The organism is Stenotrophomonas sp. MH181796, from assembly GCF_009659995.1.
Lineage (GTDB): Bacteria > Pseudomonadota > Gammaproteobacteria > Xanthomonadales > Xanthomonadaceae > Stenotrophomonas > Stenotrophomonas riyadhensis.
On the sequence record NZ_RAHU01000004.1, the window covers coordinates 286,792 to 343,715 of the forward strand.

50 protein-coding genes and 1 riboswitch (2 of these 51 only partly in view) are annotated in these 56,924 nt (G+C 66.9%); of the genes, 32 read left to right on the top strand and 18 right to left on the bottom strand.

What is annotated here, in order from left to right:
- The 3 genes from D5301_RS11580 to D5301_RS11590 form a co-directional block, all read left to right on the top strand.
- Window positions 1-216, top strand: partial view of an adenylosuccinate synthase gene (locus D5301_RS11580; protein WP_006463282.1) — the final stretch only. It extends 1,077 nt beyond the left edge of the window; only the last 216 of its 1,293 coding nucleotides appear in the window; the start codon falls outside the window, past its left edge; its stop codon occupies window positions 214-216.
- 117 nt (window positions 217-333) lie between these two features.
- The gene (locus tag D5301_RS11585) at window positions 334-972 is read left to right on the top strand and encodes a hypothetical protein (protein ID WP_324187311.1); all 639 of its coding nucleotides are present in this window, start codon (window positions 334-336) and stop codon (window positions 970-972) included.
- Between the two features lie 110 nt (window positions 973-1,082).
- Entirely contained in the window at window positions 1,083-3,206 is a 2,124-nt protein-coding gene (locus D5301_RS11590; protein WP_153855755.1) for a methyl-accepting chemotaxis protein, read from the top strand.
- 63 nt (window positions 3,207-3,269) lie between these two features.
- Here D5301_RS11590 and D5301_RS11595 read toward each other — a convergent pair whose 3' ends face one another.
- Entirely contained in the window at window positions 3,270-4,067 is a 798-nt protein-coding gene (locus D5301_RS11595) for a hypothetical protein (protein WP_153855756.1), read from the bottom strand.
- A 77-nt stretch (window positions 4,068-4,144) separates the two neighbouring features.
- Window positions 4,145-4,555, bottom strand: a complete 411-nt coding sequence (locus tag D5301_RS11600; protein WP_153855757.1) for a hypothetical protein — start codon at window positions 4,553-4,555, stop codon at window positions 4,145-4,147.
- Between the two features lie 107 nt (window positions 4,556-4,662).
- Here D5301_RS11600 and D5301_RS11605 point away from each other — a divergent pair, with 107 nt between their 5' ends.
- The 3 genes from D5301_RS11605 (at window position 4,663) to D5301_RS11615 (ending at window position 7,390) form a co-directional block, all read left to right on the top strand.
- Complete coding sequence (locus D5301_RS11605; protein ID WP_032127825.1) at window positions 4,663-5,385, top strand: AraC family transcriptional regulator; 723 nt, start codon at window positions 4,663-4,665, stop codon at window positions 5,383-5,385.
- 82 nt (window positions 5,386-5,467) lie between these two features.
- Window positions 5,468-6,835 (top strand): amino acid permease, encoded by a 1,368-nt coding sequence (locus tag D5301_RS11610; protein ID WP_014038111.1) that lies wholly within the window; start codon window positions 5,468-5,470, stop codon window positions 6,833-6,835.
- 144 nt (window positions 6,836-6,979) lie between these two features.
- Window positions 6,980-7,390 (top strand): VOC family protein, encoded by a 411-nt coding sequence (locus D5301_RS11615; protein WP_110713158.1) that lies wholly within the window; start codon window positions 6,980-6,982, stop codon window positions 7,388-7,390.
- Window positions 7,391-7,482: 92 nt separating this feature from the next.
- On the opposite strand, the gene gcvP is transcribed toward D5301_RS11615, so the two are convergent.
- Entirely contained in the window at window positions 7,483-10,350 is a 2,868-nt protein-coding gene (gene gcvP / locus D5301_RS11620; RefSeq protein WP_153855758.1) for an aminomethyl-transferring glycine dehydrogenase, read from the bottom strand.
- A gap of 62 nt (window positions 10,351-10,412) precedes the next feature.
- Window positions 10,413-10,515: riboswitch (glycine riboswitch) on the bottom strand.
- 300 nt (window positions 10,516-10,815) lie between these two features.
- On the opposite strand from gcvP, the gene D5301_RS11625 reads away from it, so the two are divergent.
- The 3 genes from D5301_RS11625 to D5301_RS11635 all read left to right on the top strand — a co-directional run bounded on the left by D5301_RS11625 (window position 10,816) and on the right by D5301_RS11635 (window position 13,541).
- Entirely contained in the window at window positions 10,816-12,042 is a 1,227-nt protein-coding gene (locus D5301_RS11625; protein ID WP_106469715.1) for a multidrug effflux MFS transporter, read from the top strand.
- 141 nt (window positions 12,043-12,183) lie between these two features.
- Window positions 12,184-13,080: a siderophore-interacting protein gene (locus tag D5301_RS11630; protein ID WP_110713154.1), complete on the top strand. Its 897-nt coding sequence runs from the start codon at window positions 12,184-12,186 to the stop codon at window positions 13,078-13,080.
- Between the two features lie 68 nt (window positions 13,081-13,148).
- Window positions 13,149-13,541 carry a hypothetical protein gene (locus D5301_RS11635; protein ID WP_069116224.1) on the top strand — a complete coding sequence of 131 codons (393 nt, stop codon included), beginning with the start codon at window positions 13,149-13,151 and terminating at the stop codon, window positions 13,539-13,541.
- A gap of 119 nt (window positions 13,542-13,660) precedes the next feature.
- Here D5301_RS11635 and D5301_RS11640 read toward each other — a convergent pair whose 3' ends face one another.
- The 4 genes from D5301_RS11640 to D5301_RS11655 form a co-directional block, all read right to left on the bottom strand.
- The gene (locus D5301_RS11640; RefSeq protein WP_110713152.1) at window positions 13,661-15,625 is read right to left on the bottom strand and encodes a M2 family metallopeptidase; all 1,965 of its coding nucleotides are present in this window, start codon (window positions 15,623-15,625) and stop codon (window positions 13,661-13,663) included.
- Between the two features lie 610 nt (window positions 15,626-16,235).
- Window positions 16,236-17,885, bottom strand: coding sequence for a phosphoethanolamine--lipid A transferase (locus D5301_RS11645; RefSeq protein WP_153855759.1), 1,650 nt, complete (start codon window positions 17,883-17,885; stop codon window positions 16,236-16,238).
- Window positions 17,882-18,634, bottom strand: coding sequence for a phosphatase PAP2 family protein (locus D5301_RS11650; RefSeq protein WP_153855760.1), 753 nt, complete (start codon window positions 18,632-18,634; stop codon window positions 17,882-17,884). Before D5301_RS11650 ends, D5301_RS11645 begins: the two co-directional genes overlap by 4 nt.
- A 111-nt stretch (window positions 18,635-18,745) precedes the next feature.
- Complete coding sequence (locus D5301_RS11655; RefSeq protein ID WP_197612691.1) at window positions 18,746-20,449, bottom strand: glycosyltransferase family 39 protein; 1,704 nt, start codon at window positions 20,447-20,449, stop codon at window positions 18,746-18,748.
- Between the two features lie 130 nt (window positions 20,450-20,579).
- On the opposite strand from D5301_RS11655, the gene D5301_RS11660 reads away from it, so the two are divergent.
- The 4 genes from D5301_RS11660 (at window position 20,580) to D5301_RS11675 (ending at window position 25,262) form a co-directional block, all read left to right on the top strand.
- Window positions 20,580-21,293, top strand: coding sequence for a response regulator transcription factor (locus D5301_RS11660; RefSeq protein ID WP_110713146.1), 714 nt, complete (start codon window positions 20,580-20,582; stop codon window positions 21,291-21,293).
- Window positions 21,280-22,566, top strand: coding sequence for a HAMP domain-containing sensor histidine kinase (locus D5301_RS11665; RefSeq protein WP_153855762.1), 1,287 nt, complete (start codon window positions 21,280-21,282; stop codon window positions 22,564-22,566). The genes D5301_RS11660 and D5301_RS11665 overlap by 14 nt, the downstream gene beginning before the upstream one ends.
- A gap of 122 nt (window positions 22,567-22,688) precedes the next feature.
- Complete coding sequence (locus tag D5301_RS11670) at window positions 22,689-23,939, top strand: DUF819 family protein (protein ID WP_106551172.1); 1,251 nt, start codon at window positions 22,689-22,691, stop codon at window positions 23,937-23,939.
- A gap of 192 nt (window positions 23,940-24,131) precedes the next feature.
- Window positions 24,132-25,262, top strand: a complete 1,131-nt coding sequence (locus D5301_RS11675; RefSeq protein ID WP_164162836.1) for a DUF3103 family protein — start codon at window positions 24,132-24,134, stop codon at window positions 25,260-25,262.
- A gap of 304 nt (window positions 25,263-25,566) precedes the next feature.
- Here the strand turns inward: D5301_RS11675 and D5301_RS11680 are convergent, their stop codons facing one another.
- Entirely contained in the window at window positions 25,567-25,791 is a 225-nt protein-coding gene (locus D5301_RS11680; protein WP_005410613.1) for a CstA-like transporter-associated (seleno)protein, read from the bottom strand.
- Window positions 25,791-27,872: a carbon starvation CstA family protein gene (locus D5301_RS11685; protein ID WP_010482809.1), complete on the bottom strand. Its 2,082-nt coding sequence runs from the start codon at window positions 27,870-27,872 to the stop codon at window positions 25,791-25,793. Before D5301_RS11685 ends, D5301_RS11680 begins: the two co-directional genes overlap by 1 nt.
- Window positions 27,873-28,087: 215 nt before the next feature.
- On the opposite strand from D5301_RS11685, the gene D5301_RS11690 reads away from it, so the two are divergent.
- A complete protein-coding gene (locus tag D5301_RS11690; RefSeq protein WP_153855764.1) occupies window positions 28,088-28,939 on the top strand; it encodes a pirin family protein in 852 nt (283 codons plus the stop codon).
- Between the two features lie 128 nt (window positions 28,940-29,067).
- Here D5301_RS11690 and D5301_RS11695 read toward each other — a convergent pair whose 3' ends face one another.
- From D5301_RS11695 to D5301_RS11710, 4 genes are all read right to left on the bottom strand, one after another.
- Window positions 29,068-29,529 (bottom strand): hypothetical protein, encoded by a 462-nt coding sequence (locus D5301_RS11695; protein ID WP_110713135.1) that lies wholly within the window; start codon window positions 29,527-29,529, stop codon window positions 29,068-29,070.
- A gap of 197 nt (window positions 29,530-29,726) precedes the next feature.
- Window positions 29,727-30,446, bottom strand: coding sequence for an aquaporin Z (gene aqpZ, locus D5301_RS11700; RefSeq protein ID WP_032129854.1), 720 nt, complete (start codon window positions 30,444-30,446; stop codon window positions 29,727-29,729).
- Window positions 30,447-30,570: 124 nt separating this feature from the next.
- Entirely contained in the window at window positions 30,571-31,434 is an 864-nt protein-coding gene (locus tag D5301_RS11705) for a pirin family protein (RefSeq protein WP_153855765.1), read from the bottom strand.
- Between the two features lie 624 nt (window positions 31,435-32,058).
- Entirely contained in the window at window positions 32,059-34,122 is a 2,064-nt protein-coding gene (locus D5301_RS11710) for a 3-hydroxyacyl-CoA dehydrogenase NAD-binding domain-containing protein (protein ID WP_110713132.1), read from the bottom strand.
- Between the two features lie 235 nt (window positions 34,123-34,357).
- Here D5301_RS11710 and rpoE point away from each other — a divergent pair, with 235 nt between their 5' ends.
- The 9 genes from rpoE (at window position 34,358) to recO (ending at window position 43,026) form a co-directional block, all read left to right on the top strand.
- Entirely contained in the window at window positions 34,358-34,978 is a 621-nt protein-coding gene (gene rpoE / locus D5301_RS11715; RefSeq protein WP_010482816.1) for an RNA polymerase sigma factor RpoE, read from the top strand.
- Window positions 34,975-35,856, top strand: a complete 882-nt coding sequence (locus D5301_RS11720; RefSeq protein ID WP_110713130.1) for a sigma-E factor negative regulatory protein — start codon at window positions 34,975-34,977, stop codon at window positions 35,854-35,856. Before rpoE ends, D5301_RS11720 begins: the two co-directional genes overlap by 4 nt.
- Window positions 35,857-35,930: 74 nt before the next feature.
- Entirely contained in the window at window positions 35,931-37,466 is a 1,536-nt protein-coding gene (locus D5301_RS11725) for a DegQ family serine endoprotease (protein WP_153855766.1), read from the top strand.
- 180 nt (window positions 37,467-37,646) lie between these two features.
- Entirely contained in the window at window positions 37,647-39,440 is a 1,794-nt protein-coding gene (gene lepA, locus D5301_RS11730) for a translation elongation factor 4 (protein ID WP_049463329.1), read from the top strand.
- Window positions 39,441-39,494: 54 nt separating this feature from the next.
- Window positions 39,495-40,289 carry a signal peptidase I gene (gene lepB, locus D5301_RS11735; protein ID WP_014038087.1) on the top strand — a complete coding sequence of 265 codons (795 nt, stop codon included), beginning with the start codon at window positions 39,495-39,497 and terminating at the stop codon, window positions 40,287-40,289.
- Between the two features lie 52 nt (window positions 40,290-40,341).
- The gene (locus D5301_RS11740; RefSeq protein ID WP_110713127.1) at window positions 40,342-40,725 is read left to right on the top strand and encodes a DUF4845 domain-containing protein; all 384 of its coding nucleotides are present in this window, start codon (window positions 40,342-40,344) and stop codon (window positions 40,723-40,725) included.
- Window positions 40,715-41,395: a ribonuclease III gene (gene rnc / locus D5301_RS11745; RefSeq protein WP_088026761.1), complete on the top strand. Its 681-nt coding sequence runs from the start codon at window positions 40,715-40,717 to the stop codon at window positions 41,393-41,395. The genes D5301_RS11740 and rnc overlap by 11 nt, the downstream gene beginning before the upstream one ends.
- Window positions 41,392-42,288 (top strand): GTPase Era, encoded by an 897-nt coding sequence (era, locus tag D5301_RS11750; RefSeq protein WP_093999747.1) that lies wholly within the window; start codon window positions 41,392-41,394, stop codon window positions 42,286-42,288. The genes rnc and era overlap by 4 nt, the downstream gene beginning before the upstream one ends.
- Before the next feature lie 18 nt (window positions 42,289-42,306).
- On the top strand, window positions 42,307-43,026 hold the full coding sequence (gene recO / locus D5301_RS11755) for a DNA repair protein RecO (RefSeq protein WP_110713126.1): 720 nt from the start codon (window positions 42,307-42,309) through the stop codon (window positions 43,024-43,026).
- Between the two features lie 534 nt (window positions 43,027-43,560).
- Here the strand turns inward: recO and D5301_RS11760 are convergent.
- A complete protein-coding gene (locus D5301_RS11760; protein WP_110714364.1) occupies window positions 43,561-44,289 on the bottom strand; it encodes a response regulator in 729 nt (242 codons plus the stop codon).
- Between the two features lie 127 nt (window positions 44,290-44,416).
- Here D5301_RS11760 and rlmD point away from each other — a divergent pair, with 127 nt between their 5' ends.
- The 9 genes from rlmD (at window position 44,417) to D5301_RS11805 (ending at window position 51,751) form a co-directional block, all read left to right on the top strand.
- Entirely contained in the window at window positions 44,417-45,751 is a 1,335-nt protein-coding gene (gene rlmD / locus D5301_RS11765; protein WP_324187312.1) for a 23S rRNA (uracil(1939)-C(5))-methyltransferase RlmD, read from the top strand.
- Window positions 45,752-45,785: 34 nt separating this feature from the next.
- Window positions 45,786-46,271: a CYTH domain-containing protein gene (locus D5301_RS11770; RefSeq protein WP_153855768.1), complete on the top strand. Its 486-nt coding sequence runs from the start codon at window positions 45,786-45,788 to the stop codon at window positions 46,269-46,271.
- A gap of 115 nt (window positions 46,272-46,386) precedes the next feature.
- A complete protein-coding gene (locus D5301_RS11775) occupies window positions 46,387-47,082 on the top strand; it encodes a DsbA family oxidoreductase (RefSeq protein WP_153855769.1) in 696 nt (231 codons plus the stop codon).
- 162 nt (window positions 47,083-47,244) lie between these two features.
- A complete protein-coding gene (gene nagZ, locus D5301_RS11780; protein ID WP_153855770.1) occupies window positions 47,245-48,252 on the top strand; it encodes a beta-N-acetylhexosaminidase in 1,008 nt (335 codons plus the stop codon).
- The gene (locus tag D5301_RS11785; RefSeq protein ID WP_005410592.1) at window positions 48,252-48,806 is read left to right on the top strand and encodes a hypoxanthine-guanine phosphoribosyltransferase; all 555 of its coding nucleotides are present in this window, start codon (window positions 48,252-48,254) and stop codon (window positions 48,804-48,806) included. The genes nagZ and D5301_RS11785 overlap by 1 nt, the downstream gene beginning before the upstream one ends.
- Before the next feature lie 82 nt (window positions 48,807-48,888).
- Window positions 48,889-49,635 (top strand): S-methyl-5'-thioinosine phosphorylase, encoded by a 747-nt coding sequence (locus D5301_RS11790; protein WP_100440440.1) that lies wholly within the window; start codon window positions 48,889-48,891, stop codon window positions 49,633-49,635.
- Between the two features lie 88 nt (window positions 49,636-49,723).
- A complete protein-coding gene (locus D5301_RS11795; RefSeq protein ID WP_005410590.1) occupies window positions 49,724-49,930 on the top strand; it encodes a cold-shock protein in 207 nt (68 codons plus the stop codon).
- A gap of 102 nt (window positions 49,931-50,032) precedes the next feature.
- Entirely contained in the window at window positions 50,033-51,301 is a 1,269-nt protein-coding gene (locus tag D5301_RS11800) for an NAD(P)/FAD-dependent oxidoreductase (RefSeq protein WP_153855771.1), read from the top strand.
- A 180-nt stretch (window positions 51,302-51,481) separates the two neighbouring features.
- Window positions 51,482-51,751 carry a hypothetical protein gene (locus D5301_RS11805; RefSeq protein WP_110713117.1) on the top strand — a complete coding sequence of 90 codons (270 nt, stop codon included), beginning with the start codon at window positions 51,482-51,484 and terminating at the stop codon, window positions 51,749-51,751.
- 1 nt (window position 51,752) lies between these two features.
- Here D5301_RS11805 and pdeM read toward each other — a convergent pair whose 3' ends face one another.
- The 4 genes in view from pdeM to D5301_RS11825 are tightly spaced (each overlapping or abutting the next) and all read right to left on the bottom strand, a layout consistent with a single transcriptional unit that may run on beyond the window.
- Window positions 51,753-52,394: a ligase-associated DNA damage response endonuclease PdeM gene (pdeM, locus tag D5301_RS11810; RefSeq protein WP_153855772.1), complete on the bottom strand. Its 642-nt coding sequence runs from the start codon at window positions 52,392-52,394 to the stop codon at window positions 51,753-51,755.
- A complete protein-coding gene (locus tag D5301_RS11815) occupies window positions 52,384-54,843 on the bottom strand; it encodes a ligase-associated DNA damage response DEXH box helicase (protein ID WP_153855773.1) in 2,460 nt (819 codons plus the stop codon). The genes pdeM and D5301_RS11815 overlap by 11 nt, the downstream gene beginning before the upstream one ends.
- Window positions 54,840-56,447 (bottom strand): ATP-dependent DNA ligase, encoded by a 1,608-nt coding sequence (locus tag D5301_RS11820; protein ID WP_153855774.1) that lies wholly within the window; start codon window positions 56,445-56,447, stop codon window positions 54,840-54,842. Before D5301_RS11820 ends, D5301_RS11815 begins: the two co-directional genes overlap by 4 nt.
- Window positions 56,444-56,924, bottom strand: the end of a protein-coding gene (locus D5301_RS11825) for a ligase-associated DNA damage response exonuclease (RefSeq protein ID WP_153855775.1). Its footprint extends 518 nt past the window's final position; only the last 481 of its 999 coding nucleotides appear in the window; its start codon lies beyond the right edge, outside the window; its stop codon occupies window positions 56,444-56,446. The genes D5301_RS11820 and D5301_RS11825 overlap by 4 nt, the downstream gene beginning before the upstream one ends.

Consider the following 56,924-nt stretch of genomic DNA (forward strand, 5'->3'; position numbering starts at 1 on the left):
CTGGACGCGCAGGGCTGGGAAGACTGCACCCCGGTGTACCTGGAGTTCCCGGGCTGGAGCGAGAACACCCACGGCATCACCAACTGGGACGAGCTGCCGCCGGCCGCACGTGCCTACCTGCGTTCGCTGGAAGAGCTGGCCGGTTGCCCGATCAGCATCGTCTCCACCGGCCCGGACCGCGACCACACCATGGTCCTGCAGGATCCGTTCGCCTGAGGTAGCGCCGGGCGCTGCCCGGCGTAGGTGACAGGAAGAGCCCCGCGAAAGCGGGGCTTTTTCGTTACTGTGTCGGCACGGCCAGCAGGGAAGTGACGTGATGACCCGGATGTCAGCGTGAAGGGCGTAACGGTGGTGCGGATCACCCTGTGGGTGCTGTGGAGCCTGTGGGCGCTTGCCTGCGCGGTGCTGGTGCTGGGCGCGATCGCCAACTACATGGCCTCACGCACGCAGGTGCTGCCTCTGGTGCTGAGCCCGGGTGCGACGGCCGAGGTCACGGTCTACCGCTTCATTGATGACCAATTGCGGCTGCGCCTGCGTTACGCGGATGACGGTACTGCCACGGCGATCGACCCTGAGGTGCGCCTGCGCGCGGAAACCCCGACAGATCAAACTGACTTCCGCGCCGAAACGCGTTCGGGCGTGCCGGGCTCCGGCATTACCCGCGCGCTGGAATCGGTTGAGCCTGGTGGATTTGCCGCCTCGTACTTCGGCTATGGCCGGGGGGATGCGCTGCCGCGCGGGCGTTCGTGGCTGCGGGTGACCGTTCTGGAGGTCGAGCCCGCGCTGGCGGGGCGCGTGGCCTCGGTGGAACTGCTGCCACCGATGGACGTGCTGAAGCTGACTGACCTGGACTACGTGTGGCTGTGGCCGTTCTTCTTCTGGAAGGTGGCGGCGTTGTTCCTGCTGATTCCGGGCGCTGCGCTGGCGGTGTTCACCTTCACCCTGCGGCGCTGGCAGAGCCGGGTGCCGTGACCGCCGTGCCATCACCTCTCTGAACCGTACCCGGCCGGATGGCATGGTCGCCATCAAGCCACGCCCGGCAGCGGCCGATAGGGGCGCATCCCCCCGTTTTGGATGTACCGATGAACTACTTGAGGAATGTCAGGGTTGCCTGGCGTCTTGGGCTGGGCTTTGGCCTGTTGCTGCTGCTGGTCGCCGCCGTGGTGGCCACCGGCGCCACCGCCAGTGTCGTGCAGAAGCGCGCGATGCAGCAGGTGGTCGACGTCAGCGTGGCCAAGGTGCGCCTGCTGTCGCAGATGCTCGATGCCAACAACCAGATGATGGTGGTGCGCCGCGAGATGCTGATCCGCCAGGGCGAAGACCGCGGCCACGACGAGCAGCGCATCGCCGATCTGGTGAAGCGCTACGAGGCCAGCTGGACCGCCTACCAGGCGCTGCCCAGCGACGCCGACGGCAAGGCCATTGCCGAAACCATCGCGGCCAAGCGTGCCATTGCGCGCCCGCTCAACAAGCAGACCAGCGAACTGATGGAGCAGGGCGACTACCCGGGCGCCGTGGCGCTGACCCTGGGGCCGGTGCAGGAAGCGGCCAATGGCTGGAACAAGGCGCTGTCCGATGGCGTGGACTTCGAAGAGAAGGAAAGCCGTGATGCCGCCGCCGAGGCGATTCGTCTGGGTGAGCGCAGTCTGCTGCAGCTGCTGGTGCTGGGCGGTGTCGCGCTGCTGGTGGGCATCGGTGCCTCGGTGATGATCGGCCGCAGCCTGACCGGCCCGCTGGCCCGCGCCGTGAACCTGGCCGAACGCCTGTCCAAGGGACAGTTGGACCAGGAGTTTCGTCTTGGTGGCCGCGATGAACTGACCCAGCTGGGCGAAGCCATGGCCAGTGTACGACAGAGTGTGCAGGCGGCGATCGGCGCACAGCTGCAGATGGCAGAGCAGCATGAGGCCGGCGCGATCCGCTATCGCATGGACGTCACGGCGTTCCCCGGCGACTTCGGCCGCATGGTGCAGGCCACCAACAGCCTGGTCGAATCGCACGTGCAGGTGGAGCTGCTGATGGCCGAGGTGATGCAGCGCTACGCCATCGGCGACCTCAGCCGTGACCTGCCGGATTACCCGGGCGAGAAGGGCACGCTGACCCGCACCCTGGCGGCAGTGAAGCAGAGCCTGATGGCAATCAACGCGCAGATCGATGAACTGGCCCGCGCCGCGCGCGCCGGTGATTTCAGCATGCGTGGCGACGCCGCTGCATTCCAGTTCCAGTTCAAGGCGATGGTCGAGCACCTCAACGGCATGATGGCCAGTTCACAGGCCAGCATCGCCGATGTCTCCGACGTGCTGCGCGCGATCTCGCACGGCGACCTGACCGCACGCATGGACGGCGAGTACGACGGCGTGTTCGCCCGTATGCGCGACGACGCCAACACCACCACGGCACAGCTGACCGGCATCGTGCGTGGCATCCAGGTGGCTGCCGACAGCATCAACAACGCGGCGCAGGAACTGGCCGCCGGCAACAACGACCTGTCGCGCCGTACCGAGCAGCAGGCGGCCAATCTGGAAGAAGCCGCCGCATCGATGGAGGAGCTGACTTCCACCGTGCGCCAGAACGCCGAGCTGGCGCGTCAGGCCGACAGTGAAGCGCATGCCGCCGGTGCCGCCGTACGCGAGACCGAACAGGCGATGGCACAGATGGCGTCGGTCATGGGTGAGATCGACCAGTCCTCGGCACGCATCTCGGAAATCTCCACGGTGATCGACGGCATCGCGTTCCAGACCAACATCCTGGCGCTGAATGCTGCAGTGGAAGCTGCGCGTGCAGGTGAGCAGGGCCGTGGTTTCGCCGTGGTCGCCAGCGAAGTGCGCACGCTCGCACAGCGTGCCGGTGTTGCCGCCAAGGAGATCAAGGAACTGATCGAAGACGCCGCTGCGAAGGTGAAGAGTGGCCTGGCGGTGACCGTTGAATCGGAAGCGGCGATCGCGCGCGTGGCGCAGGCAAGTTCGCGCACGACCCAGCTGATGAGCGACATCGCTGCGGCGAGCAAGGAGCAGGCCGCCGGCATCGAGCAGGTCAACCAGGTGGTGGTGCAGATGGACCAGGTGACCCAGCAGAACGCTGCGCTGGTGGAAGAAGCCACCGCGGCCAGTCGCGCGCTGGAAGAACAGGCGCATGCACTGACCACGTCGGTGTCGGTGTTCAAGGTGGAAGGCGACGCAGCTTCGGTTGTGCCGCGTCGCGCAGCCTGAGCTGCTGCGCGGTAAGCGTTGTGGTGCCGGTCACACCATGGGCGTCCATGGTGTGACCGGATGTCAGTCCACGACTTTGCTGATATGTCCGTTCTCAATCTTCCAGATCACGTCCTTGGCCGTACTCACGAACAGTGGCGCGCGTGCCCAGAGACTCCAGTAAACGTGGACCTCGGTCGGCGTTGGATCGAGTAGGTGGGTCACCATCATGGCACCCTTCCGCGGTGGACGCTGCAGCGTGATGCAGGAGAGGGTGTAAGGCCGGCTGGAAGTGATCTTTTCATCCGCGATTTCCACGCGATGGCTTCCCCCCAGAGGCACCGCTGCAGGATCGAATGTGCCGGGAAGCAGGTAGACACTCCAGGCATTTGCCGTGCCGTCCACGTTCGGTAGCACGACCGTGTTGTAGTTCTTCGAGCACGCTTGAAACTTGCTGCTCAATGCCAGTGCACGCGCAGCTGCCGCGCCGGCCTCATAAGGCGATAGTGGCTCGGGTGGCGACAGGGTCTGTACAGGACCGGCAAGCGTTCCCTTGTCGTCGGTGACTACCCGATACAGCACGCTACTGTCACCTCCAAGGATACTGACGACATAGCGGTTGTCGCGTTGTTCGGTGACCCATCCAGCAACGCGGTCATCCTTGCGCATTCCCTTCGCTACGAGTACGTCGGTTGCGCGTTCGGCGGCAAGATCATGTTCGAACAATGACCGGCCGAGAGATTCGATCCGCGCAATATCGGCGTCCGCAGTCGCGGTCGCAGCCTGACGGGATTCGTGGGGTGGGTCAGAGGCGGTGATCGCATGCGCAGCGGGTGCCATCGATAGCAGGGCTGCCAAAGCTGCGGAGCATTGGACATTCATGGATGATTCCCCTTTGCCGCGTCCAGCGGCTTGGAGAAGTATGGCTGATCTGCGGGCGTCAATCCCGATTGACGGGCTCAGCTGCTGGCGCGGGTACGTGCCGCTTTCTTCGCCGCCACCTTTCGCGCGGTCTTCCTCGCCGCACGGGTCTTCGCCGCTTTCTTCGCGGCAGCACTACGCGATGCAGGGGTGGTGGCCTTCTTCGCCACCGTCTTCTTTGTTGCCTTCTTCGTGGCCGTCTTGCGGGCCGGCGCCTTCTTCGTAGCAGTCTTCTTGGCAGCCACCTTCCTGGTGGTGACCTTCTTTGCCACCTTGCGTCCACTGCCACTGCCACTGCGCTTGCCGCCGCCGTCCTGCTTGTTCACAGTGGCCCAGGCGATGCGCTCTGCGGTGCTTTCGCTGGCACCGCGCTCGCGCTCGCTCTCTTCGATGTGCTCGGCCTGGCGCTTCTGCTTTTCGGTATAGGCGGACTTGTCACCGCGAGGCATGGCCGGTTCTCCGGTGGGGGCTGTCCCCCACGGTGGGCCTGGCGGCGTTAAGCGCAAGTCCCGCAAGGGTGATCGCACCGGCAAGGGGCCTCGGCTATGCTTGTGGCATGCGAGTCGAGCCCGCCGACATCGAAGCCCTGTTCGACGCCATCCCGGATGTGCTGTTCTTCATCAAGGACCTTCAGGGGCGTTACACCCACGTCAACCAGACCATGCTGCGGCGGCTGGGCCTGCGCGCGCGCAAGGACGTCATAGGGCGTACCGCGGCTGAAATCTACCCGACCGGCCTCAGTGCGGACTACGTCGACCAGGACGCCCGCGTGCTGTCCGGCGAGGTGATCGAGAACCTGATGGAGCTGCACCTGTTCGCCAACCGCGAACCGGGCTGGTGCCTGACCTGCAAGCGCCCGCTGGTGGTCGATGGGGCCATCGAGGGCCTGATCGGCATATCCCGCGACCTTGGCCAGAAGGACAGCCTGGGCACCCAGTACGAGCAGCTGCGGCTGGCCCTGGCCCACCTCAATGCGCACTATGCCGAGAACGTGCGCATGCAGACCCTGCTCGACATCACCGGTTTCTCGCTGTCGAAGCTGGAACGCAGTTTCCGCAAGGTGTTCCAGATGACCCCGCAGCAGGTGCTGACCCGGCTGCGGATCCAGATGGCCATGCACCTGCTGCACGGTGACGACAGCATCGCCTGCATCGGCCAGGCCTGCGGTTTCAGCGACCAGAGCGCCTTTACCCGCAAGTTCAAGGCTGAAACCGGTTTCTCGCCGCGCGCCTACCGCGCCCGTATCGGTGGGAACGTCGGAGAGCCGGCGCTGGCCTGAGCCGCCTGCTGCGCTGTGCCTATCCCCGTGGGCATGGGACAGGGTAAGGTGTCGCCCCTGTAGCCCGCCGCCAGCCCCGCCGATGCCCAACTCGATTCCGACCGCTTCGCCGTCCCGTCTCGGACATTCGCTCAAGCCCCGCCAGCTGATCATGATGGGCCTGGGCAGCGCTATCGGCGCCGGCCTCTTCCTCGGCTCGGGTGTGGGTGTGCAGGCGGCCGGTCCGGCGGTTCTGGTGTCGTATCTGGTCGCTGGTGCGCTGGTGATCATCGTGATGAACGCGCTGGGTGAGATGGCGGCGGCCAAGCCCACCAGCGGCGCGTTCTCGGTGTATGCAGCTGACGCCATGGGCGCTACCGCCGGTGCCACCGTGGGCTGGCTGTGGTGGGTGCAGCTGGTGATCGTGATCGCCGCCGAGGCGGTAGGCGCGGCCGGGCTTCTTGCCACGGTCTGGCCGGCGATACCGGTACCGATGGCGGCGCTGGCCTTCATGCTGTTCTTCACCGCGATCAATCTGCTCGGGGTGAAGAACTTCGGCGAGTTCGAATTCTGGTTCGCCATCCTCAAGGTGGCGGCGATCCTGGCCTTCATCGCCATCGGTGTGGCGCTGCTGATGGGCTGGCTGCCGCAGGTGACTTCGCCGGGCCTGAGCAACTTCACCGAGCATGGCGGCTTCGCGCCGAAGGGGCTGGCCGGGATCGGCGCGGCACTGCTGGTTGTCGTTTTTGCCTTTGGCGGTACCGAGATCGTGGCCGTGGCGGCGGCCGAAACCGAAGATCCCGAGCGCAGCATCGCCCGTGCCATCCGCACCGTGGCCTGGCGCATCCTGGTGTTCTACATCGGCTCGCTGAGCGTGATCATCGCCGTGGTGCCATGGACCAGCGAGGCACTGAAGTCGCCGTTCGCCGCCGTGCTGGACATCGCCCGCATCCCGGGCGCCGGTACCGCCATCACCCTGATTGCCGTGATCGCGCTGCTGTCGGCGCTCAATGCCAACCTCTACGGTGCCTCGCGCATGATGTATTCGCTGGCGCAGCGTCGTGAGGCGCCGGCCGTGTTGGGCTGGACCGATCCGCGCCAGGTGCCGGTGATCGCTGTGCTGGCCAGCGTGCTGTTCGGTTTCGCCGCCACGGTGATGGAGCTGCTGTTCCCGGACAGGGTGCTGCCGGTGCTGCTGAACATCGTCGGTTCCACCTGCCTGCTGGTGTGGACGCTGTCGCTGGTCTCGCAGCTGGTACTGCGTCGCCGCGCGGATCGCCTGGGTACCCGGCTGCCGTTCCGCATGGCCGGCTTCCCGTGGTTGACCTGCTGCGCGCTGGCGATTCTGGCACTGATCTTCGGCCTGCTGCTGAGCGAGTCGCACACCCGGCTGCAGTTCCTGTCGATGGTGGCGTTGACCGCCACGATCGCCGCCAGCAGCGCCATCGCACGGCGCATGCGCGAGGCGTGATCGCCGTTGTAGAGCCGACCCTACGGTCGGCTGCTGTCTGTGCAGTCTCCAGCCGAGCATGGGCTCGGCTCTACAGCAGGCATACATCCGCCGTGCCATCCTGATCGTGTGGGCCGTCAGCGGCCCGTCGACCAGGAGTACCGCATGCTGCGCAGCCGCCCCTTCCTGATGTTCACCGGCCAGGCCGAGGCCGCCTTGGCCCTGTACGCCGAAGCCTTTGCCGATTTCCGCCTGCTGGCCCTGCAACGCCATCCCGAGGGGGCCGGCGCCGGCGTGCCGGGGCAGGTCCGCCAGGCGATCTTCCTGCTCGGTGGCACCCACTACCTGTGCTTCGACAGCCTGGACGTGCACGATTTCACCTTCACCCCGTCGATCTCGTTGTTCGTCGAGTGTTCCGGTGCCGAGCAGTTCGAACGTGCCGCACGCGTGCTGGGTGAGGGCGGCCATTGGTTGATGCCGGTGGGCGACTATGACTTCAGCAACCGCTACGGCTGGGTGCAGGACCGCTTCGGCGTGTCGTGGCAGTTGAGCTTGGGGCAGATGCCGGACCCGTGATCAGATGTTTGTGGGTGTGGGCCCTGGTCCATACGCCCTTATGAAAACGGCCCGCTTGCGCGGGCCGTTTTCTTTACCGATGCAGCGAGGAATCACGCTTCGACTTCATCATCCTTGTAGGCATCGACCGGGATGCAGGCGCACATCACGTTCTTGTCGCCGTACACGTTGTCGACACGGGCCACCGGCGGCCAGTACTTGCTCTGCTTCAGGCTGGCCAGCGGGAAGGCGGCAAGTTCGCGCGGGTAGGCGTGGGTCCACTCGCTCGCGGTCACTGCGGTGGCAGTGTGCGGTGCGTTCTTCAGCGGGTTGTCCTCGCGGTCCAGGCGGCCGTCTTCGATCGCGGTGATTTCCTCGCGGATCTGGATCATCGCGTTGATGAAGCGATCCAGCTCGTGCAGCGACTCGCTCTCGGTCGGTTCGACCATCAGCGTGCCGGCCACCGGGAAGCTCAGGGTCGGGGCGTGGAAGCCGAAGTCGATCAGGCGCTTGGCCACGTCCTCGGCACCGATGCCGCTGGTCTTCTCCAGCGGGCGCACGTCCAGGATGCACTCATGCGCCACCAGGCCGTTGCGGCCGGTGTACAGGGTCTTGAAGTGCGGGGCCAGGCGCTTGGCGATGTAGTTGGCATTGAGCTGCGCGACCTGGGTGGCCTTGCGCAGGCCTTCGGTGCCCATCATCGCGATGTACATCCAGCTGATCGGCAGGATCGAGGCGCTGCCGAAGCTGGCTGCGCTGACCATGCCGACCGGGCCGTGGTCACCCAGCTTGCCCGGCAGGAACGGCGCCAGGTGCTCCTTGACCGCGCACGGGCCGACGCCCGGGCCGCCACCGCCGTGGGGGATGCAGAAGGTCTTGTGCAGGTTCAGGTGCGAAACGTCCGAACCCCACTTGCCCGGCTTGGCCACGCCGACCAGGGCGTTCATGTTGGCACCGTCGGTGTACACCTGGCCGCCGTGCTTGTGGATGATCTCGCAGATCTCCACCACCTCTTCCTCGAACACGCCGTGCGTGGACGGGTAGGTCATCATGATCGCGGCCAGGCGGTCGCTGTACTTTTCGGCATTGAGGCGGATGTCCTCGACATCGACGTTGCCGTTGGCATCGGTCTTGGTGACCACCACCTTCATGCCGCACATCTGTGCCGAGGCCGGGTTGGTGCCGTGCGCCGAGTCCGGAATCAGGCAGATGTCGCGATGTTCCTCACCGCGCGAGCGGTGGTAGGCGCGGATCGCCAGCAGGCCGGCGTACTCGCCCTGCGCGCCGGAGTTCGGCTGCAGGCTGACCGCATCGTAGCCGGTGCACTCGACCAGCATCGCTTCCAGCGTATCGATCAGTTCCTTGTAGCCCAGCGCCTGGTCGGCCGGCACCAGCGGGTGGATCTGCGAGAACTCCGGCCAGGTCACCGGGATCATCTCGGCGGTGGCGTTGAGCTTCATGGTGCACGAGCCCAGCGGGATCATCGTGCGGTCCATCGCCAGGTCCTTGTCGGCCAGCGAACGCAGGTAGCGCAGCAGTTCGTGCTCGCTGTGGTGGGTGTTGAACACCGGGTGGGTCAGGAATGCGGACTGGCGCAGCAGGCCGGCCGGCAGGGCATCGGCGGTGCTGGCATCCAGCGCGTCGACATCCAGTGCGGCACCGAATACGGCAGCCACGGCAACGATGTCGGCGCGGGTGGTGGTCTCGTCCAGGCTGATGCCGACCGAGTCGCTGTCGATCGCGCGCAGGTTGTAGCCGGCGGCGCGGGCCTTGGCGTGGATCTCATCGGCGTGCACGCCAGTGACATGCAGGGTGTCGAAGAAGTCGCCACCAACCTGCACGCCGGCCTTGCGCAGCGCCGCAGCCAGGATCGAGGCCAGGCGATGGGTGCGGCGGGCGATGCGGGTCAGGCCTTCCGGGCCGTGGTAGACGGCATACATCGACGCCATCACTGCCAGCAGCACCTGCGCGGTACAGATGTTGGAGGTGGCCTTCTCGCGGCGGATGTGCTGCTCGCGGGTCTGCAGGGTCAGGCGGTAGGCCGGGTTGCCCTGGGCATCGACCGAGACGCCGATCAGGCGGCCCGGCATCGAGCGCTTGTAGGCGTCGCGGCAGGCCATGAAGGCCGCGTGCGGGCCACCGAAGCCGAACGGCACGCCGAAACGCTGGCTGTTGCCGACCACGATGTCCGCACCCCATTCGCCCGGGGCGGCCAGCAGGGTCAGCGCCAGCAGGTCGGTGGCCACGGCCACCAGGCCGCCGCGTGCGTGCACGGCATCGACCAGCGCCTTGTAGTCGCCGACCTGGCCGAAGGTGTCCGGGTACTGCAGCAGCAGGCCGAAGGCTTCCGCTTCCAGCGCTTCGGCCGGGGTGCCGACGCGCAGCACGATGCCCATGGGCTCGGCGCGGGTGCGCAGCAGCTCCAGGGTCTGCGGGTGCACGGCGTCGTGCACGAAGAAGGTGTCCGACTTCGACTTGGCCGAACGCTTGGCCAGGGTCATCGCTTCAGCGGCGGCGGTGGCTTCGTCCAGCAGCGAGGCGTTGGCGATTTCCATGCCGGTGAGGTCGGCGCACAGGGTCTGGAAGTTGATCAGCGCTTCCATGCGGCCCTGCGAGATTTCCGCCTGGTACGGGGTGTAGGCGGTGTACCAGGCCGGGTTTTCCAGGATGTTGCGCAGGATCACGTTCGGCGTGTGGGTACCGTAGTAGCCCTGGCCGATGAAGCTGCGCAGCACGGTGTTCTTGTCGGCGATCGCACGGATCTTCGCCAGTGCCTGCACTTCGGTCATCGACTCCGGCAGCGCCAGCGGCGCCGGCGACTTGATCTTGGCCGGCACGATGGCATCGGTCATCGCATCCAGCGACGCGTGGCCGACGACGTCGAGCATCTGCGCGATCTCGGCATCGTTGGGACCGATGTGGCGCTCGACGAACGCGGAATGATGCTCGAGCTCACGCAGGGAAGGGGTGTTCTGGGACATGGCGAAGGATCCGTCAGGAAAGGGCACACGCACGGGCACAAGCCGCCGGTCGGCGGTCTGCGGGGCGCCCCTCTGTCCTTTTGCCTGAGAGTTTGGAAGCGCGGCGAACCGCAGCTTCGTGCCCCTTCGGCGCCGGATCGAACCGGTCTCTCCAGAGTTGTGTTACGGGTGGTATCGGGCCTGAGCGATTACGGGCGTTGCGCCTTCGGCAGCGGTGTTCCGCTTCTCCCACCGTGTTGCCCGCCGATTATAGCCCGTTGCGGGCGCGCCGGCCGCCTTCGGACCTGGCCGCCGCGCCTGAATGGCCGATGGCCCGTCCGTGCGTTTTGTGCACTGCTGCATGGCATCAGGCGCAATCCCCACCTATGATGGGCGGATACCCGAATTCATCTGGCGCCGTCCCTGCTGCAGGGGGACCGGCGCCCGCCGTGCGTGCCGCGCATGGCCCTCCCGGACGCCTTTCCCATGACCGCCGCTGTTGCTCCCTCCACCCGCCGCATGGCCCTGCTGCTCGCCGGCCTGGCCATGTTCGGTCCGTTCTCGATCGACACCATCTTCCCGGCGTTCCCGCAGCTGGCCCAGCGCCTGGCGGTGGACGAGGTGGCAGTGCAGCAGACCATCAGCGTATACCTGCTGTTCTACGGCCTGATGAGCCTGGCGCACGGCCCGCTGTCCGATGCCTGGGGCCGCAAGCGGGTGATCCTTGGCGGCCTGGTGGTGTTCGTCGGCGCTTCGGTTGGCTGCGCGCTGTCCACCGACCTGACCACGCTGCTGGCGTTCCGCGCGCTGCAGGGACTGTCCGCGGGCGTCGGCATGATCGTCGGCCGCGCGGTGATCCGCGACCTGTACCACGGCCACGACGCGCAGCGACTGATGAGCCAGGTGTCGATGCTGTTCGGCATCGCACCGGCGATCGCACCGATCATCGGTGGCTGGATCCTGCTCAGCGGCGCCGGCTGGCCACTGATCTTCTGGTTCCTGGTGGTGTTCGCACTGGTCCTGCTGGCGGCGACCGCACGCTACCTGCCGGAAACCCATCCGGTGGAGGCACGGGTGCCGTTGTCGCCGCGCGTGCTGATGCGCGATTACGTGCGCATTGGTTTCAACCCGCGGTTCCTGCGCCTGGCGCTGGCCGGCAGCATCGGTTTCGGCGGCATCTTCCTGTACATCTCCTCGGCGCCGGTGTTCGTGATGCAGCACCTGCATCTGGGCGAGGGTGGTTTTGCCTGGCTGTTCATCCCCACCATCGGCGGCATGACCACCGGCTCGTTCCTGTCGGGGCGCATGGCCGGGCACACCACGCCCACCCGCCAGGTCGCCATCGGTTTCGTCCTGTGCGCGCTGTCGGTGCTGCTGAACGTCGGCTACGTGGCGCTGGCCCCGCAGTTCGTGCTGCCGTGGGCGGTGCTGCCGATCTTCCTGGGCGGCATGGGCATGGCGCTGATTTTCCCGATCCTGGCGCTGGCGGTGCTGGACATGTACCCGCACCAGCGCGGCCTGGCCTCGTCGCTGCAGGCCTTCGTGCAGCTGATGATCAGCACCGTGGTGGCCGGCGTGGTGTCGCCGCTGCTCAGCGCCAGCCCGCTGCACCTGGCGTTGGGCCAGGCCGCCTTCTTCGGTGCTGGTTTCGTGTTCTGGTACTGGGAACACCAACGTGAACGCGCGGCGCAGGCAGTCTGCACGGGTCACTGAGCAGCGTGCAGGGGTAGGGCAGGCCGCGACGCCCGCAGCGCTTGCGACGGGAAACCACGGGACTAGGCTGGGCACTCCAGCCAGCCGGTGCACAGGTGCACGACAGCCAGCCAATCCGATGCCGTTGCATGAGGTTCCCCCATGGCTGCGCAGCAGACCTACCGCCTGTTCGAGGTGGCGCTGAAGGAGCGCCGCGTTCTCTCCCCTTCCCTGGACCGCATGGTGTTCACTGGTGCCGACGTGGCGCGGATGAAGACCGAAGGCCCGGACCAGCGGATCAAGGTGTTCTTCCCCTTGCCCGGCCAGGACCTGCCGCAGGTCCCCAGCGGCGAGGACTGGTACCCGCGCTACCGGGCGCTGCCGGATGATCAGCGCCCGCCGATGCGCACCTACACGATCCGCCAGCTACGCGCCGAGCAGGGCGAGGTCGACGTCGATTTCGTCATCCACGGCGTGACCGGGCCCGCTTCGCGCTGGGCCATGCATGCAAGGCCGGGAGACCGCGTGGTGCTGCTGGCCCCGGACGCCGACTGCGCCGAGAGCAGCGAGGGCTGGGAATGGAAGCCGCCGGCCGGCGTTGGCCAGGTGCTGCTGGTGGCTGACGAGACCGCGTTGCCGGCAGTGGCCGGGATTCTCGAGGAACTGGCGGCCATGGTGGATCCGCCGCGCACGCTGGCCCTGCTGGAGGTGGCGCAGGCCGGTGATGCGGTACCGCTGAAGGCGCCGGCCACGGCCGAGCTGGTGTGGTTGCCGCGCGGGCAGGCGACGTACGGGCAGCCCCTGCTGCAGGCAGTGCAGGCGCGCTTGGCGGCGTCGTCGAGCGTGGCTGCCGACGATGCGCTGGAAGAGATCGACGTCGACGCGCAGATCCTCTGGGAGCAGGCCGATGCCAGTGTGGGCGGACCGCTGTATGCCTGGGTGGCAGGCGAGGCAGGGGCCGTGATGGCGATCCGCCGCCATCTGGTCCGCGACTGTGGGCTGGACCGCCGCGCGATCACCTTCATGGGCTACTGGAGGCACGGCAAAGTACTGGACTGAGGCGACGTGAAGCGGCGCTGCGGGCGGGGTGCGCTATCCTTGCGCCCCCCTCGCAGCGGTACCGCACCATGTCCACCAGCTCCAAGACCCGCCGCGACCAGCGCCGTCGCCAGGAAAAGCAGGCCGCCAACAAGGCCGCTGCCCAGGCCTCGCCGGTGGAGCCGCATGCCGAGCTGCGCGATGCGCAGCGCACCCTGCTGGCCGGTGTCGTGCGCCGTGATGGCGAATGGGTGCTGGGCATGGATGGCCGCATCGCCGGGCACAGTGACTCGGCCGCGCAGGTGCTGGCGCTGATCATGCAGGCCGGTGAACTGCACGAGCGCAACGGTACGCCGGTGCGCCTGATGTATTCCGATGCGCTGCGCGATGCCGCGCAGGCCGAAGCGAAAGAGAAGGGCCAGACCTTCGAAGAATTCAAGGCCGAACTGGCTGCCGCGATGGCGGCGAAGAAGGACAGCTGACAGGCATTTCGGTAGAGCCGGCCGCTGGCCGGCTGCCCGTTGGGTCTTCATCGCGTGGTTGCCGGCCAGCGGCCGGCACTACCGGAAAGGGGCGGATCCTTGCGGATCCGCCCCTTTTTTCATTTCGCCGCCGGTGCCGCGTTGGCCTGCCAGCCGCACATCTGGCCTTCGTTCTGCTGCTTCAGCCACTCGTTGACCGGGGTGAAGTACTCGATCATCGGGCCGGCATCGAGCTTGTCGGTGCCGGTCAACTCCTTCAGCGTGGCCTGCCACGGCTGGCTGGCGCCCTTGCTCAGCATCGCCCAGTACTTCTGGCCGGCTTCCTTGTTGCCGTAGAAGGTGCACTCATGCAGCGGGCCCTTGTAGCCGGCCGCGTCGCACAGGCCCTTGTAGAACTGGAACTGCAGGATGCGCGCCAGGAAGTAACGCGTGTACGGGGTGTTGCCCGGAACGTGGTACTTCGCGCCCGGGTCGAAGAATTCTTCGCCACGGGTGCCGGCCGGCGCCACGCCCTGGTACTTTGCCTTCAGGTCCCACCACGCCTTGTTGTAGTTGTCGGCGGTGATCGAACCATCGAACACGCCCCAGCGCCAGCGGTCGATCATCAGCCCGAACGGCAGGAACGATACGCCCGACAGCGCCATGCGCATCTGGTTGTTGATGACTGCCTCGCGGCTCTCGGTCGGTGCATCGACCAGGCCGATCGAGCTGAGGTACTTGGGCGTCATCGCCAGCACGATGGTGTCGCCGATCGCTTCATGGAAGCCATCGTTGGCACCGCCCTGGAACAGCGGCGGCAGCGGGTTGTAGGCCAGGTCGTAATAGATGTGGCCCAGCTCGTGGTAGATGGTGGTGAAGTTCTCTTCGTTCGGCTTGATGCACATCTTGGTGCGCACGTCGCCTTCCATGTTCATGTCCCAGGCGCTGGCGTGGCAGACCACGTCGCGATCGTCGGGCTTGATGAACTGGGTCTTCTCCCAGTACGACTGCGGCAGCGACGGCATGCCCAACGACACGTAGAAGTCCTGCGCGCGCTCGGTCATCTGCTTGGCGGTACGCAGTTCGGCCTCGCGCTGCGCCTTGTACTGCGCGGCCACGTTGGCGTCCTTGCCGGCCTTGGCCAGCGCTGCGCTCAGGTTGGTCTGGTACTGCTTTTCCAGCGCTGCAGTGATGTCCAGGCTGCCGGCACCCGGGTACGGTTCCAGCTGGTCCCACAGGTTCGACCAGTCCTGCTGCCACATGTTGCCCAGCAGGTGCGCGGCGATCAGGCCGTTGCCCACTTCCGCCTTGTCCTTGCCGTAGGTCTTGTCCAGCTTGCCGCGCGCGTAGCAGTGCAGCTGCTCGTACATCGGCTTGACCTGTTCCCACAGGCGATCGGTTTCCGGGCCGATCTGTTCCGGCGGCATGTCATAGCCACTGCGCCACATCTGGCCGGCATCGGTGAAGCCCATGCCCTTGGCGCCTTCATTCACCAGGCCGACGAACTTCTGGTAGTCGCCGCGCATGCTCTTGGTGGTGCTGTGCCAGCCCTGCCAGGCATCGAGCTGCTTGTCGTAGTCGCGGCTGCGCGCGAGCACCTGCTCCAGCTCGCCCAGCTGGCGGCAGGAGTTCGGATCGTTGGCGTCGGTGCAGTACTTGCCGGCACCGTAGCTGCCTTCCATGCGGGTGGCGATCTGGGTCAGCTCGGCCAGTTTGGCCGGGTCGCGCGGTGCCGGCATCGAGGACATCAGTTTCAGCAGGTGGATCGCGCGCTTGCTGTCCTCGCTCATCGGCTTGCCGTCGAACGTGGCGGCCTGTTCGATCCAACGGTTGAGCTGGGTGAGCGAACGCTCGTTGGCCTTGGCCGCGATGCGTTCCGAATCACTGTTGATGTAGGTGGAGGACAGCCACTGCGCCGAGGTCATCTCCGGGTAGGCGGCCTTGAATTCGGCATTGATGCGGGCCACGAACTGGTCGGCGGTTTCGCCGGCCGGGGCGCTGCTGCTGGCGGTATCGGTGCCTGGGGCAGCTTCCTTCTTGCAGGCGACCAGGGCCAGCGTGGCGGCGGCGATTGCCGAGGCCAGCAGGAGATGACGGTGTTTCACGGGCGGTCCTTGGGTGGTGAACGACGGCCGAAGGCTAGTGGGCAGTTGCTGCCACCGCAAGTGGCGGAAGTCGGCCGGGCGGCGCCCGGCACCCGCAGAGGCCAGAGCACAAGCAACAGCAAACGCCGAAGCAACCGCAAAAGCAGGGTATCCGTGGGATGGCGCGGCGGTGTGGGCTTGCAGGACACGCCGTAAACCCATCCATGGGGGCTCGATGGCGCCATCCATGGCGCCAACGGTCCTGCAAGCCCACACCGCCCCACCTCTGACAGATCGCGGCGGCTGTTGGTGGGTGTCGACCTTGGTCGACACATCTGTCAGGTATCGACAAACAAGAATGGGGTCAGATCCGTTTTCCTCCGGAAAACGGATCTGACCCCACGGTCGTTCCAACAGATCGCGGAAAACTGTCGAAGGCGGGGCGGGTCCGGTGGCGGGAGTGTCCGCGGCATGGATGCCGCGGCCAAGCCCCCAGGGATGGGTTTACGGCGTCTCCCGCCACCGGACCCACCCCGCCATCCCACGGAATGCACGCTGTTGCTGTTGCTTCGGCCGTTGAAGTTGCCGTTGCCTCTGCAGGTGCAGGGCTGCAAGCCCTGCCGAACAACCCTCACCCTTCGCAGTTGGCGAACACGTCGCGGTCTCGCTCGTACAGCGAGGTCTTCACCTGCATCAGGCCCAGCACCGACGGGAACAGGTTGTCGTGGTCGGTGTAGGCCGCCGAACGCTTGCGCACGCACTGCAGGTCCAGCCCGCGGCTGCTGGCGAAGCCCGGCGAGAACCACATCGTCATCGGTACCCGGGTCTGCTCGGCCGGGGCGATGGCGTAGGGCACGCCATGCAGGAACAGGCCCTTCTCGCCCAGTGACTCGCCGTGGTCGGACAGGTAGATCATCGCTGTGTCGTAATCCTGCATGCCCTGCAGCGTGCCGATGGTCTTGGTCAGGAAGTGATCGGTGTACAGCACGGCGTTGTCGTAACTGTTGGTGATCTCCTCGCGCGAGCAGCGGCCGATGTCACGGGTGTCGCAGGTGGGGGTGAAGCGGCGGAACGCGGGCGGATAGCGCTCGAAGTAGGCCGGGCCGTGGTTGCCCAGCTGGTGCAGCACCACCACGCGGTCGCCGGGCTTCGCACGCACCTGGGTGGCCAGGTCCTGCAGCAGGATCTCGTCCATGCAACGGCCATCAGCACATAGCCCCGGGGTGGTCGCATCGGACAGCGACTGGAAATCCAGGCCCTCGCACACGCCCTTGCAGCCGGACTGGTTGTCACGCCACAGCGGTGCGATGCCAGCGCGGTTCAACACATGCAGCAACGACTGGTGCGCGCGGATCTTCTTTTCGTCGTATTCGTGGCGACCCCATGGCGAGAACAGGCACGGCAGCGAAACCTCGGTGCTGGTGCCGCACGAATGCATGTCCGGGAAATTGACCACACTGGCCTGGGCCAGTTCCGGGGTGGTGTTGCGGCCACCGTTGAGCCCCCAGTTCTGCGCGCGCACGGTCTCGCCCATGACGATCACCAGCAGGCGCGGCTTGCTGGCCGGCGCGCGCGGGGTGGCCTTGGCATCGGTGCCGATCGGCAGTTTCGGCGCGCGCTGCACCGGATTGTCGCCACGCAGTGCACGCGGCATGCCCAGCAGTACGTTGGCCGGCGTCGCGAGGTAACGCACTTCGCGCTGGTTGCGCATCAGTGCGGAGACGTCCTGGAACGAGATCAACGCGCCGCCGACGGCAGTCACCGCCGCCACCACCAGGAAGCCGAGGCGCCACAGCAGGCTGCGGCCCCAGCTGCGACGGCGCAGCTGCACGCGCCACAGCACGATCATCGGCAGCACCGCCAGCAGCAGTACCGGCCACAGCAGTGACACGGTCATCAGCTCGCGGCTTTCCTTGGGGTCGGTCGCCAGCACGTTGCGCAGCATGTCCGCATCCAGGTAGATGTGGTAGCGGCTCATGTAGTGCGCAGCGAAGGCGGTTACCAGCAACAGCAGGCTGATCACCACCTTGGCGTTCCAGCGCCAGACCAGGATGCCCAGCAGCACGCCGTGCGCACCCAGCAGCAACAGCAGCAGCGAGAGCGCGTAGCGCAGGCTGCCCGGATGGCTGGCCATTGCGCTGTGCCAGAACAGGCCGTTGCCGGCCACCGCGAAGAACAGGCTGGTCAGGGCGATCAGTGCTTCGGTGGACAGCTGCGGCCGCCAGCGGTGAAGACTCGCCAATGCGGGAAGGCGGGCGGGGCGTTGGACCGATGCACTCATGCGTTTGCCTCCTGGCGGTTGGGACGGTCCAGCTGACGGCGGATCAGGACATACAGGCCGAGCGAAAGCAGCCAACATATCAACGCAGTGGCAACGTCATGCGAAAGGAAATGCGCGCCCCGCAGCTGCTGGCTGATGCCGAACACCAGGCCAGTGCCAAGGCCGATCCACAGTCCGGCCCAGCGCCACGACGGGCGCCACAGCAGGGCGAAATAGTACAGAGACAACCATGCATAGCCAGCGCTGGCGTGACCGGCCGGGAAGCAGGCCTGCGGCGCCATGCCGGCCGGGCGCACGGTGAAAAGCCCGATGAAAGGCTGGTGGCCACCGTAGCGCAGCAGGTCCCACGGGCATTCCATCGGCACCAGCGACTTCAGCAGGGAGATCACGCCGGTACCCAGGGCCATGGCAATAACGACATAAAGCAGCGCCCACCGCAGGGTGCGATCGCGACCCTTGCGCCAGTGATGGAAGCACAACAGGATCGCCACGAGCGCTGCAGCCGTGCTCAGCCATTTGCCCACCTTGTGCACCACCGTGCGGGTAACCCAGGCGTCCTGCAACGCCCAATGGCCGCCTTCAAGACGGAACAGGTGGTCGGCTACCCATTGATCGCCGCCGAAACCCATCAGCAGCGTAAACAAGGGCAGACCGATTGCGACAGGCAGCCAGAGGTGAGTTACGGCGAATTTTGACGCCAGTGGCGATGTCGCAAGCGGCGCTACCGAATCAAGGGGACGGACGGGCATGCTGGGAAAGGGCGGGTCGGGAATCCGCGGCCATGCTCGTCACCTGGATGTCGGAGAAGGGTCGGACGCTCGTTCGTGCCGGGTTAATGCTTGCCCGGCACGGGTCAGCGTTCAGTCTTCTTCGGCGGTCGATCCTGTCCGCTCGGCGTGGCACTCCGGGTCCCAGGCCGTACCGGGAAGCAGTTGCCAACGATTGCGATTGGCAACACCGATATCGATCACCTTGGCTGGGTCCACGCAGGGACTCATCGCATCATCCAGTACCAGCAGCCAGCGCTTGTCCGGTGCCTCGGCCAGCCACGGGCCGGCGTCGTGCCATTGCTCTGCCCAGGGGCGCTTGAAGCCGAATTCGCGCACCGGCCGGTCTGCCTGCAGCAGGTTCTGCTCGCGCCAGGCGACCAGTGCCAACTCCGCGTCTGGGCCGATCCGCGCGCCTACCCGGCGCATCAGTGCCGACGCCGATGCGTAGGGGTCCAGTGCCGGGATCAGCACCAGACCGTAGAGCATCCAAAGCATGCCGTGGGTCAGCAGTACCAGCGTTGCGGCGCGGCGTACCCGCAGCCAGACGATCAACGTGGCCAGGGCGATGGCGAAGGTCAGCAGGCCGTCACCCAGCACCGGAAGCAGGGTGTCGGGCATGGCCCGGCGCTCCAGCTGGGCCACGGCCCACGGGTGCTCGGTCATCAGCATCACGCCGAGCACGCCCGTCGCCAGCATCAGTACCACGCTGTAGCCGAACAGGTAGCGGCGCACGCACAACCGACGCAGCAGGCCCGGCAGCAGCGGTGCTACGGCCAGCGCCATTGCCGGCAGCATCGGCAGCAGATACACCTCCCGCTTGCCCGGGCTGGCGCTGAAGAACACCAGCACCAGCACGGCCCAGCCCAGCAGCAACCACTGCCGGCGGTCGCCCCGGCGCAGGCGGCGCCACCAGGGCTTGAACAGCATCGGCAGCAGCAGGCTGCCCGGCAGCCACAGGGTCAGGATCACCTGCAGGTAGTACCAGACGGGCTGGCGGTGGTGCCAGGCATTGGCGTAGCGGGTGCCGGTCTGTTTGAACAACAGCTCATGCGCGTAGGCCTGCAGTTCGGCGCTGGGGGTGTGCAGCAGAGCCCACCCCAACGGCGCCAACCACACCCCCACGCCCAGCAGGAAGGCTGGAATCAGCCACAGCAGCGTTGCCGGGTGCGGCCCCTCGACGCGGTGCCCACGGCGGCGCTGGTACAGCCACCAGCCGAACCAGGGCAGCACCATCAGCAGCGGCAGGAAGCCCACGCCCTTGGTCACCGTGCCGACGCCTGCGGCGAAGCCGGCCAGCCACAGGGCGGGCAGGTTGCGGCGTTCACACAGGTGGCGCATCAGCCCCCACAGGGCCACGGTGGTCATCCCCACCAGCACCATGTCGATCTGCGCGCGCTTGGCCATCAGCCCGAACTGCAGGGTGCAGAACAGCGCCGCGAGGGCATAGACGGAATGCCGGGGCGACCACAGCCGGCGGGCCAGGTCCGAGATCAGCCACAGGCTGAGCAGGGCGCCCAGCAACGACGGCAGCAGGAACGACCACTGCCAGCTGCCGACGATCTCGTAGGCCGCGGCCTGCAGCCACATGAAGACCGGCGGCTTTTCCGCGTAGAGCTCCACGCCGCGGTGCGGCAGCAGCCATTGCCCGCTCTCGACCATGGTCCGCGCCGCCAGCACGAAGCGCGGTTCGTCCGGCGGCTGCGGCTGACGCAGGCCGATACCGGCCGCCAACGCAGCAATGATCAGCAGCCACAACAGGGGCAGGCGCCAACGGCGGGGCAGGGCTACGGGCACGGCAGGCTCCGGGAGCAAAACAGCCATTCTGAGGTGGCGGGGGTGGGAAAAGCGTCAGATGTGGCCAAGGCGACCGCATTCCGACATGGGCAGCGCTACCATGTTACGAACTTCCGTGGGTGTTTCGTGCATGCGTCTGTTGGTGATCGAGGACAACCGCCAGCTGGTGGCCAACCTGTTCGACTATTTCGAGTCGCGCGGGCATGTGCTGGACGTGGCTCCGGATGGCATCACCGGCCTGCACCTGGCCGGCAGCCATCCCTACGACGCGGTGATCCTGGACTGGATGCTGCCGCGCATGGAAGGCCCCGAGGTGCTGCGCCGGTTGCGCGCCGAGCATGCGTCGGAGGTGCCGGTGATCATGCTGACCGCGCGCGACGAACTGCCGGACAAGATCGCCGGCTTCCGCGCCGGCGCCGACGACTACCTGACCAAGCCCTTCGCGCTGCCCGAGCTGGAGGTGCGGCTGGAGGCCCTGTTGCTGCGCGCGCAGGGTCGCAACCCGCGCAAGCGCCTGCAGGTGGGCGACCTGGTGCTGGATCTGGCGACCCTCGAGGCCCAGCGCGGCAGCCAGGTGCTGCATCTGTACCCGGCCTGCCGCAAGCTGCTGGAAGTGCTGATGCGGGCCAGCCCGGGCGCGGTGACCCGCCAGCAGCTGGAGTTCGCGCTCTGGGGCGACGAGCCACCGGATGGCGACCTGCTGCGTTCGCATGTCTATGAGCTGCGCCGCAGTGTGGATGGGCCGTTCGCCGAGAAGCTGATCCATACCCTGCCGCGGGTTGGCTACCGCTTGGCGGTGGCCACGGCCAGCGATGCCGGCAAGGATGATGATGAAGGCGCGTAAGCCGGGGCCGCTGTACCGGCGGGTGGTGTGGTGGTTGCTGGGCTACCTGGCGCTGCTGTCGGTCGCGGTGTTCAGCGTTGGCAACTACGTGCACGAGCATGCCGAGCACGCCGCCTGGCGTGCGCTGCTCAATTCCGAACTGGACAGCATCGTCGAGCACACCGAGCACGAGCCGCACTACCGCTGGCAGGACTCGGACACGCTCAGCCTGTTCCGCTTCGACGAAGGCAACATGCCGGAAAGCGTGCGTACGCTGCACCCGGGGCTGCATGACGGGGTCCCGATCAAGGGGCGGCAGACTGCGGTGATGGTGCGTGATACCGGCTCGATGGGGCGGGTGGCACTGGCGCTGGACATTTCCGACTTCCACGACCTGGAACAGTTCGCCACGCGCTGGGTGATGCTGGCCGGCGTGATCATGATCTTCGTCACCGTGCTGATGGCTTCGTTCGGCATGGAGCGGATGGTGCGTCCGTTGAGCCTGCTGGCGCAGCGCATTGCCGGGTTGCGACCTGGGGTGCAGGGCCAGCGCATCGAGGTCGACCCGCGTGGCAGCTCCGAGCTGCATACCATCGCCGATGCGCTGAACGACTACCTGGACCGCAACGAGCAGTTCGTCGAGCGCGAGCGGGTCTTCATCAGCACCGCCACCCACGAGCTGCGCACGCCAATCGCGGTGATGACGGGTGCCGCCGAGCTGGCGCTGGAACAGCCGGGCCTGCCCGATCGCGCGCGCCAGCAGATGCAGCGGGTGCTGCGCACGGCGCAGAGCGTGGAGCAGCTGATCGAACTGCTGCTGGTGCTGGCCCGTGATCCGGCGCGACTGGCGGCTCGTGCCGAGCGCATTGCGCTGGACCAGCTGCTTCCGGAAATCGTCGACGACCATCGCCACCTGCTGGGCGACAAGGACCTGAGCATCGGCATCCAGGCCGCACCGGTGGACATCGTCGCGCCGCTGGCGGTGGTGCAGGCAGCGATCGGCAACCTGCTGCGCAACGCCATCGAGAACAGTGGCCGCGGCCATATCGAACTGCAGCTGAGCGCGTCGGCGGTGCTGACCCTGCAGGACCCGGGGCACGGCATGAGCCCGGAGGAGATTGCCGCCATCCACGCCCGCATGGCCCGTGGCGGGCGCGCCGATCGTGGCGGCGGCATCGGCCTGGACCTGATCGCACGGCTGTGCGAGCACCTGGGCTGGACCCTGCAGCTGCAGCCCTGCGAGCCGCGCGGAACGCGCGTCACTCTGGACTTCGGCGCCTCGCGCCCCGCCTGACCGGTCTCCCAGCCCTGCTCCGCGCTGCGGCATGACCCGGCGTGAAGACAGTGTTAATCTCGACCTGCGCCGCTTTATGCGGCGCTTTTTTTTCTCCGCTCTTTCGATCGACAGAGGATCCCATGCCGACCGAACCCGCTACTGCCCTGATCAGCAACGACATCGTTGGACTGGGCCTGATTGCCGCCACCCTGGCCCTGATCTTCTGGGCCGCCAGTGGTCCGACCCCGTTGCTGAAGAAAATCTTCGCCTGGGTGCCGGCACTGCTGCTGTGCTACTTCATCCCCGCCATCTACAACACCGCCGGTGTCATCGATGGCCACAACACCTCGCTGTACAACCCGGTCGCGCGCGACGTGCTGCTGCCGGCCGCGCTGGTCCTGCTGACCCTGTCGATCGACCTGAAAGGCATCGCCAAGCTCGGCCCGAAACTGCTGATCGTGTTCTGTGCCGGTACCGCCGGCATCATGCTCGGCGCCATCGTCTCGTTCCAGCTGATGAAGCTGATCCATCCGGAAACCGTGGCCGGTGATACCTGGGCCGGCATGGCCGCGCTGGCCGGCAGCTGGATCGGCGGCGGAGCCAACATGGTCGCCATGCGCGAAGTGTTCGGCACCGATGCCACCACCTTCGGCCAGTTCGCGGTGGTCGACGTGGCCTGCGCCAGCCTGTGGATGGCGATCCTGCTGTTCCTGGCCAACCGCGCGCAGCAGATCGATACCCGCAACGGTGCCGATACCCGTGCCATCGACGAGATGAAGGCACGCATCAGTGCCTATGAGGCACAGAACGCGCGCATTCCCAGCATGACCGACCTGATGGTGATCGTCGGCGTGGCACTGGGCGGTGTCGGTCTGGCCCACGCCATCGCGGCGCCGCTGTCGGGCTGGTTCAAGGCCAATGTCAGCTGGGCCAGCCAGTTCAGCCTGGACAGCCAGTTCGTCTGGGTCATCCTGCTGTCCACCGCGATGGGCCTGGGCCTGAGCTTCACCCGCGCACGCCGGCTGGAAGCGGCTGGTGCGTCGCGCTTGGGCACGGTGTTCCTGTATTTCCTGATCGCCTGCATCGGCATGCAGATGAACCTGCTGTCGCTGCTGGATCGGCCGTGGCTGTTCCTGCTCGGCGCGATCTGGATGGCCACGCACGTGCTGGTGCTGTGGGTGGTGGCCAAGCTGCTGCGCGCGCCGCTGTTCTTCTTTGCGATCGGTTCGCAGGGCAACATCGGTGCGGCCGCCTCGGCCCCGGTGGTGGCGGCGGCATTCCATCCGACGCTGGCCCCGGTGGGTGTGCTGCTGGGCACGGTGGGCTATGCCACCGGCACCGGCCTGGCCTACGTCACCGGCTTGATCCTGAAGTGGATGGCCAACGGCTGAGTCCCGGGTGGGGAACCCTCTCCGGCACCAGGGGCCCACATGGAGCCGAGCTCATGCTCGGCTCTTTTTTGCCTGCCGCACCCAGAACTGTGCGGCGCATACCGGAACGTATGGTGCCCGCGTCGTAGCGTAGGCAGCTCCTGTCGCTCGACTGCAGCGACGTTGCCGGGGGCTGGAATGACGCATCGACGGATGATTCGGGGAGCCACGCTGCTGGCACTGTTGCTGGCCAGTGCGGGAGCGGCTGCGCAAGGCGCGGCTGTTGCACGTGGCGCCCAGGTGCAGGCGGTGACCGAGGCCAGTGCGCGTGAGGTGGCGGCATTGATCGCGCAACCCGGCTTTGCGGACGTCGTGCGCGGCACGCTGGTGGCCTCACCAGAGCAGGGTGTGGCGCTGGATGCAGTGATGGAGCGTTTCGACCCGGGTGTCCGCACCCGGGCCAGTGCCTCCCTGGCCCGCAACGACCAGCAGCTGCGCCAGGCCAAGGGCCTGCCGGAGCAGGGTGAAGGACTGCTGCAGCTGCGCGCCTATGTGCCTGAGGGCCAATCATTGGCGGACATCGCTCCACGCCAGTTGTGGGTGGCCAGCCTGCCGCGCGGCAATGATCGCGACTGGACCACGTTGACCGCCTACGACGCGCAGGGCCGTGCGCATGTGCTGGATGCAAAGCGGGCTCCGGCATTCCCGGTGCTGATCGTTGATGTCGATACCCGCCGTTCGGTGCAGGAGGGCATGGCGCTGGTCAACGCCGGCCTGCGTGCACGCGGCCTGCAATCGCCGGAGCGCATCCAGCTGTCGGCCGATGGCACGCGGGCCGCGCTGGACATCACCCGGCTCGATCGCATCCGCCTGGCTGACGATCAGGAGCCATGGGCGCTGGGCGCGGCGGAGGTGTTCGCGGTGGTGTCCGGGCTGCAGATCGGCAAGGCCGAGCCGGAAATGGCGACGGTCGACATGCCGTACCTGGACTACGACAAGACCGATTACACACCGCAGCAGGCACTGATCCTGTGGGGGAACTACCGCTTCAACGCCGCCAACGTGCAGTTGTTCGAGGATGACGGTGACACCAACTACCAGGACCTGCTGGTGGCGCTGAGCAATGGTGTGAAGGCGGCACTGGGCGCGTTCGCACCGGAGTATGCGGTGATCGCCGATATTGCCGGTGCGATCCTGAAGGCGATGCCGACATCGTGGTTCTCCAACGACATCGATTACCTGGACAGCTTCTACCTGGTGCAGCGTGGTCAGGCGTACACCGATCGCATGGGCGCGGCGAACAACGCCAGGGTCACGCTGACGCCGATCACGCTGGTGGAGTAGTCCAGCCGGGCTTGCAGCCCTGCACCCGCTCGATGCAACGGCAACGGTCAAATCAAGAGCGGCATTCCGCGGGATGGCGGGCGTCCAGTAGATCCGCGCCATGCGTGGATGAAATCTGTCAGATGTCGACAAACAACATGGGGTCAGATCCGTTTTCCGAAGGAAAACGGGTCTGACCCCGGTTGTATCTCGCCGTCACCGGCAATCCACATCGGCCCGCCAGCCAAACAGAAACCCAGAGCCGGCGCTTTGGCCGTTGCAGTTGCTTCTGCGGGTGCCGGGCTGCAAGCCCGGCACCCAACCCTCAACAGCAGCGTCCGCCGTTGCGTCCGCCGTAGCGCGCTTCCTGGCGTTCGCGGAAGAACGTCTTGTAGTCCATCGGCTCCTGGTCCGGATGCTTTTCCAGCATGTGCCGGACGTAGTTGTCGTAGTCAGGAATGCCACAGCACAGCCGTGCGGTCTGCACCAGGCGCCGCCAGATGCGGCGGTGCGCCTGGTATTGGCCGGCGGGAACCAGTTGCGTGCTCATCACAGATCCACCATTTCATGCGGCTTCAGCGCCACGTACGGGGTCTCGCGGTCGCTGCGCTGCGGGTTGCGGCGTGCCGCCAGGATGGTCTTGATCGAATACACCAGCACCGCGCCCACCACCAGCAGGAACAGTGCGGTCAGGCCGGTGTTGACGTAGGCGTTGACCACGATCTGCTTCATCTGCGCCACCGACTTGGCGGGTGCGGTGATCGTATCGCTGGCGAGCGCAGCCTGGAACTTGTGAGCCTGCGCCAGGAAACCCTGTGCCGGGTTGCTGTCGAAGATCTTGATGAAGCCGGCATAGGTGGTGCAGATCAGCAGCCACACCGCCGGTACCGCGGTGACCCACGCATAGCGGTCACGCTTCATCTTGAACAGCACCACCGTGCCCAGCATCAGCGCGATGCCAGCCAGCATCTGGTTGGAGATGCCGAACAGCGGCCACAGCGTCTGGATGCCGCCGAACGGATCCACCACGCCGGTGTACAGCAGGTAGCCCCACAGCGCCACGCAACCCGCGGTGCCGATGATGTTGGCGGTCCACGATTCAGTCTTCTTCAGGGCCGGCACGAAGTTGCCCAGCAGGTCCTGCAGCATGAAGCGGCCCGCACGGGTACCGGCGTCCACCGCGGTGAGGATGAACAGCGCTTCGAACAGGATCGCGAAGTGGTACCAGAACGCCATCATCGCGTCGCTGCCACTGGGAATCGCTTCGTGCAGGATCTGCGCGATGCCTACCGCCAGTGTTGGCGCGCCACCTGCACGATGCAGGATGGTGGGTTCACCAATGGCCGCCGCGGTCGCGGTCAGCTGCTCGGGGGTGATGGTGAAGCCCCAGGTGTTGGTGATGTAGTGCGCGGCCGAGGCCGCATCGGCACCGATCACCGCCGCCGGGCTGTTCATCGCGAAATAGATGCCCGGATCGATGATCGAGGCCGCCACCAGCGCCATCACCGCGACGAACGATTCCATCAGCATGCCGCCGTAGCCGATGTAGCGCATGTGTGCTTCATTGGCCAGCAGCTTCGGCGTGGTGCCGGAGGAAATCAACGCATGGAAGCCGGAGACCGCACCGCAGGCGATGGTGATGAACAGGAACGGGAACATGCCGCCCTTCCACACCGGGCCATCACCGCTGGCGGCGAACTGGGTCAGCGCCGGCATCTTCAGTTCCGGCATCACCACCAGGATGCCGATGGCCAGCGCGATGATGGTGCCGATCTTGAGGAAGGTCGACAGGTAATCACGCGGGGCCAGCAGCAGCCACACCGGCAGCACCGAGGCGACGAAGCCGTAGCCGATCAGCATCCAGGTGATCTGGGTGCCGGTGAAGGTGAACGCCGGGCCCCAGACCGGGTCGGCGGCGACCTTGCCGCCGTACCAGATCGCAGCCAGCAGCAGGATCAGGCCAACCACGGAGATCTCGCCGATCTTGCCGGGGCGGATGTAGCGCATGTACACGCCCATCAGGATCGCGATGGGCATCGTCGCGATCACCGTGAACATGCCCCACGGGCTTTCGGCCAGCGCCTTGACCACCACCATCGCCAGCACCGCCAGGATGATGATCATGATCAGGAACGCACCGAACAGGGCGATGGTGCCGGGCACCTGGCCCATCTCTTCTCTTACCAGGTCACCCAGCGAGCGGCCATTGCGGCGGCTGGACAGGAACAGGACCATGAAGTCCTGCACCGCACCGGCCAACACCACGCCCACCACCAGCCACAGCAGGCCGGGCAGGTAGCCCATCTGCGCGGCCAGGACCGGGCCGACCAGCGGGCCGGCGCCGGCAATGGCGGCGAAGTGGTGGCCGAACAGCACGTGCTTGTTGGTCGGCACGTAGTCCAGGCCATCGTTGTTGATCACCGCCGGGGTGGCCCGGGTCGGATCCAGCTGCATCACCTTGTTGGCGATGAACAGGCTGTAGAAGCGATAGGCGACGAGGTACAGCGACACCGCCGCGACGACGATCCACAGGGCATTGATGTGTTCGCCGCGGCGCAGCGCCACGGTACCCAGACAGAACGCGCCGAGCAGAGCGAGTACCGCCCAGCCCAGTTTGGAAAACCCTTTCATGAGGTGCTCTCTCCCGGAAAGACAGACAAAGAGTCCTGCTTGCCCACGACAGGGTCAATTGGCACAGGACGAATCGGCGGTAGTACTTTGGTCGTACGGCGGCTGCGCTGACGTGCAGCGAACATCAGGGATGGAACAATCGGTTGCGGAGCCATCCATTGGCCTACGGCCGTGTGGCGTCCATCTTCAGTGGCACCCATCCAACAGGAGTCGCCATGAGCTTTCCCGAACCGGTCCGCGTACTGCGCACCATCCGTGGCATGCCCACCTCCGACGGTGCCGGCGTGCGCCTGACCCGCGTCATCGGCGGCCCGACGCTGCCCGACCTGGATCCGTTCCTGCTGCTTGATGAGTTCGGTACCGACCGCGCCGAGGACTACATCGCCGGCTTCCCGGAACACCCGCACCGTGGTTTCGAGACCGTCACCTACATGCTCGACGGGCGCATGCGGCATCGCGACAACCATGGCAACGAAGGCCTGCTGACCCCGGGCAGCGTGCAGTGGATGACCGCTGGCCGTGGCCTGATGCATTCGGAGATGCCCGAGCAGGAAAGCGGGCAGATGCGCGGGTTCCAGCTGTGGGTGAACCTGCCGGCGAAGGAGAAGATGACCGAGCCGAAGTACCAGGAATTCGCACCCGAGCGCATTCCCGTGGTGCACCCGGAGCCGGGCGTGGAGGTGAAGGTGATTGCCGGCAGCGTGGACGGCACCGATGGCCCGATCGTGCAGCCGGCCACCGATCCGCTCTACCTCGACATCACGCTGGCGCCCGACCGGGCCTGGACCTATGCGCTGCCGGAGGGGCACAACGCGTTCGCCTACGTGTTCGAAGGTGCGATGACCGTGGGTGAGCAGGACGCCGCGCGCGACGTTGCACGCCAGGAACTGGCGGTGCTGGGCGGCGGCGAACAGCTGCACCTTTCGGCCGGCAACGAAGGCGCGCGGTTGATCCTGGTGGCCGGCCGTCCGCTGCGCGAGCCGGTGATGCGGCATGGCCCGTTCGTGATGAACACGCGGCAGGAACTGATGCAGGCCTTCGTCGATTTCCAGGAAGGCAAGTTCTGAGGCGGTGCCGGTCGCTGGCCGGCAACTGCCTGCGGTCACGGCGGATCGAGGTGCCGGCCAGCGGCCGGCACTACCCTGTGATCGGGCCGCATTGCGGGGATGCTGCCAGGCAGGCATCCCCGTCATGGTCAGCGCCCGGCGGCCACGGCCGACGGCGTCAGGCTCATGCCCTGCGCCAGCTGCTGCAGCGAGCCCAGTTCCTGCGGGCTGTCCGGATACAGTGAAATCTGCGCGTAACGCCCTTTGTCGAGCTTGACCACGCTGATCCGGCGCTCGGCATAGCCCGGCGGCTGCTGGCCACCGAGGTCGGGCTGGTACCAGTACAGTGATTCACCGCCGAAGCTGCCCTTTTCCTGGCGCAATGAGCGGTTCAGTGGAATGGACGGGTCACGTGCGCTGAGCATCAGGCTCAACACTTCACGGCCATCTCCGGTACTGGCGCGGCAGACCAGGAAGTCCGTCTGCACCAATTGCTGCCATTGCAGGCCACTGCTGGCCGGCAGCGAAGGACATTCGGTGGGAGCCTGTGCAGCGGCGGCCTGGGCCACCGCGAACAGCAGGCTCGACAACACTACAGGCGCGAACTTCATGCATCCCCCAAGGTGGTGTGTCGTTTGGCGCTGCCGGATGGGCGGGCAGCGTTGGCATCCCATCCCCGGATGCCGCCCCGGCCGGCATGTGCACGGACGGTCAACTCAACCTTAACGGAACGTGAGCGATCGCACAAATCGCGGTTACACGCGTAACCATTGCGGCCGATGGTCGGCCGCAATGGTCCGCACGGGCCTCAGCGGTCGTTGCCGATCCACTTGTAGATGATGCCGCCGATCGCGCCGCCCAGCAGCGGGGCAACCCAGAACAGCCACAGCTGGCTGACCGCGCCGCTGCCGGCGAAGAAGGCCACCGCCGTGGAACGGGCCGGGTTCACCGAGGTGTTGGTGACCGGGATGCTGATCAGGTGGATCAGGGTCAGCGACAGGCCGATCGCCAGCGGGGCGAACCCGGCCGGTGCCTTGCCGTGGGTGGCGCCCATGATCACGATCAGGAACACGGCGGTCAGCACCACTTCGCACAGGAAGGCCGCGGCCACGCTGTAGCCGCCGGGGGACAGCGCGCCGTAGCCGTTGCTGGCGAATGCACCGGCCTGGCTGCCATCAATGGCGAAGCCGCTGGCGCCCGATGCGATCTGCAGCAGGATGAAGCCGGCCAGCAGGCCGCCGGCGACCTGGGCGATGATGTACGGGATCAGGTCCTTGGTCGGGAAACGACCACCGGCCCACAGCCCGACGCTGACCGCCGGATTGAAGTGCGCGCCGGAGATATGGCCGAACGCATAGGCGCCGGTCACCACGGTCAGGCCGAAGGCGAGCGCTACGCCGAGGAAACCGATACCCAGCGGATTGCCGTCGCCCCCGAACTTGGCGGCCAGCACCGCGCTGCCGCAGCCACCTAGAACCAGCCAGAAAGTGCCGAGGAATTCGGCGGACAAGCGTTTACCCATGCTCATGTGTTGCACTCCTTTGAAAGATGTCCGAACTGTGCGGTCGGTCACATTTCAGTGACCGGCGAGTGACGATAGCGTCAACGCCGGGTGCAGGGATACACCTTCGGGTGTGTGCAACACGCGATGTTCAGTACTGGGGCAGGGGAATGAACTCCTTGTCGTCGCCCGGAATGGTACCGAAGCGGCCGGCTTCCCAGTCGTGCTTGGCCTGCTCGATACGCTCCTTCGAGCTGGACACGAAGTTCCACCACAGGTGACGCGGGCCATCCAGCGGTTCGCCGCCAAACAGCATGGCCTTCACCGGCGTCTTCGCGCGAAGGCGGCCCACCGCACCGGCTTCCGGGATTACCAGATGCTGGGCGGGGATGTCGACGCCATCCAGCTGCGCGTCGCCTTCGAGGATGTACAGCGCGCGCTCGCGGTGGCCATTGTCGATATCGATTTCCGCATCCGGGTCGAGATCGATGGCCACGTTGAGGGTGTCGGCGAACACCTTCACCGGCGATTCCTCGCCATAGGCGCGGCCGGCGATCACCCGCACCCAGGCACCATTGCGGCGCTGCTCGGGCAGGGTGGCCGCGGCATGGTGGTAGAACGCCGGTTCGATTTCCTCATGCGATTTCGGCAGTGCCACCCAGGTCTGCATGCCGTGGATCGGGTTGTCATGGTCGCGGTCCGGTTGCGGCGTGCGCTCGGAATGGGCGATGCCGCGGCCGGCGGTCATCCAGTTGACGTCACCGGGACGGATCACCTGGTCCGACCCCAGCGTGTCGCGGTGGCCGATCGCGCCCGACCACAGATAGGTGACGGTGGCCAGGCCGATATGCGGATGCGGGCGCACGTCGATGGCGGTGCCGGGATGCATGAGTGCCGGGCCCATCTGGTCGACGAACACGAACGAGCCGATGCTGCGCGCCTGCAGGGTGGGGACGGCGCGACGGACTTCGAGTCCGCCGATGTCGTGCACGCGCGGGGCGATGATGGTGGTCATGCGGGCGTTCTCGCTGGCAGGGATCAGGTGGTCAGCATCGCATGCGGCTGTGACGGGGACATGCCCCGTATGGGTAACAGGTTGTTCCAGCCAACGGCGCAGCCCCTCGTGGCTGTGGGTTGGTCGCTGAAGGCAGAAGCAGAAGCCGCGCTTGGCCGGGCGGGTGGGTGGCGCAGGGGCCGCTGCAAGTACGTCCATGTAAGCTCGGTCGCCGCATCCATGCGGCTCACGCCCCTGCGCCACCCAACCGCCCGGCCTCTGACAGTTTCCGTGTGCATCCAGCCACGGAGAAGAAAAAAGAAAATCAAAGTCAAAATCAAACGCCGGTCGCTTCGCTCCTGGTGGCGACCAAGGTCGCCACCCACCAGTTCGCAGTAGCCATCAACCAGATTCGCAGTTCACCAACCGTCACCGGGAAACTGTCAGGGGTGGGGCGGTGTGGGCAGGCAGGACCGTTGGCGCCATGGATGGCGCCATCGAGCCCCCATGGATGGGTTTACGGCGTGTCCTGCCTGCCCACACCGCCCCGCCCAACAAACAGAAAAGCCAGAGCCGGCTGTTGCTCCGGCTCTGGCTCTGGCTGTTGATCCAGCGGGTGCCGGGCCGCAGGCCCGGCCGATCAACTCACACCACCGGTTCGCGCAGGGCCGGGTTGTCCCAGCCCGGGCGCGGTGCGAAACGGTCGCCGTGGCGCTGCTGCAGCGCCTTCAACCGCTCGACGATCGCATCGGCACCCACCGCACGGATGTGCTGGATCGGACCACCGCGGAACGGTGCAAAACCAGTACCGAAGATCACGCCGGCATCCAGCAGGTCCGCATCCGCCACCACGCCTTCGTGCAGGCAGGCCACTGCCTCGTTCAACAGCGGCAGGATCAGGCGGTCCTCCAGATCGGCCGGGGCCTGGTAGTCGCTGGCCACGTCCGGCTTCTTCGGCTTGCCGTTTTCCCAGGTGTAGATGCCCTGGCCATCCTTCTTGCCGCGCTTGTCCGGTTCCACCGTCTGCAGCGCGGCCGGAATCTGCAGGCCCAGGAACGGGGCCAGTTCGCGGCCGACGCCGGCGGCCACATCCAGGCCCACGGTATCGATCAGTTCGATCGGGCCCATCGGCATGCCGAACTTCACTGCGGCCTTGTCGATCACCGGGCCCGGAATGCCCTCGGCATACGCGGTGGCGGCTTCCAGCATGTACGGGAACAGCACGCGGTTGACCAGGAAGCCCGGGCTTCCGGCCACCGGCACCGGGAACTTGCCCAGTGCCTTGCAGAACGCGGCCAGGCGGCGTTCGGTCTCCGGCGCCATGCCGTCGTGGTGGATGATCTCCACCAGCGGCATCTGCGCCACCGGGTTGAAGTAGTGCAGGCCGGCGAACTGCGCCGGGCGCTGGATGTGGTCGCGCAGCTCCACCAGTGGAATCGACGAGGTGTTGGTGGTCAGCAGCGCGTCCAGCTTCATCTTCGGTTCCAGCGTCTGGTACAGCGCACGCTTGGCCTCCGGGTTCTCGATGATTGCCTCGATCACCAGGTCGGCCTCGGCCACGCCGTTGCCTTCCAGGTCGGCACGCAGGCGTGCGGCCACGGCGGGGCGCTTGCTCTCGTCGCGTATCTTCTTGGCGAACAGGGCCTGCGCGCGCTCCATGGCCGGGTCGATGAAGCGCTGCTCGCGGTCCTGCAGGGTCACGTCGAAGCCCTTGTAGGCGGCCCACGCAGCGATATCACCGCCCATCACGCCGGCGCCGACCACGTGCACGTGGCGGATGCCGGAATCACCACCGCCGAGGCCCTTCAGGCGCTCGGTCAGGAAGAAGATGCGGATCAGGTTACGCGCGGTCGGCGTGCTGGCCAGCTTCACCACCGCGCGACGTTCGGCATCCAGGCGCGCCTGGATCGGCTTGCCGCCGCTGCGCTGCCAGGTGCTGATCAGCGCGTAGGGCGCCGGATACTGGTCCTTCTTGGCCTTGCGTGCGACCTGCTTGACCATCTGCGGCGCCAGCAGCGTGCGGGCCAGCCAGGTGTTGGTGGCCCAGGCCGTCGCGCGCTGCTTGAACGGGCGGGTGGTGCCGGACAGCGCCAGCGCGACGGCGGTGTCGAGTACCACCGCCGGTGCCACCACCTTGTCGACCAGGCCGATCCCACGCGCGGCCGAGGCTGACAGGGTGCGGCCGGTCAGCATCATGTCCATCGCCGCCGGTGCACCCACCAGCTGCGGCAGGCGCGCGCTGCCACCCCAGCCCGGGAAGATGCCCAGCTGGGTCTCCGGCAGGCCGATGCGGGTGCTGCTGTCATTGGAGGCCACGCGGTAGCGGCAGGCCAGCGCCAGCTCGGTACCGCCGCCCAGGCAGTGGCCGTGGATGGCTGCCACGGTCGGGCAGGGCAGTTCAGCCAGCTTCTGGTAGGTGGCCTGGCCGCGACGGATGGCGTCGTTGACGGTGCCGCGGCGGTCGAACTCCTGGAACTCCTTCAGGTCCGCACCAGCGATGAAGCCGGCCTTCTTCAGCGACTGGATCACCACGCCCTTGGGCGGGTCCAGTGCAATGCGCTCGAGCAGGTCGCCCAGTTCCAGCAGCACGTCCTGCGACATGGCGTTGACGCTGCTGTCCTGACGATCCAGGGAGAGAACCACCACGCCGTCGTCGCGGATCTCGGGGTGCCAGTGGCTGAAGCGGAGACCATCGAAGCCTGAGAGCATGGACGTTCCATCCGGTTGTGTATGGAGAAGCGGCTATGATCCAGAGGTTGTTTCCCCCGCGTCAAATCCCAATAGCAGGGGAGTGGCGCCCCCGGATCCATGGCCGTGGACCGGGACGCTAACGGAACGGTGGTTAAAAGCTGGTGCGGCGCCGGGTGATCGGCGACTGAACTTTTCCCGGGATTGGCAGTCTCATTGCCCGACGTCGGTTGGGCTGACAGGAGTGCGGCCCCTCATGGCCGATGTTGATACACCTCAGGAGCTGGATCTGGAACTGGTCCGGCGCGTGCAGCACGGCGAGAGCGCCGCGTTCGATGTCCTGGTGCGCAAGTACCAGCATCGCGTGGTGGCCCTGGTCGGTCGCTACATCGCCGACTGGAGCGAATGTCAGGACGTCGCCCAGGACACTTTCATCCGTGCCTACCGCGCGATCGGGAGTTTCCGTGGCGACGCCCAGTTCTCAACCTGGTTGCATCGAATCGCCGTGAATACCGCCAAAAACTACCTGGCTTCACACAATCGACGGCCGCCGACCGATGACATCGACATCGGTGACGCCGAACAGTTCGACAGCGGGACGCGCCTGCGCGACACCGATACGCCCGAACGCGAGTTGATGCGCCAGGAGCTGGAACAGACGGTGATGAAGGCCGTCAACGCGCTTCCGGAAGAACTCCGGCTGGCGATCACCCTGCGCGAGGTGGAAGGCCTGAGCTACGAGGATATCGCGCAGAAAATGGGGTGCCCGATCGGCACCGTGCGTTCACGGATCTTCCGAGCGCGCGAGGCGATCGACACCGAACTCCGGCCGCTGTTGGACATCGGCAGCGCCACCCGTGAGAAGAGCCGCGTATGACCAGTAATCCGTTCAACGAATCGCAGAATCACCATTCGCCCGCCGGGCAGCGCCTGGACCAGCGCCACCGCGAACAGCTGTCGGCCCTGGTCGATGGCGAGCTGGGTGCCGATGAGGCCCGCTTCCTGCTGCGTCGCATGGAACATGATCCCGAACTGGCGGGCTGCCAGGAACGCTGGCAGCTGCTGGGCGATGTGATGCGCGGGCAGGCCTCGGCGCTGGCGCCGGCCGGCTTCAGCGCGACCGTGGCCGCTGCCATTGCCGCCGAACCGGCGCCACGGGCCGAGCCGCGTCGCCAGGTGCGCCGTACCGGCTGGCGAGCGTGGGGCGGTGGCGCTGCACTGGCCGCCTCGGTGGCAGCCGTGGCCCTGTTCATGGGCGGCGAGAAGCTGCAGGACGCCACGCCGGGCGAGCCGTTGGCACCGCAGGTGATCGCCAGCCAGGCCGAGCTTGCGCCGGCACCGGGCAACCCGGCCCCGGTCACCGAAGCCTCGGTGGATACTGCGGCGATGGCCGTGGCGGCGGCGCCTGCCGTGGCGATGGCCGCTGCCAGCCGCCGCCAGGACACCCGCCGTGCCAGCGCGACCCGCAGCCAGCAGGCTGCGCGAGCCGCCCAGCGCGACGATGTTCCGCAGCGTGCGGTGGCCGCCGCGCAGGCGCCGTTGACCCCGACCGTGCCGGCCAACACGGGCCGCAACCTGCCATTCGGTGAGGTCGGCGGGCTGCAGGCACGACCGTGGCCGCGCTCCAGCCTGGCACCTGCCGCCGCCGGCGCGCTCAATGCCAGCTTCCCGGCCCACGCCGGTGGCGCCGCGTTCTACCCGTTCGAGCCGCGCCTGCAGGACGACCTGCCGGTGCCGCCGCGTCCGCGCGACTGAGCCGGGCGCTTTCACGCCCCGCCGCCGGCGGGGCCCGTATTCCTCTTTCCATCCGATCCGGAGGTTGCCGTCCGATGACTCCCCGATTCCGCACGCAGGCCATTGGCCTGCTGGCCCTGACCCTGCCGCTGATGGCCTGCGCGCAGGCCCCGGCCCCGGCCGCGCAGACCGAGGCCGCCCCGGCCGCCGCACCGCGGGCGCCGGCACAGCCGCTGGTCAGTGGATTGCCCGACTTCACCCACCTGGTCGAACAGGTCGGCCCGGGCGTGGTCAACGTCGACACCACCATCGTGCGCAACAACCGGCAGGCCTCGCGAGGCCCGATGGGGGGCGACGATGACATGCCTGAATTCTTCCGCCGCTTCTTCGGCCCGGACTTCCCGATGCCGGGGCAGGGCCCGGGTGGCCAGGACGGTGGTCCCAGCATCAAGGGCCGCGGCATGGGCTCGGGCTTCATCATTTCACCCGACGGCTACGTGCTGACCAATTACCACGTGGTGGCCGATGCCAGCGAGGTGAAGGTCAAGCTTGGCGACAGCCGCGAGTTCAAGGCCAAGGTGGTGGGCAGCGACCAGCAGTACGACGTAGCCCTGCTGAAGATCGAAGGCAAGAACCTGCCGACCGTGCGCGTGGGTGATTCCAACACGCTGAAGCCGGGCCAGTGGGTCGTCGCGATCGGCTCGCCGTTCGGTCTCGATCATTCGGTCACCGCCGGTATCGTCAGCGCGCTGGGCCGCAGCACCGGCGGTGCAGACCAGCGCTATGTGCCGTTCATCCAGACCGATGTGGCGATCAACCAGGGCAACTCCGGCGGTCCGTTGCTGAACACCCGTGGCGAAGTGGTCGGCATCAACTCGCAGATATTCTCCGCCTCTGGCGGCTACATGGGCATCAGCTTCGCGATCCCGATCGACCTGGCGATGAGTGCGGTTGAACAGATCAAGAAGAGCGGCAAGGTCACCCGTGGCCAGCTCGGCGCGGTGGTCGAACCGATCGATTCGCTGAAGGCACAGGGCCTCGGGCTGCCGGACAGCCGTGGTGCGCTGGTCAACCAGATCGTGCCCGGCAGTGCTGCCGAGAAGGCCGGGGTGCAGATCGGCGACGTGGTCCGCTCGGTCAATGGCAGCCCGGTCAACAACTGGTCCGACCTGCCGCCGCTGATCGGCGCGATGGCACCGGGCAGCCGGGTCACTCTGGGCGTGATCCGCGACGGCAAGCCGCGTGACCTCAGCGCCACGCTGACCGCACTGAGCGAAGACGGTCAGGGCAATGCCCGCGCGGCGGCTGCGGCCAAGCCCGATGCGGCACCGCAGGCCGGCGCCAATGCCCTGCTGGGCCTGGATGTCAGCGACCTGACCGCACCGCAGCGCAAGCAGTTCGGCCTGGATGGCAACGAGGGCGTGCGCATCACCGGGGTCAAGGGCCAGGCGGCGCGGGATGCCGGACTGTCTCCGGGTATGGTGATCCTGCAGGTCGGCCGCATCCCGGTCGGCAGCGTGGATGGCCTGAACCGCGCGCTGTCCAGCTACAAGAAGGACGATGTGGTGATGCTGCTGGTGCGTACCGGCAACGGCAACAGCGCGTTCGTGGCGGTGAAGGCCGGCCAGTAAGGCCCGCCCGGGCCGTCCTGTCGGCCCCGCCGTGTTCCCCGAAGCCCCGCTCTGGCGGGGCTTCGGCCGTTCCGGGCCCGGGCCGATGAGGCCATTTTCGCGGCGGGGCGCCGGGCGTGCGATAATCGACCGTTACCCTGACGACGCCGCGCGCCGCCGCCACCTATGTCTTCTGATTCGATGCGGAACATCCGCAACTTCTCCATCATCGCCCATGTCGACCACGGCAAGTCCACGCTGGCCGACCGCATCATCCAGCTCTGTGGTGGCCTGCAGGCCCGCGAGATGGAAGCGCAGGTGCTCGACTCCAACCCGATCGAGCGCGAGCGTGGCATCACGATCAAGGCGCAGTCGGTGTCGCTGCCGTACCTGGCCAAGGACGGGCAGACCTACCACCTGAACTTCATCGACACCCCCGGCCACGTCGACTTCTCCTATGAAGTCAGCCGCTCGCTGGCCGCCTGCGAAGGCGCGCTGCTGGTGGTCGATGCCGCCCAGGGCGTGGAAGCGCAGTCGGTGGCCAACTGCTACACCGCCGTGGAGCAGGGCCTGGAAGTGGTGCCGGTGATCAACAAGATCGACCTGCCGACCGCGGACATCGAGCGCGCCAAGGCCGAGATCGAGGCCGTGATCGGCATCGATGCCTCCGACGCCGTGCCGGTCAGCGCCAAGACCGGGCTGAACGTGCAGGACGTGCTGGAAGCGATCGTGCATCGCATCCCGCCGCCGAAGCCGCGCGACACCGAGAAGCTGCAGGCGCTGATCATCGACTCCTGGTTCGACAACTACCTGGGCGTGGTCTCGCTGGTGCGCGTGATGCAGGGCGAGATCAAGGCCGGCGACAAGCTGCAGGTGATGTCGACCGGCCGCAACCACCAGGTCGACAACGTCGGTGTGTTCACCCCGAAGCGCAAGGTGCTGCCGGCACTGAAGGCTGGCGAAGTGGGCTGGGTCACCGCCAGCATCAAGGACGTGCACGGTGCGCCGGTCGGCGACACCCTGACCCTGGCCGGCGACCCGGCGCCGAAGCCGCTGCCGGGTTTCCAGGAAATGCAGCCGCGCGTGTTCGCCGGCCTGTTCCCGGTCGACGCCGAGGACTACCCGGACCTGCGCGAAGCGCTGGACAAGCTGCGCCTGAACGATGCCGCGCTGCGTTTCGAGCCGGAAAGCTCCGAGGCGATGGGCTTCGGCTTCCGCTGCGGCTTCCTCGGCATGCTGCACATGGAAATCGTGCAGGAGCGCCTGGAGCGCGAATACAACCTGGACCTGATCAGCACCGCGCCGACGGTGGTGTATGAAGTCCTGAAGACCGATGGCTCGATCATCAACATGGACAACCCGGCCAAGCTGCCGCCGGTGAACCAGGTCGAGGAGATCCGCGAGCCGATCATCCGTGCCAACGTGCTCACCCCCGAGGAGTACATCGGCAACATCATCAAGCTGTGCGAAGAGAAGCGCGGCAGCCAGATCGGCATCAACTACCTGGGCAGCCAGGTGCAGATCAGCTACGAGCTGCCGATGGCGGAAGTGGTGCTGGACTTCTTCGACAAGCTGAAGTCGGTCAGCCGCGGCTATGCCTCGCTGGACTACCACTTCGTGCGCTTCGACGCGGGCCCGTTCGTGCGCGTGGACGTGCTGATCAACGGCGACAAGGTCGATGCGCTGTCGCTGATCGTGCACCGCAGCCATGCCGATCGCCGCGGCCGCGAGCTGTGCGAGAAGATGAAGGACCTGATCCCGCGCCAGATGTTCGACGTGGCCATCCAGGCCGCCGTCGGCTCGCAGATCATCGCCCGTACCACGGTCAAGGCCATGCGCAAGAACGTGCTGGCCAAGTGCTATGGTGGCGACGTTTCGCGCAAGAAGAAGCTTCTGGAAAAGCAGAAGGAAGGCAAGAAGCGCATGAAGCAGGTCGGACGCGTGGAGATTCCGCAGGAAGCGTTCCTGGCCGTCCTGCAGATGGACAACAAGTAAGCCCGCACCGGCCCCGCGGGGCCGGTCGTCTGGTGACGTTGCAAAGGACCCTGAATGAAACTGTTTGAGATCCTCCTGGTCGTGCTGACCCTGGCCTCGGGCCTGATCCTGCTCGCGGACAAGCTGTATCTCGCCAAGCGTCGCGCCCAGCGCGCGGGCCTGCTCGATTCCGAGCCGGTGCTGGTGGATTACTCGCGTGCGTTCTTCCCGGTGCTGGCGATCGTGCTGATCGTGCGCAGTTTCATCGCCGAGCCGTACAAGATCCCGTCCAGCTCGATGATGCCGAACCTGCTGATCGGCGATTTCATCCTGGTCAACAAGTTCTCCTACGGCCTGCGCCTGCCGATCAGCAACACCAAGATCGTGCCGTTCGGCGAACCGTCGCGTGGCGACGTGGTGGTGTTCCACTTCCCCGGCCACAGCGACAACGACCCGGCCAAGGGCGAGAACTTCATCAAGCGCGTGATCGGCGTGCCGGGCGACACCGTGGTCTTCGAAGGCGACGGCGTGATCCTCAACGGTGAGCCGCTGAAGTACGACAACAAGGGTATCTACGCCGGCCACAAGGGCCAGGGCGAGGGCGCCAACCTGCTGGTCGAGCACCTGCCGGGCCGTACCCACACCGTGCTGGAGACCGATTACCCGCGTGGCCAGGGGCAATGGACCGTGCCGGCCGGCAAGTACCTGGTGATGGGCGACAACCGCGACAACAGCGACGATGGCCGTTTCTGGGGCCTGCTGCCGGAAGAGAACCTGCGCGGCAAGGCGTTCCTGATCTGGCTGAACTGCCAGGGCTGGTTCTGCAAGGATGGCTTCGAGCCGTCGCGGATCGGTTCGAGCATCAACTGATCGGGCATCAACTGAGCACTTTCACATCCAACGCGTATCTGGGGAGAACGCAATGAAGACGATGAACACGCAGCGCGGCATGACCCTGACCTCGTTCCTGACGGTCCTGATCGTGGTCGGGTTCTTCCTCTACATCGGCATGAAGCTGTTCCCGATGTACCAGGAGTACTACGCCGTGCGCTCGGCGATGAAGAGCCTGGCCAACGAGCCGGGCGTAGGCAGCATGGAGCCCTCACGGATCCAGGATCTGTTCTTCAAGCGCCTGTACATCAACTACTCGGAAAATGTGAAGCCGGCCAACGTGAAGTTCGATCGTCGCGACAATGGCTGGACCCTCAAGGTCAACTACGAAGTGCGTCGCCCGCTGATCGGCAACCTCGATGTGGTTGGCAAATTCGATTCTTCCCAGGACCTGACACGAAGCGGTGCCCAGTAAATTCATCCAACGTGGCGACCTGATCGGTCATCCTTTCCGCGATCCGGCCCTGCTCAAGCAGGCGCTGACCCATCGCAGTGCCGGCGCGCCGCACAACGAGCGCCTGGAGTTCCTCGGCGACAGCATCGTCAACATGATGGCGGCCGAGGCGTTGTACCGGCGCTGGCCCAAGGCTGACGAAGGGGCGATGACCCGTGCCCGTGCCGAGCTGGTGCGTGAAGGCGCGCTGGCGGTGATCGGGCGCACCCTGGAACTGGGCGAGCGGCTGACCCTGGGCCCGGGCGAAATGAAGTCCGGCGGTCATCGTCGCGACTCGATCCTGGCCGACGCGGTGGAAGCCGTGGTGGCCGCGATCTACCTGGATGCCGGCTTCGAGGCCTGCCGGGCGGTGGTACTGCCCTGGTTCAGCGCTTCGATCGAGGCACTGCCGGCCTCCGGCCGGCCCGAGAAGGACCCCAAGACCCGCCTGCAGGAATGGCTGCAGGCCCGACAGAAGGCGTTGCCGCAGTATGAACTGGTGTCAGAATCCGGTGACGACCATGCCAAACACTTCCGGGTACGCTGCATCGTAGCCGACCCGGCCGCCAGCACCGAGGGCGAAGGCGCCTCGCGGCGGCTTGCCGAACAACAGGCGGCTGCAGCCGTCCTAGAACAACTGGATTCCAAGTGAGCGAACAAACTCCCCATCATTGCGGCAGCGTGGCCGTCATCGGCCGCCCGAACGTGGGCAAGTCGACCCTGACCAATGCCCTGGTCGGCGCCAAGGTCAGCATCGTTTCCAACCGCCCGCAGACCACGCGCCATCGCCTGCTGGGCATCGCCACTTATCCGGAAGGCCAGCTGGTGCTGGTCGACACCCCCGGCCTGCACAAGGTGCAGAAGCGGGCGATGAACCGGGTGATGAACCGCGCCGCGCGCGGCTCGCTGGAAGGCGTCGATGCCGGCCTGCTGGTGATCGAAGCCGGGCGCTGGGACGAAGAGGACAGCCTGGCCTTCAACGTGCTGCGCGACGCCGGCATCCCGGTGGTGCTGGTGGTCAACAAGATCGATCGCCTGAAGGAAAAGGGCGCGCTGCTGCCGTTCCTGCAGCAGGTGACCGAAGGCCGCGATTTCGCCGCCGTGCACCCGATCTCGGCGCAGAAGCGCAACGGCCTGGAAGCGCTGGTGCGCGACGTGCTCAAGCTGCTGCCAGAAGCCCCGCCGATGTTCGGCGAGGACGAGATCACTGATCGCAGCCAGCGTTTCCTGGCCGGTGAACTGGTGCGCGAGCAGCTGATGCGCCAGCTCGGCGAGGAACTGCCGTACGCCACCACGGTGGAGATCGAGCGCTTCACCGAGGACGGCAACCTGCTGCGCATCGGTGCGGTGATCTGGGTCGAGCGCGAAGGCCAGAAGGCGATCGTGATCGGCAAGGGCGGCACCCGCCTGAAGGAAATCGGGGCCAAGTCGCGCCTGCAGATGGAGCGTCTGTTCGGCGCCAAGGTATTCCTCGAGACCTGGGTGCGCGTGCGTGAAGGCTGGTCCGACGACGAGGCCGCACTGAAGGCCTTCGGTTACGAGTAACCCGGAACGGTCGCTTCGATGCTGATCGAGGACGACACCGGCTTCGTGCTGCATGCACGGGCCTATCGCGAGACCAGCCTGCTGGTCGAAGTGTTGAGCGCGCAGCATGGCCGTATCGGCCTGCTCGCGCGTGGCGTGTCCACTGCCAAGGGCCAGGTGCTGCGCGCCGCCCTGCAACCGCTGCAGTGGATCCGCTTCAGTGCCCAGCAACGTGGCGAGCTTGCCCAGCTGCGCGGCGCCGAGGCACTGGACGCGGCCCCGCGCCTGGTCGGCCAGGCGATGCTGGCCGGCTTCTACCTGAGTGAGCTGACCCTGCGCCTGGCCCCGCGCCAGGACCCGCTGCCGGAGCTGTACCTGGCCTACGGCGAGGCACGCGCGCGGCTGGGAGTGGGGGCGGGCCTGGCCTGGACCCTGCGCCGGTTTGAACGCGAGCTGCTGTCCGCGCTGGGCCTGGGATTCGATCTGGACAGCGCCAGCGATGGCCAGCCGATCGATCCTGCGGCACGCTACGAACTGGATCCGCAGGAAGGCGCGCAACGCCTGCTCAGTGAGCGCGGTGGGGAGCGCCGGGCGGCCGCGACGGGTTCTGCGTTGCTGGCGCTGGCCGCCGACGAAGAGCCCGATGCTGCCGACCTGGCCAGCCTGCGCCTGCCGATGCGGCGGGTGTTGGCCCATCACCTGGGGCCGCGCGGCCTGAAGTCCTGGGAAATGCTCGAGCAGCTCGCGCCCCGCAGGTAGGGGGGGCTTCGGCAGGGCTTGCAGCCCTGCACGTGCCGAATCAACGTCAACGGCAGAAGCTGGCTGTCCGTGGGTGGGCGGGGTGGGTCCGGTTGCGGGAGTCGCCGTAAACCCGTCCCTGGGGGCTTGGCCGCGGCATCCATGCCGCGGACACTCCCGCAACCGGACCCACCCCGCCTTCGACAGTTTTCCGCGAGCTGTCGGAACGACATGGGGTCGGATCCGTTTTCCGAAGGAAAACGGATCCGACCCCAGTTTGAATTTCGATATCTGACAGAAATTCATCCACGCATGGCGTGGATCTACCAGCCGTCACCGGGAATCTGTCGGGGGTGGGGCGATGTGGGTTGGCAGGACCGTTGGCGCCATGGATGGCGCCATCGAGCCCCCAGGGACGGGTTTACGGCGTGTCCTGCCAATCCACACCGCCCCGCCCAACAAGCAGAAAGCCAGAGCCGATCTGGCTCTGGCCTTTGGTGTTGTTCTGGCTTGAAAGCCTCGGCAGGTGCAGGGCGCAGCCCTGCCGAACACCCCTCAATGCAGCAGGGCAGCCACCGCGTCGCGGAACCCCGCCTGGGCCTGCCCGGACTCCGGCGCATGATGCAACTGGCGCACCGCACGGGCCAAACGTGCCGCGCCCACGAAGCCGCAGCTTGCCTGCAACCGGTGCAATTGGCTGCGCAGCTGCCGCTCGTCGTGCTGGTCCACCGCCTGCTCGACCGCATCGCGTACGCCCGGCAGCTCGGCCAAGAACAGCTCGCGCAGGGCGATCAGGTGGTTGCGCTGACCGTTGAGCGCGGCCAATGCCGCAGTCTCGTCCCAGTCCTGCACCTGCAGCTCGACCGCCGCTGGCGCCTGTGCCATGACGATCCCCGCCGGGCTGTTGACCAGCGCGCGGCGCACGGCCTTCAACAGCTGGTCGCGGCCGAGGGGTTTGACCAGGGTGTCGCTGAACCCGGCTTCGCGCAGCCGGGCATGAATGGAGGTGTCGCCGTCGGCGGTATGCGCCAACGCGGGAGTATCAGGGTGTGAACGGCGCAATTGGCGCAGCAGCTGCGCGCCATTGCCGTCGGGTAGGTTGACGTCGATCAGCCACAGGTCATGCGCGCCGGGTTCCGCGCTCGCCAGCGCACTGGCCAGGGAATCTGCGGTATCCACGTCCGCCGGTAACGTTTCCAACGCCGCCTTGAAAAAACCGCGGCTGATGATGTCGTCCTCGACAAGCAGGAAGCGAGGCCGGCTGGCCCGCGGGGTCATCTGCATCAGGGCTGCCTCCATGTCAGCTGGCCCAATCATCAAGCACAGCGGCGGCGGGCGCAAGCGGGTCCCGATCCTGCCAGTCAGGATCTGCGACAATACGCCCCCATTTTTGCCCGCAGCCTGTTGCCACGTGGCCCGATCCCGCTCCCGCATCGACCGTACCCCGTTCCAGACCGAGATCCTCGACCTCAGCCATGATGGTCGCGGCGTCGCCCGCCGTGAAGGTGAGGGCGGCAAGGTCACCTTCATCAGCGGCGCCCTGCCGGGTGAGGTGGTCATGGCGGAACAGACCGCCCGCAGCCGACATTTCGACGAGGCACGCACAGTGGAGGTGCTGCAGGCCTCGCCGCAGCGCGTGACTCCGAAGTGTCCGCACTTCGGTACCTGCGCTGGCTGCGTGCTGCAGCACCTGGACGAAGACCAGCAGATTGTCGCCAAGCAGCGCGTGCTGATGGACAACCTGGAGCGGATCGGCCACGTGAAGCCGGGCACCGTGCTGGCGCCGCTGGTCGGCGAGAGCTGGGGTTACCGCCGCAAGGGCCGCTTCTCGGTGCGCCGGGTCGAGAAGAAGGACAAGACCCTGGTCGGCTTCCGTGAACAGGATCCGCGCTTCGTCGCCGACCTCAGCCAGTGCCTGACCGTGATCCCCGAGATCGGCACCAAGGTCGAGGCGCTGTCCACCTTCATCGAGTCGCTCGATGGCAAGCGTGACATTCCGCAGATCGAATTCATTGCCGGTGACCAGGCCGTGGTCCTGACCGTGCGCCATCTGCAGCCGCTGAGTGATGCCGACCGTGCGGCCTGGGCCGATTTCGGCCAGCAGCATGGCTTCGTGATCTACCTGCAGTCCGGTGGCGTGGACACCGTGCAGCCGCTGGACGGGCAGGGCGTGCCGCTGTCGTTCCGGCTGGCGCCGTGGGACGTCGAGCTGGCGTTCCGCCCGCTGGACTTCATCCAGGTCAACGCCAAGCTCAACGAGAAGATGATTGCCCACGCCCTGGACCTGCTTGAGCCGGGTGAGGACGAGCGTGTGCTGGATCTGTTCTGCGGCCTGGGCAATTTCACCCTGCCGCTGGCCCGCCGTGTGCGCGAAGTGGTCGGCGTGGAAGGTGATGCCGGCCTTGTCGCGCGTGCCCGTGAGAATGCCGAGCGCAATGGCCTGGCCAATGCCCAGTTCTTCAGTGCCGACCTGACCCAGGACCAGCGCAGCACCGCGTGGATGCGCCAGGGCTTCGACAAGCTGCTGCTGGACCCGCCGCGCTCGGGCGCGATCGAGGTGCTGCAGCAGCTGCCGCTGAAGCAGTTCAAGCGCATCGTCTATGTCAGCTGCCACCCGGGCTCGCTGGCGCGCGATGCCGGCTATCTGGTCAATGAGCAGGGCTTCACCCTGGTCAGCGCCGGTGCCATGGACATGTTCCCGCACACCGCGCACGTGGAAAGCATCGCGGTGTTCAAGAAGCGCTGAGCGTCTGTCATCACCCATGGCGCATAATCGCGCCATGGGCATTGAAATCGAACGCAAATTCCTGGTCATCAACGATGGCTGGCGATCCGCTGCGCACCGGGTGATCCCGATGGCGCAGGGCTACATCAACGACATGGGCGCGCTGGATCGCGGCACCCAGAACGCCTCGGTGCGCGTGCGTATCGAGGGCGACCATGCGGCGCTGAACCTGAAGTCGCGCACCATCGGCCACACCCGGCAGGAATTCGATTACCCGATTCCGGTGGAGGACGCGCGCGCGCTGCTGGCGCTGTGCGTGGGTGGCCTGATCGACAAGCGCCGCCATCTGGTCGAGCACGCCGGCCTGACCTGGGAAGTGGACGAGTTCCTCGGCGACAACGCCGGCCTGATCGTGGCCGAAGTCGAACTGGACAGCGCCGAGCAGGCGATCGACCTACCAGACTGGGCCGGCGCGGAAGTCACCGACGACGCCCGCTACTACAACGTCGCCCTCGCCAGCCACCCCTATTCACAGTGGTGAACCCCCAAAAAAAGGGGACGGAGGGGATTAAGTCGTCTTTACCCCGCCTGTGCTGAAAACGACTTAATCCCCTCCGTCCCCTTTTATCGTGGGGGAGGGGCCCCATGTCGTGTGGATGAGAATCGACATCTACTCCGACGTGGTCTGCCCCTGGTGCTGGATCGGCAAGCATCGTTTCCAGCAGGGTGTGCAGTTGCTGGGCGCCAATGCGCCTGAACTCGATATCCACTGGCAGCCGTTCCAGCTGGATCCGGACGCGGACGACACCCCGGTGCCGCTGCGCGAGGCTTATGTGCGCAAGTTCGGTGGCGTCGAGCGCACCGAGCAGATCCTCGGCCAGACCCAGACCACGGCGCGTGCGGAAGGCCTGCCGATGGACTTCAGCCGGGGCCAGGTGCGGGTGACCACGCTGCCGGCGCACCGGGTGCTGTGGCTGGCCGGCCAGCACGGCGTGCAGGACGCGGTCGGGGAGGCGCTGTTCCGCGCCCACTTCGAGCTTGGTCAGAACCTGGCGGACAGCGCGGTGCTGATCAAGGCGGGCGTGACGGGGGGGCTCGACGCAGGCGAAATCACCCAGATGCTGGCCTCCGACCGCGGCCTGGCCGAGGTTGAAGCGAAGCTGGCGCAGGCCCACGCATTGGGCGTTTCTTCGGTGCCGACCTTCGTCATCGATGGGAAGTGGGCCATTTCCGGGGCGCAGCCCCCCGAGGCCTTCGCCAACGCCCTGCGCCAGATCGCGGCCGAACAGGGTGCCCCGGCAGCTTCGGCTGACGGAGACGAGGCCTGCGGCCCGGACGGCTGCAAGGTCTGATCGCACCCGAAAAGGGGACGGAGGGGATTAAGCCGCAATCGGCCCCGTGGGCTGGATACGTCTTAATCCCCTCCGTCCCCTTTTTCTGACCACTGCGCCTGTCGGCCGGTTCTGCGACAATGCGGCACTGCGCCATGCGGGCGCGCGTTGTGGAGATCGACCATGCTGCTGATCGGCGTTGCCGGCACTGAACTGACTGCCCAGGAACGTGACTGGCTGCAGCACGATGCCGTGGCCGGGGTGGTGCTGTTCAAGCGCAACTTCGCTTCGCGCCAGCAGGTAACCGATCTGAGCGCGGCGATCCGCGCCGCCGCGCCGCGCCCGCAGCTGATCTGCGTGGACCAGGAAGGCGGTCGCGTGCAGCGTTTCCGCGAGGGCTACAGCGAGCTGCCGCCGCTGCAGGACATCGGGGCGCTGTACGCCACCGACCCGCAGCAGGCGCTGACGCTGGCCGAGCAGCACGCCTGGCTGATGGCCAGCGAAGTGCGCGCCAGTGGCCTGGACCTGAGCTTCGCGCCGGTGGTCGACCTTGGCCGTGGCAACCGCGCCATTGGCAACCGCGCCTTCAGTGAAGACCCGCAGGTGGTGGCCGCGTTCACCGCCGCCTACGTGCGCGGCATGCATGCGGTCGGCATGGCCGCCACGCTCAAGCATTTCCCCGGCCATGGCACCGTGCTGGAAGATACCCACGTGGATACCGCGATCGACCCGCGTGCGCTGGACGAGCTGCGCGCGCAGGACCTGGTCCCGTTCCAGGCCGGCATCGCCGCCGGTGCCGACGCGGTGATGATGGCGCACGTGATCTATCCGCAGGTGGCACCGGAACCGGCCGGCTATTCGCCGCGCTGGATCCAGGACATCCTGCGCGGCGAGCTCGGGTTCCGCGGCGTGGTGTTCTCCGATGACATCGGCATGGCCGCCTCGCACAGTGCGGGCGGTGTGCCGGCGCGCGTGCACGCGCATCTGGATGCCGGCTGCGACGTGGTGCTGGTCTGCCACCCGGAACTGGTCGATGAAGCCCTGCACGCGGTGCAGGGGCGCTCCCTCAATACTGCTGCGCTGCTGGGCCTGCTTGGCCGCGGCGCACTCGGCTGGGATGGCCTGCTGGCCGATGCCCGCCATGGCGACACCCAATCCCATTTGCTTGAAACCCTTGGAAGAACCGTCTGATGCCCAACCTCACCATTTCCCAGGCCCTGGCCCAGGCTGACCTGCTGGTCGACCGCCCCACCATCGACAAGGCCATCGCTGGTATCGCCGACGCCATCGCGCGCGATTACAAGGGCGAGGTGCCGCTGTTCCTGTCCATCATGCACGGTGCACTGCCGTTCGCCGGCCAGCTGGCGCTGGAGCTGGGCGCGCGCGGCCAGGACGTGCAGTTCGATTACCTGCACGCCACCCGCTACCGCGGTGAAACCACCGGCGGCGACCTGGTCTGGAAGCACAAGCCGGCCACCTCGCTGTTCGGCCGCCGCGTGCTGCTGGTCGACGATATCCTCGACGAGGGTTACACCCTGCAGGGCGTGCGCACCTGGTGCCTGGAACAAGGCGCGACCGACGTGCGCATCGCCGCGATGACGGTGAAGAAGCATGACCGCGCGCTGCCGGACGTGACTGCCGACTACGCCGGCATCGAACTGCCGGACCGTTACGTGTTCGGCTTCGGCATGGACGTCAACGAAACCCTGCGCTGCGTGCCGGCCATCTACGCGATGAAGGAATAACGGCGAAGCCGCCCGCAGCGCGTCTTCCTCTGCCGCCGGCATCCTCGGGTGCCGGCGTTCGTCTTTTCATGGAGTGCTTCGAATGCAACAGATCGCCCTGGCCGTGATCGGCGGTACCGGTGTCTACAACCTGGCCAAGCTTGACGACGTGCAGACCCACGAAATCGACACCCGCTTCGGCCGTCCGTCCGGCCCGGTGCGCGTGGGCACGCTGCTCGGCCATCGCGTGGCGTTCCTGGCGCGGCATGGCGAAGGCCATTCGCTGCCGCCGCACAAGATCAACTACCGCGCCAACCTGGCCGCGCTGCAGCAGCTGGGCGCGCAGCGGGTGCTGGCGTTGAACACGGTGGGTGGCATCACCGAGAACTTCGGTCCGCGCGTGCTGGCCTGCCCGGACCAGATCATCGACTACACCTGGGGCCGCATCAGCACGATCTGTGAAGAAGAAGGCACCGACGTGGTCCACGTCGATTTCGGCCATCCGTACACGCCGATGCTGCGCAGCAAGATCCTGGCGGCAGCCAAAGTGACCGGTGTCACGGTCCACGACGGTGGCTGCTATGGCGCAACGCAGGGGCCGCGCCTGGAAACCATCGCCGAAATCGCCCGCATGCGCCGCGACGGTTGCGATCTGGTGGGCATGACCGGCATGCCGGAAGCCGCGCTGGCGCGGGAGCTGGGGCTGGATTACGCCTGCCTGGCGATCATCGCCAACTGGGCCGCCGGCTGCGGTGATGGCGAGGAGATTACGATGGCCGAAGTACTGGCCAACGTGCAGGCGGCAAGCAACGGACTTCCGGAACTGGTGGGCGAATTGGCGCGGGGGTGATTGTCTTCCCCGAGCAAGCTTTGCATACTCAGCTTGTGCGCGGGTTCAGCGTACACCACCCATTCATTGCATAAGGTCTCGCATCACCATGCCGAACGGTACCGTCAAGTGGTTCAACGACGCCAAGGGATTTGGCTTCATCTCGCCGGAGGATGGCAGCGCCGACGTGTTCGCGCACTTCTCCGCCATCAACTCCAAGGGCTTCCGCAGCCTGCAGGAAGGCCAGCGTGTCACCTATGACGTGACCCAGGGCCCGAAGGGTGCCCAGGCTTCGAACATCACGCCGGCCGAGTGATCCACTCGACAGTGCGTTGAAAACCCCGCTCCGGCGGGGTTTTTTTTGCGCGGATTGCCCGCGACCCGCTCGCGATCCACCCGCGTCGGGCACAATGCGGCCATGACGGAACGACTGCGCATCGCCGTGATCGGCTACGGCACCGCTGGCCAGGCAGTGGCCATCCTGCTCACCCGTGACGGCCACGAGGTGGAGATCTTCGAACGCGTGCCCACGCCGGGGCCGGTGGGTGCCGGCTTCCTGCTGCAGCCCAGCGGCCTGCAGGTACTGTGGCAGATGGGCCTGCTTGATTCCGTGCGCGCACATGCCGCGCCGGTGCACCGCCTGTATGGCGACACGCCGTGCGAGCGCGCGGTGATGGACATGCGCTACGAGGGACTGGATGCGCGCCTGCACGGCCTGGGCATGCAGCGCGGGGCCTTGTTCTCGCTGTTGGACGAGGCGCGTGCAGGCGAGGGCCAGCTGCATGCCGGTACCACCATTACCGAGGTGGATGCCGAACACGGCCGTCTGCGCGACAGCGACGGGCGCACGCATGGCCCGTTCGACCTGGTGGTGGTCGCCGATGGCGCCGCGTCGACGCTGCGCGGCACGATCGCCGGCGGTGCCGGGCTGGACCGCGTGTATCCGTGGGGGGCGCTGTGGTGCCTGCTGCCGGCCGAGGACTGGCCGCACGTGCAGGAGCTGCGGCAGCGTTACGTGGCCGCGCGCAAGATGATCGGGCTGCTGCCCGTCGGCACGCGCCCCGGTGATGACACGCCGCGCCTGAGTTTCTTCTGGAGCCTGCCACGTTCCGACTTCGAGCGTTGGCAGAGCGATGGCATGCCAGCCTGGTTGGAGGAGCTGCACGCGCTGTGGCCGCAGGCCGCTGCACGCTTCGCCCATCTGCGCGACCCCGGCCAGATGGCGCGCGCGATCTATCGCGACGCAGTGATGACGCGTTGGCATCAGGGCCGCATGGTACTGGCCGGTGATGCCGCGCATGCGATGAGCCCGCAGCTGGGGCAGGGGGTGAACATGGCGCTGTTGGATGCGCTGGCGCTGCGCGATGCGGTGCGCACCTATGGCGGCAGCACGGTCGCGCTGCAGGCCTACCAGGCGCAGCGACGCGCTCATGTGGCGGTCTATCAGCGCTGGAGCCGCTGGCTGACGCCGTTGTTCCAGTCCGATCGTGATGCATGGGCGAAGGCACGTGATGTACTGCTCGGGCCGATGGGGCGCCTGCCGGGTGGTCGTGGCCACATGCTGCGCGTGCTCAGTGGCACGCAGCACGGCTGGTTCGGCTCGCTGGCACTGGATCCGGCCTTCATCGACGCGTTGGCGACGACCGCCGAACCGCCCCGCATCATCACCGCAACTGCCGGCGCGTGAAGCTCGCCGTCACGTGAATTAACGGTTGCCTCACTGCGGATATGCGAGAAGAGGGGAGCACGCGACAGCCGCGTCGCCCGTTTTCCTTTCCGTGATCAACATCGCGCGTGGCCCGGGTGGCGCCGCCGTTGCGGCCTGCTGCGGCCCGGATGAGCCGCTGAAGTTGAAGAGGAGGACGCCATGTTGTTCGCGGTCGAGGAGCTGGAATCGGAAATCTGCAAGCTGCGCGGTCTGCTGCAGATGCTGCACGAGGACCAGCCCGACGTACTGGAGGACGTATTCGAATTCCATGTCGGCAGCCTGATCAGTCATGCATCGCCCGAGCATCACGCACGCATCCGGGCCTGTGCGCAGGAAATGCTGGTGGCCATCCAGGCCCTGCCGCGGCGGCGTGACGATGACTCGCCCGACTTCCGCCTGATGCCGGTGCTGGGCGTCCGCCCGGCCTGATTCAACGCACGGGCAGTTCCACCAGGCCCCCCTCCACACACGCGATCATCCGCTCGCCGTGGGCAGGTGCAGGCACGATTCCAGCGGTGAACGTGGAGAACGCCGGCAGGATCATCGTGCGCTCGCGCAACCAGAATGCAGGGAAGCGTCGCCGCAACGGTGGCAAGGCGATCTGCGGATGCAGATGACCTGCGATCACGTGCAATGCCGCATCGGGCATCGGCTCATGGCGAAGCAGGAACGGCGGCAGTCGTACCTCATCGTGGATCTGTACCTGCAGCTGCGCATGCGGTAGCTGCCGGTCGTGATTGCCGCGCAGCACATGCACATCCAACGTGGCATTGCGTTCGCGCCATGCCAGCCACTGCTGGTACCACGCGGCGCGATGGACCGGCCCATGCAGGATGTCGCCCAGGATCCAGAGTTCGCGAGAGGTGTGCGCATCCAGCAGTGACTGCAGGCGCTGCAGGTCGCCGCGGGTGCCGCCACCGGGCAGCGCGATGCCGGAACGGCGGAACACATCGGCCTTGCCCAGGTGCAGGTCAGCGATCAGCAGTGCCTGCCGTGCGGGCCAGTACAGCGCACGCGAGCCAAGCAGCGTCAGCGGCTCGCTGGCCAGCAGCAGCGGCAGTTCATCGGCCATGGCGGCGTTCCAGCTGTAGTGCGGCGCGCTGCACGCGGGTGCGCCAGTCTTCGTTGCTGAACTGCCCGCGCAGCCGCTCTGCCCATAGTGGAAAGCCCAGCGGCGTGAGCGATGCAGGGCGCTGCACCGACAGCGATTGCGTGCCGATCCGTTCCAGTACCTGCTGCAGTCCGGGAAGGTCCAGGTTGTCGTGCAGGGCCTCGTGCTCGGCCAACGCCAGCAGCAGGTGGTCGCGATCATGCTCGCGCAGTACGTCGTACAGCAGGCCGGCCGAGGCCTGCAGCTGGCGCAGCGAACGCGGCATGCCACCGGGCAGGCTCGGAACCAGCAGGCCCGCTACGCGTGCGATGCCTCGGAACTGGCGTCGCGCCAGCTCGCCCAGGTTCACCGCCGCACGCAGATCGTCGAGCAGTTGATCAGCAGTGAACAGCACCCGCCACTGCTGCGCCTCCAGATCGACCGTCTGCGCCGGGGCCAGCACCAGGCCGTGGTCGTTCACTGCATAGCCGATGCTGTTGCGCTGCCGGCGCGTGAGCCGCAGCGCCAGCAGCGCGGCCAGTGCCTCGTGAACGTGGCGGCCGGCAAACGGATAGACGAACAGGAACTGGCCGTCGCGGCGCCGCACGTCTTCCACCAGCAGATGGTCCGGCCCGGGGCGTGCGGACACCTGTTCCTGCAGAGCCAACAGCGGAGCCAGCCAGCGTGATTCGGCGCTGTCGTCGGCACCGGACAGGACCCACTCCAGTTCGCGGCCGAGCGCCGTTGACAACGGCAGCTGGCCGCCCTGCCAGCGCGGCACGACGCCGTTGCCGCGTCCACGCGCCAGTCGCACGAAGGCGGTCATGTCACGCAGCTGCACCAGTTCCAGCAGGCGCCCGGCGAACTGGAAGCGATCGCCACGGCGCAGGCGGCTGGCGAACTGTTCTTCTACGGCGCCCAGGCTGCCGCCGCGCAGGAACTGCACGCGCACGCTGCCATCGCTGCTGATGGTGCCGATAGACAACCGGTGCCGCAGTGCCTGCCGGCGGTCGTGCATGCGGTAGTGGCCATCGGCATCACGCATGACCTTGTGGAAATCGGGATACTGGGCCAGCGCTTGGCCGCCCTGCACGATGAACGTGAGCACGGCCTGCCATTGATCGTCGCCCAGAGACGCGAAGGCATGGGTACGCCGTACCTGCGCCAGCAGCGCGGCGCTGTCGAAGCCGCCCGCCAGCGCGCGGCTGACCGCATGCTGGGCCAGCACATCCAGCGGCAGCGTCGGCGGCCTGCGCGCTTCGACCACGCCTTCGGCCAACGCACGGCGCACCGCGGCGTATTCGGCCAGTTCCAGTGCATGGCTGGGCACGCACAGGATGGAACCGCTGGCGCCCGGGCGGTGACGCGCACGTCCAGCGCGTTGGCGCAGGCGGGCCACGCCCTTCGGGCTGCCCAGCTGCAGTACCTGCTCAACCTCTGGGAAGTCCACGCCGAGGTCGAGGCTGGAGGTGGCAACGACGCAGCGCAGTGCGCCGGCGCGCAGTCCGTCTTCCACCTGCTGGCGCAGCGCCGGATCCAGCGAGCCGTGATGCAGCGCCAGCGTAGCCGGGTCTTCCGGCCAGACCGCCGCCAGTGCCTGGTGCCACAACTCGGCCTGTGCACGCGTATTGGTGAACAGCAGGCTGCTGCGCGCCTGCATCAGTTCTTCCAGCACGCGTGGCAGCTGCGCCAGGCCGAGATGCCCGGCCCATGGGAAACGTTCGCCAGGGTCCGGCAGCAGGCTGCGCACGCTGATCGCGCGCGGGCGCACGCCCTGCACGATCGCCGCGTCGGGCTGTCCGGGCAGCAGCACGTCGCGCGCCTCATCCAGATTGCCCAGCGTGGCCGACAGCCCCCACAGCTGCAATGCAGGTGCAGCATCGCGCAACACCGCAAGATTCAACTGCAGCAGGACGCCGCGCTTGTTGCCCAACAACTCGTGCCACTCGTCCACCACCACGCAACGCAGCTGGCGCATGCGCGGCAGCGTATCCGGGTAGCTCAGCAGCAGCGCCAGTGATTCCGGCGTGGTGACCAGTACGTCGATGCGCCCCTCGCGCGCCTGTCGTCGTTCGCGGTTGTTGGCATCACCACTGCGCAGGCCGACACGCCAGCCCAGTCCCAGCCCGTCGATCACCGCCTGCAGTGCGCGCGCGGTGTCGCTGGCCAACGCGCGCAGGGGCGTCACCCACAGCACCTGCAGCGGGCGTACCGCGCTGGCGCGGCGGGGTGACGGCGGTGGGTCGATCATGGCCTGCAGCAGCGGGCCACCGAACATGGCCAGTGTCTTGCCGCTGCCGGTCGGCGTGTGCAGCAACCCGGAGCCGCCGGCGAGATAGTGCCGCCACATCGCGCGCTGGAACGGCAGTGAGCGCCAGCCTTTCGACGCGAACCAGCCTTCCAGCCGGCGCAGTGCCTGGCTGCGGTTCATCGCGCCAGCGCCTGCAGGGTGGCCAGCTGGTCGGCCTCGCTGGCCGGCTTGTCGTGGCGCCAGCGCAGGATGCGTGGAAAGCGCACGGCGATGCCGGACTTGTGTCGGCTGCTGCGATTGACCGCCTCGAAGCCCAGTTCGAAGACCTGTTCGGCGCGTACGCTGCGCACCGGACCGAAGCGCTCGCGGGTGTTGGCGCGGATCCAGCGATCGAGCGCGAGGATCTCCTTGTCATCCAGGCCCGAGTAGGCCTTGGCCACCGGTACCAGCGTGTCGCCGTCCCAGACGCCGAAGGTGTAGTCGGTATACAGGGTGCTGCGTCGCCCATGGCCGGCCTGTGCATACAAGAGCACCGCATCGATCGTGAGCGGATCGACCTTCCATTTCCACCAGTCACCGCGGCGTCGCCCGGCCTGGTAGGGCGAGGCGCGCCGTTTCAGCATCAGTCCTTCCACGCCGCGTTCGCGTGCTGCGTCGCGCATCGCCGCCGCCTGCAGCCAGTCGTCGGCGGCAACGTCGGGTGACAGCTGGATCCGCGCATCATCCAGGGCGCCGATGACCGCGGCGAGCCGTGCACGCCGTTCCCGCAACGGACGCTCGCGCAGGTCCACGCCATCGAGTTCAAGCAGGTCATAGGCGAGCACGCGCACCGGCGTGTTGCGCAGGGTGGCCGCACCAGGCTTGCGGCGCTGGATGCGGGTCTGCAGCGCGGTGAAGGCGCGCGGCAGCTCGGTGCTCTCGTCCCAGGCCAGCAATTCGCCGTCCAGCACGCAGCCCTCCGGCAGCGCCATCGCTGCCTGCTCGATTTCGGGGAAGCGGCCATCCAGCCGTTCCTCGCCGCGTGACCACAGCGCGACTTCGCCATGCCGACGCAGCAGCTGCAGGCGGATGCCATCCCATTTCCATTCCAGCAGCCAGTCATCGATCGGGCCGAGGCGTTCGGCAGGGCCGCCTTCCAGGGGGGAGGCGAGGAAGAACGGGTAGGGCTGCTGGCGGTCGGATGGCAGCTCGTCCGGTGACAGCAGCTGAGCCAGCAGCCCGGGCGAGGGTACCCACTCGCCGAGCATGCGCTGGGCGATGCGTGCGATGTCCAGGCCGGACCATTCGGCCAGTGCCTGCTGCACCAGTCGCTGCGAGACGCCAACGCGCAGGGCGCCGGTCAGCAGCTTGTTGAACACCAGGCGTTCGCTGCTGCACAGCTGCTGCCAGCCGGTGACTATCGCCGCGTGGCGTACTGCTTCGGGTTGATTGGCCACGGCCAGCAGATGCTGTTCGATCCAATCAGCCAACGGGCGGTCGGCGGCCGGCTGGGATGGATCGTCCAGCAGCAGGGTCAGCGTTTCGGCCAGGTCGCCCACCTGCGCATAGCTGTCTTCCACCAACCACGGGGGCAAGCCGGATTCTTCGGCAATCCAGGCGCGCAGTTCGCCGCTGGCAGCGATCCTGCGGCGTGCGCCGCCCACCTTGCCACCGCTGAGCAGGTACAGCGCCCATGCAGCGTCGTGCGCGCGCGCCTGGCGGAAGTAGTCGACCAGTGCGGCACGCTTGTCCAGCGTGGCGGTGCTGCGGTCCAAGCGCTGGTAGAGCGCTGCGAAGGCCTTCATTCCTCGCTCCCGAAATCGGTACGGAAGGCTTCGGCCGCCACGCCGCGCTCACGCAGGAAGGGAATCAACGCATCGGTATTGCCATGGGTGGCGATCACCCGCTGCGCACCGGTCTGTTCAATGGTCTGCAGCAGCGCAGGCCAATCGGCGTGATCGGAAATGACGAAGCCACGATCGACGTTGCGGCGACGCCGGTTGCCGCGCAGCTGCATCCAGCCCGAGGCAAAGCCCAGCTGGTGGCGGCCGAAGCGGCGCATCCACGGTGTGCCGGCGGCCGAGGGTGGTGCGAGGATCAGCTGGCCGGCGGCATCGGGCTGACGGCCCTGTTCGGCGACGGTGAGCGTCTCCAGCATCGGCACGCCGGCCTGCCGGTAGACCGCGACGCCATTGGCGATGGCGCCGTGCAGCCACGCCGGGCGATCATCCAGCGGCAGCAGCTCGGCCAGCACCCGCTGCGCCTTGCCCAGTGCGTAGCAC

Excerpts from the sequence above, each read along its gene's own strand:
- D5301_RS11610 (WP_014038111.1), top strand. The coding sequence starts at position 5,468 with ATGCCCAACTCGATTCCGACCGCTTCGCCGTCCCGTCTCGGACATTCG.
- D5301_RS11690 (WP_153855764.1), top strand. The coding sequence starts at position 28,088 with ATGAGCTTTCCCGAACCGGTCCGCGTACTGCGCACCATCCGTGGCATG.
- D5301_RS11625 (WP_106469715.1), top strand. The coding sequence starts at position 10,816 with ATGACCGCCGCTGTTGCTCCCTCCACCCGCCGCATGGCCCTGCTGCTC.
- D5301_RS11590 (WP_153855755.1), top strand. The coding sequence starts at position 1,083 with ATGAACTACTTGAGGAATGTCAGGGTTGCCTGGCGTCTTGGGCTGGGC.
- aqpZ (WP_032129854.1), bottom strand. The coding sequence starts at position 30,446 with ATGAGCATGGGTAAACGCTTGTCCGCCGAATTCCTCGGCACTTTCTGG.
- lepB (WP_014038087.1), top strand. The coding sequence starts at position 39,495 with ATGAAACTGTTTGAGATCCTCCTGGTCGTGCTGACCCTGGCCTCGGGC.
- D5301_RS11645 (WP_153855759.1), bottom strand. The coding sequence starts at position 17,885 with ATGAGTGCATCGGTCCAACGCCCCGCCCGCCTTCCCGCATTGGCGAGT.
- D5301_RS11680 (WP_005410613.1), bottom strand. The coding sequence starts at position 25,791 with ATGAGCACGCAACTGGTTCCCGCCGGCCAATACCAGGCGCACCGCCGC.
- D5301_RS11710 (WP_110713132.1), bottom strand. The coding sequence starts at position 34,122 with ATGCTCTCAGGCTTCGATGGTCTCCGCTTCAGCCACTGGCACCCCGAG.
- gcvP (WP_153855758.1), bottom strand. The coding sequence starts at position 10,350 with ATGTCCCAGAACACCCCTTCCCTGCGTGAGCTCGAGCATCATTCCGCG.
- D5301_RS11630 (WP_110713154.1), top strand. The coding sequence starts at position 12,184 with ATGGCTGCGCAGCAGACCTACCGCCTGTTCGAGGTGGCGCTGAAGGAG.
- D5301_RS11670 (WP_106551172.1), top strand. The coding sequence starts at position 22,689 with ATGCCGACCGAACCCGCTACTGCCCTGATCAGCAACGACATCGTTGGA.
- D5301_RS11775 (WP_153855769.1), top strand. The coding sequence starts at position 46,387 with ATGAGAATCGACATCTACTCCGACGTGGTCTGCCCCTGGTGCTGGATC.
- recO (WP_110713126.1), top strand. The coding sequence starts at position 42,307 with ATGCTGATCGAGGACGACACCGGCTTCGTGCTGCATGCACGGGCCTAT.
- D5301_RS11615 (WP_110713158.1), top strand. The coding sequence starts at position 6,980 with ATGCTGCGCAGCCGCCCCTTCCTGATGTTCACCGGCCAGGCCGAGGCC.
- rpoE (WP_010482816.1), top strand. The coding sequence starts at position 34,358 with ATGGCCGATGTTGATACACCTCAGGAGCTGGATCTGGAACTGGTCCGG.
- D5301_RS11665 (WP_153855762.1), top strand. The coding sequence starts at position 21,280 with ATGAAGGCGCGTAAGCCGGGGCCGCTGTACCGGCGGGTGGTGTGGTGG.
- nagZ (WP_153855770.1), top strand. The coding sequence starts at position 47,245 with ATGCTGCTGATCGGCGTTGCCGGCACTGAACTGACTGCCCAGGAACGT.
- D5301_RS11740 (WP_110713127.1), top strand. The coding sequence starts at position 40,342 with ATGAAGACGATGAACACGCAGCGCGGCATGACCCTGACCTCGTTCCTG.
- D5301_RS11600 (WP_153855757.1), bottom strand. The coding sequence starts at position 4,555 with ATGCCTCGCGGTGACAAGTCCGCCTATACCGAAAAGCAGAAGCGCCAG.
- pdeM (WP_153855772.1), bottom strand. The coding sequence starts at position 52,394 with ATGGCCGATGAACTGCCGCTGCTGCTGGCCAGCGAGCCGCTGACGCTG.
- D5301_RS11595 (WP_153855756.1), bottom strand. The coding sequence starts at position 4,067 with ATGAATGTCCAATGCTCCGCAGCTTTGGCAGCCCTGCTATCGATGGCA.
- D5301_RS11650 (WP_153855760.1), bottom strand. The coding sequence starts at position 18,634 with ATGCCCGTCCGTCCCCTTGATTCGGTAGCGCCGCTTGCGACATCGCCA.
- D5301_RS11660 (WP_110713146.1), top strand. The coding sequence starts at position 20,580 with ATGCGTCTGTTGGTGATCGAGGACAACCGCCAGCTGGTGGCCAACCTG.
- D5301_RS11605 (WP_032127825.1), top strand. The coding sequence starts at position 4,663 with ATGCGAGTCGAGCCCGCCGACATCGAAGCCCTGTTCGACGCCATCCCG.
- D5301_RS11805 (WP_110713117.1), top strand. The coding sequence starts at position 51,482 with ATGTTGTTCGCGGTCGAGGAGCTGGAATCGGAAATCTGCAAGCTGCGC.
- D5301_RS11790 (WP_100440440.1), top strand. The coding sequence starts at position 48,889 with ATGCAACAGATCGCCCTGGCCGTGATCGGCGGTACCGGTGTCTACAAC.
- D5301_RS11695 (WP_110713135.1), bottom strand. The coding sequence starts at position 29,529 with ATGAAGTTCGCGCCTGTAGTGTTGTCGAGCCTGCTGTTCGCGGTGGCC.
- D5301_RS11760 (WP_110714364.1), bottom strand. The coding sequence starts at position 44,289 with ATGCAGATGACCCCGCGGGCCAGCCGGCCTCGCTTCCTGCTTGTCGAG.
- D5301_RS11800 (WP_153855771.1), top strand. The coding sequence starts at position 50,033 with ATGACGGAACGACTGCGCATCGCCGTGATCGGCTACGGCACCGCTGGC.
- D5301_RS11820 (WP_153855774.1), bottom strand. The coding sequence starts at position 56,447 with ATGAAGGCCTTCGCAGCGCTCTACCAGCGCTTGGACCGCAGCACCGCC.
- D5301_RS11720 (WP_110713130.1), top strand. The coding sequence starts at position 34,975 with ATGACCAGTAATCCGTTCAACGAATCGCAGAATCACCATTCGCCCGCC.
- D5301_RS11785 (WP_005410592.1), top strand. The coding sequence starts at position 48,252 with ATGCCCAACCTCACCATTTCCCAGGCCCTGGCCCAGGCTGACCTGCTG.
- D5301_RS11685 (WP_010482809.1), bottom strand. The coding sequence starts at position 27,872 with ATGAAAGGGTTTTCCAAACTGGGCTGGGCGGTACTCGCTCTGCTCGGC.
- D5301_RS11705 (WP_153855765.1), bottom strand. The coding sequence starts at position 31,434 with ATGACCACCATCATCGCCCCGCGCGTGCACGACATCGGCGGACTCGAA.
- D5301_RS11725 (WP_153855766.1), top strand. The coding sequence starts at position 35,931 with ATGACTCCCCGATTCCGCACGCAGGCCATTGGCCTGCTGGCCCTGACC.
- D5301_RS11795 (WP_005410590.1), top strand. The coding sequence starts at position 49,724 with ATGCCGAACGGTACCGTCAAGTGGTTCAACGACGCCAAGGGATTTGGC.
- D5301_RS11815 (WP_153855773.1), bottom strand. The coding sequence starts at position 54,843 with ATGAACCGCAGCCAGGCACTGCGCCGGCTGGAAGGCTGGTTCGCGTCG.
- lepA (WP_049463329.1), top strand. The coding sequence starts at position 37,647 with ATGCGGAACATCCGCAACTTCTCCATCATCGCCCATGTCGACCACGGC.
- D5301_RS11675 (WP_164162836.1), top strand. The coding sequence starts at position 24,132 with ATGATTCGGGGAGCCACGCTGCTGGCACTGTTGCTGGCCAGTGCGGGA.
- D5301_RS11770 (WP_153855768.1), top strand. The coding sequence starts at position 45,786 with ATGGGCATTGAAATCGAACGCAAATTCCTGGTCATCAACGATGGCTGG.
- D5301_RS11635 (WP_069116224.1), top strand. The coding sequence starts at position 13,149 with ATGTCCACCAGCTCCAAGACCCGCCGCGACCAGCGCCGTCGCCAGGAA.